This is a genomic window from Pseudomonas matsuisoli (assembly GCF_014647635.1).
In the GTDB taxonomy this organism is placed as follows: domain Bacteria; phylum Pseudomonadota; class Gammaproteobacteria; order Pseudomonadales; family Pseudomonadaceae; genus Pseudomonas_P; species Pseudomonas_P matsuisoli.
In genome coordinates this window covers 170483-227900 of sequence record NZ_BMPO01000006.1, presented here as the reverse complement: position 1 = coordinate 227900, position 57418 = coordinate 170483, and the positions used below count along the sequence as shown (strand labels likewise).

50 protein-coding genes and 1 pseudogene (2 of these 51 cut by a window edge) are annotated in these 57418 nt (G+C 59.7%); 32 read left to right on the top strand and 19 right to left on the bottom strand.

Going from position 1 to position 57418, the window contains the following annotated elements:
- Positions 1-425: the 5' portion of an outer membrane protein assembly factor BamE gene (locus tag IEY47_RS14350; RefSeq protein ID WP_188983941.1), read on the bottom strand. 85 nt of this gene lie to the left of the window's left edge; the window shows 425 of its 510 coding nt (coding positions 1-425); its start codon is at positions 423-425; the stop codon falls past the left edge of the window.
- 94 nt (positions 426-519) lie between these two features.
- Between IEY47_RS14350 and fur the strand changes: the two genes are divergently transcribed.
- Positions 520-924: a ferric iron uptake transcriptional regulator gene (gene fur / locus IEY47_RS14345; RefSeq protein ID WP_188983940.1), complete on the top strand. Its 405-nt coding sequence runs from the start codon at positions 520-522 to the stop codon at positions 922-924.
- A gap of 47 nt (positions 925-971) precedes the next feature.
- On the opposite strand, the gene IEY47_RS14340 is transcribed toward fur, so the two are convergent.
- Complete coding sequence (locus IEY47_RS14340; protein ID WP_188983939.1) at positions 972-1460, bottom strand: LEA/WHy family protein; 489 nt, start codon at positions 1458-1460, stop codon at positions 972-974.
- Between the two features lie 133 nt (positions 1461-1593).
- Here IEY47_RS14340 and IEY47_RS14335 point away from each other — a divergent pair, with 133 nt between their 5' ends.
- Positions 1594-2883, top strand: a complete 1290-nt coding sequence (locus IEY47_RS14335; protein ID WP_188983938.1) for an MFS family transporter — start codon at positions 1594-1596, stop codon at positions 2881-2883.
- Between the two features lie 6 nt (positions 2884-2889).
- Here the strand turns inward: IEY47_RS14335 and IEY47_RS14330 are convergent, their stop codons facing one another.
- The 5 genes from IEY47_RS14330 to IEY47_RS14310 all read right to left on the bottom strand — a co-directional run bounded on the left by IEY47_RS14330 (position 2890) and on the right by IEY47_RS14310 (position 6359).
- Positions 2890-3642: a phytanoyl-CoA dioxygenase family protein gene (locus IEY47_RS14330; protein ID WP_188983937.1), complete on the bottom strand. Its 753-nt coding sequence runs from the start codon at positions 3640-3642 to the stop codon at positions 2890-2892.
- A 406-nt stretch (positions 3643-4048) separates the two neighbouring features.
- Positions 4049-4408: a hypothetical protein gene (locus tag IEY47_RS14325; protein ID WP_188983936.1), complete on the bottom strand. Its 360-nt coding sequence runs from the start codon at positions 4406-4408 to the stop codon at positions 4049-4051.
- Between the two features lie 33 nt (positions 4409-4441).
- Positions 4442-4864, bottom strand: coding sequence for a roadblock/LC7 domain-containing protein (locus IEY47_RS14320; protein ID WP_188983935.1), 423 nt, complete (start codon positions 4862-4864; stop codon positions 4442-4444).
- Positions 4861-5397: a GTP-binding protein gene (locus IEY47_RS14315; protein ID WP_188983934.1), complete on the bottom strand. Its 537-nt coding sequence runs from the start codon at positions 5395-5397 to the stop codon at positions 4861-4863. Before IEY47_RS14315 ends, IEY47_RS14320 begins: the two co-directional genes overlap by 4 nt.
- Positions 5394-6359 carry a hypothetical protein gene (locus IEY47_RS14310; protein ID WP_188983933.1) on the bottom strand — a complete coding sequence of 322 codons (966 nt, stop codon included), beginning with the start codon at positions 6357-6359 and terminating at the stop codon, positions 5394-5396. Before IEY47_RS14310 ends, IEY47_RS14315 begins: the two co-directional genes overlap by 4 nt.
- A gap of 625 nt (positions 6360-6984) precedes the next feature.
- Between IEY47_RS14310 and IEY47_RS14305 the strand changes: the two genes are divergently transcribed.
- The 5 genes from IEY47_RS14305 (at position 6985) to IEY47_RS14285 (ending at position 12616) form a co-directional block, all read left to right on the top strand.
- Positions 6985-7965, top strand: a complete 981-nt coding sequence (locus IEY47_RS14305; protein ID WP_188983932.1) for a Bug family tripartite tricarboxylate transporter substrate binding protein — start codon at positions 6985-6987, stop codon at positions 7963-7965.
- 466 nt (positions 7966-8431) lie between these two features.
- Entirely contained in the window at positions 8432-9412 is a 981-nt protein-coding gene (locus IEY47_RS14300; RefSeq protein ID WP_188983931.1) for a Bug family tripartite tricarboxylate transporter substrate binding protein, read from the top strand.
- Positions 9413-9492: 80 nt separating this feature from the next.
- Positions 9493-9948: a tripartite tricarboxylate transporter TctB family protein gene (locus IEY47_RS14295; protein WP_188983930.1), complete on the top strand. Its 456-nt coding sequence runs from the start codon at positions 9493-9495 to the stop codon at positions 9946-9948.
- 3 nt (positions 9949-9951) lie between these two features.
- Positions 9952-11466 carry a tripartite tricarboxylate transporter permease gene (locus IEY47_RS14290; protein WP_188983929.1) on the top strand — a complete coding sequence of 505 codons (1515 nt, stop codon included), beginning with the start codon at positions 9952-9954 and terminating at the stop codon, positions 11464-11466.
- Positions 11467-11665: 199 nt separating this feature from the next.
- The gene (locus tag IEY47_RS14285) at positions 11666-12616 is read left to right on the top strand and encodes a class I SAM-dependent methyltransferase (RefSeq protein WP_188983928.1); all 951 of its coding nucleotides are present in this window, start codon (positions 11666-11668) and stop codon (positions 12614-12616) included.
- Between the two features lie 43 nt (positions 12617-12659).
- Here the strand turns inward: IEY47_RS14285 and arfA are convergent.
- Positions 12660-12806 (bottom strand): annotated as a pseudogene (gene arfA / locus IEY47_RS14280) (alternative ribosome rescue factor ArfA); the annotation flags it as partial.
- 303 nt (positions 12807-13109) lie between these two features.
- On the opposite strand from arfA, the gene IEY47_RS14275 reads away from it, so the two are divergent.
- The gene (locus IEY47_RS14275) at positions 13110-14009 is read left to right on the top strand and encodes a DMT family transporter (protein WP_188983926.1); all 900 of its coding nucleotides are present in this window, start codon (positions 13110-13112) and stop codon (positions 14007-14009) included.
- A gap of 105 nt (positions 14010-14114) precedes the next feature.
- Positions 14115-15374 (top strand): HD-GYP domain-containing protein, encoded by a 1260-nt coding sequence (locus IEY47_RS14270; RefSeq protein ID WP_188983925.1) that lies wholly within the window; start codon positions 14115-14117, stop codon positions 15372-15374.
- A 62-nt stretch (positions 15375-15436) separates the two neighbouring features.
- On the opposite strand, the gene IEY47_RS14265 is transcribed toward IEY47_RS14270, so the two are convergent.
- A complete protein-coding gene (locus IEY47_RS14265; RefSeq protein ID WP_188983924.1) occupies positions 15437-16195 on the bottom strand; it encodes a TerC family protein in 759 nt (252 codons plus the stop codon).
- A gap of 407 nt (positions 16196-16602) precedes the next feature.
- On the opposite strand from IEY47_RS14265, the gene IEY47_RS14260 reads away from it, so the two are divergent.
- Positions 16603-18039 (top strand): amidase, encoded by a 1437-nt coding sequence (locus IEY47_RS14260; RefSeq protein WP_229779444.1) that lies wholly within the window; start codon positions 16603-16605, stop codon positions 18037-18039.
- 865 nt (positions 18040-18904) lie between these two features.
- Entirely contained in the window at positions 18905-21877 is a 2973-nt protein-coding gene (locus tag IEY47_RS14255) for a PAS domain S-box protein (protein ID WP_188983923.1), read from the top strand.
- Between the two features lie 76 nt (positions 21878-21953).
- Here IEY47_RS14255 and IEY47_RS14250 read toward each other — a convergent pair whose 3' ends face one another.
- Complete coding sequence (locus tag IEY47_RS14250; protein WP_188983922.1) at positions 21954-22958, bottom strand: outer membrane protein assembly factor BamD; 1005 nt, start codon at positions 22956-22958, stop codon at positions 21954-21956.
- A gap of 146 nt (positions 22959-23104) precedes the next feature.
- On the opposite strand from IEY47_RS14250, the gene rluD reads away from it, so the two are divergent.
- The 3 genes from rluD (at position 23105) to clpB (ending at position 27671) form a co-directional block, all read left to right on the top strand.
- On the top strand, positions 23105-24076 hold the full coding sequence (gene rluD / locus IEY47_RS14245; protein WP_188983921.1) for a 23S rRNA pseudouridine(1911/1915/1917) synthase RluD: 972 nt from the start codon (positions 23105-23107) through the stop codon (positions 24074-24076).
- Positions 24076-24813 (top strand): peptidoglycan editing factor PgeF, encoded by a 738-nt coding sequence (gene pgeF, locus IEY47_RS14240; protein WP_188983920.1) that lies wholly within the window; start codon positions 24076-24078, stop codon positions 24811-24813. Before rluD ends, pgeF begins: the two co-directional genes overlap by 1 nt.
- A 293-nt stretch (positions 24814-25106) precedes the next feature.
- Positions 25107-27671: an ATP-dependent chaperone ClpB gene (gene clpB, locus IEY47_RS14235; RefSeq protein WP_188983919.1), complete on the top strand. Its 2565-nt coding sequence runs from the start codon at positions 25107-25109 to the stop codon at positions 27669-27671.
- Positions 27672-27792: 121 nt separating this feature from the next.
- Here clpB and IEY47_RS14230 read toward each other — a convergent pair whose 3' ends face one another.
- Together IEY47_RS14230 and IEY47_RS14225 are read right to left on the bottom strand one after the other, a co-directional pair.
- Positions 27793-29553 carry an IlvD/Edd family dehydratase gene (locus IEY47_RS14230; protein WP_229779441.1) on the bottom strand — a complete coding sequence of 587 codons (1761 nt, stop codon included), beginning with the start codon at positions 29551-29553 and terminating at the stop codon, positions 27793-27795.
- A gap of 66 nt (positions 29554-29619) precedes the next feature.
- The gene (locus IEY47_RS14225; RefSeq protein ID WP_188983917.1) at positions 29620-30666 is read right to left on the bottom strand and encodes a LacI family DNA-binding transcriptional regulator; all 1047 of its coding nucleotides are present in this window, start codon (positions 30664-30666) and stop codon (positions 29620-29622) included.
- Positions 30667-30891: 225 nt separating this feature from the next.
- Here IEY47_RS14225 and IEY47_RS14220 point away from each other — a divergent pair, with 225 nt between their 5' ends.
- The 9 genes from IEY47_RS14220 to IEY47_RS14180 all read left to right on the top strand — a co-directional run bounded on the left by IEY47_RS14220 (position 30892) and on the right by IEY47_RS14180 (position 40537).
- A complete protein-coding gene (locus IEY47_RS14220) occupies positions 30892-32040 on the top strand; it encodes a mandelate racemase/muconate lactonizing enzyme family protein (RefSeq protein WP_188983916.1) in 1149 nt (382 codons plus the stop codon).
- A gap of 125 nt (positions 32041-32165) precedes the next feature.
- Positions 32166-33140: a Bug family tripartite tricarboxylate transporter substrate binding protein gene (locus IEY47_RS14215; RefSeq protein ID WP_188983915.1), complete on the top strand. Its 975-nt coding sequence runs from the start codon at positions 32166-32168 to the stop codon at positions 33138-33140.
- Positions 33141-33170: 30 nt separating this feature from the next.
- Complete coding sequence (locus tag IEY47_RS14210) at positions 33171-33638, top strand: tripartite tricarboxylate transporter TctB family protein (protein ID WP_188983914.1); 468 nt, start codon at positions 33171-33173, stop codon at positions 33636-33638.
- A gap of 34 nt (positions 33639-33672) precedes the next feature.
- A complete protein-coding gene (locus IEY47_RS14205; protein WP_229779440.1) occupies positions 33673-35181 on the top strand; it encodes a tripartite tricarboxylate transporter permease in 1509 nt (502 codons plus the stop codon).
- Positions 35182-35243: 62 nt separating this feature from the next.
- Positions 35244-36164, top strand: a complete 921-nt coding sequence (locus IEY47_RS14200) for a dihydrodipicolinate synthase family protein (protein WP_188983913.1) — start codon at positions 35244-35246, stop codon at positions 36162-36164.
- 13 nt (positions 36165-36177) lie between these two features.
- Positions 36178-37197: a 2-hydroxyacid dehydrogenase gene (locus IEY47_RS14195; protein ID WP_188983912.1), complete on the top strand. Its 1020-nt coding sequence runs from the start codon at positions 36178-36180 to the stop codon at positions 37195-37197.
- Positions 37187-38368, top strand: coding sequence for an alpha-hydroxy acid oxidase (locus IEY47_RS14190; RefSeq protein ID WP_188983911.1), 1182 nt, complete (start codon positions 37187-37189; stop codon positions 38366-38368). Before IEY47_RS14195 ends, IEY47_RS14190 begins: the two co-directional genes overlap by 11 nt.
- Before the next feature lie 85 nt (positions 38369-38453).
- A complete protein-coding gene (locus tag IEY47_RS14185) occupies positions 38454-39170 on the top strand; it encodes an rRNA pseudouridine synthase (RefSeq protein ID WP_188983910.1) in 717 nt (238 codons plus the stop codon).
- A 101-nt stretch (positions 39171-39271) separates the two neighbouring features.
- Complete coding sequence (locus tag IEY47_RS14180; RefSeq protein ID WP_188983909.1) at positions 39272-40537, top strand: hypothetical protein; 1266 nt, start codon at positions 39272-39274, stop codon at positions 40535-40537.
- Between the two features lie 12 nt (positions 40538-40549).
- Here the strand turns inward: IEY47_RS14180 and IEY47_RS14175 are convergent, their stop codons facing one another.
- Both IEY47_RS14175 and dld read right to left on the bottom strand, forming a co-directional pair.
- The gene (locus IEY47_RS14175; protein ID WP_188983908.1) at positions 40550-41410 is read right to left on the bottom strand and encodes a pirin family protein; all 861 of its coding nucleotides are present in this window, start codon (positions 41408-41410) and stop codon (positions 40550-40552) included.
- A 670-nt stretch (positions 41411-42080) separates the two neighbouring features.
- Entirely contained in the window at positions 42081-43805 is a 1725-nt protein-coding gene (dld, locus tag IEY47_RS14170) for a D-lactate dehydrogenase (RefSeq protein ID WP_188983907.1), read from the bottom strand.
- Positions 43806-44292: 487 nt separating this feature from the next.
- On the opposite strand from dld, the gene IEY47_RS14165 reads away from it, so the two are divergent.
- The 3 genes from IEY47_RS14165 (at position 44293) to IEY47_RS14155 (ending at position 47117) form a co-directional block, all read left to right on the top strand.
- On the top strand, positions 44293-45621 hold the full coding sequence (locus tag IEY47_RS14165; protein WP_188983906.1) for a YjgN family protein: 1329 nt from the start codon (positions 44293-44295) through the stop codon (positions 45619-45621).
- The gene (locus tag IEY47_RS14160; RefSeq protein ID WP_188983905.1) at positions 45618-46661 is read left to right on the top strand and encodes a M48 family metallopeptidase; all 1044 of its coding nucleotides are present in this window, start codon (positions 45618-45620) and stop codon (positions 46659-46661) included. Before IEY47_RS14165 ends, IEY47_RS14160 begins: the two co-directional genes overlap by 4 nt.
- 126 nt (positions 46662-46787) lie before the next feature.
- Positions 46788-47117 (top strand): hypothetical protein, encoded by a 330-nt coding sequence (locus tag IEY47_RS14155; RefSeq protein WP_188983904.1) that lies wholly within the window; start codon positions 46788-46790, stop codon positions 47115-47117.
- A gap of 105 nt (positions 47118-47222) precedes the next feature.
- On the opposite strand, the gene IEY47_RS14150 is transcribed toward IEY47_RS14155, so the two are convergent.
- A complete protein-coding gene (locus IEY47_RS14150) occupies positions 47223-48692 on the bottom strand; it encodes an alanine/glycine:cation symporter family protein (protein WP_188983903.1) in 1470 nt (489 codons plus the stop codon).
- Between the two features lie 329 nt (positions 48693-49021).
- On the opposite strand from IEY47_RS14150, the gene IEY47_RS14145 reads away from it, so the two are divergent.
- The 3 genes from IEY47_RS14145 to IEY47_RS14135 all read left to right on the top strand — a co-directional run bounded on the left by IEY47_RS14145 (position 49022) and on the right by IEY47_RS14135 (position 51821).
- Positions 49022-49972, top strand: coding sequence for an ABC transporter substrate-binding protein (locus tag IEY47_RS14145; RefSeq protein ID WP_188983902.1), 951 nt, complete (start codon positions 49022-49024; stop codon positions 49970-49972).
- A gap of 191 nt (positions 49973-50163) precedes the next feature.
- Positions 50164-51015 (top strand): ABC transporter permease, encoded by an 852-nt coding sequence (locus tag IEY47_RS14140; protein ID WP_188983901.1) that lies wholly within the window; start codon positions 50164-50166, stop codon positions 51013-51015.
- A complete protein-coding gene (locus IEY47_RS14135) occupies positions 51012-51821 on the top strand; it encodes a quaternary amine ABC transporter ATP-binding protein (protein ID WP_188983900.1) in 810 nt (269 codons plus the stop codon). The genes IEY47_RS14140 and IEY47_RS14135 overlap by 4 nt, the downstream gene beginning before the upstream one ends.
- Before the next feature lie 214 nt (positions 51822-52035).
- On the opposite strand, the gene osmE is transcribed toward IEY47_RS14135, so the two are convergent.
- Complete coding sequence (osmE, locus tag IEY47_RS14130) at positions 52036-52383, bottom strand: osmotically-inducible lipoprotein OsmE (RefSeq protein ID WP_188983899.1); 348 nt, start codon at positions 52381-52383, stop codon at positions 52036-52038.
- Between the two features lie 220 nt (positions 52384-52603).
- Positions 52604-52813 carry a hypothetical protein gene (locus IEY47_RS14125; protein ID WP_188983898.1) on the bottom strand — a complete coding sequence of 70 codons (210 nt, stop codon included), beginning with the start codon at positions 52811-52813 and terminating at the stop codon, positions 52604-52606.
- 113 nt (positions 52814-52926) lie between these two features.
- Between IEY47_RS14125 and IEY47_RS14120 the strand changes: the two genes are divergently transcribed.
- Positions 52927-53427: a hypothetical protein gene (locus IEY47_RS14120; RefSeq protein ID WP_188983897.1), complete on the top strand. Its 501-nt coding sequence runs from the start codon at positions 52927-52929 to the stop codon at positions 53425-53427.
- Here the strand turns inward: IEY47_RS14120 and IEY47_RS14115 are convergent.
- Together IEY47_RS14115 and IEY47_RS14110 are read right to left on the bottom strand one after the other, a co-directional pair.
- Positions 53418-54680, bottom strand: coding sequence for an Hsp70 family protein (locus tag IEY47_RS14115; protein WP_188983896.1), 1263 nt, complete (start codon positions 54678-54680; stop codon positions 53418-53420). The genes IEY47_RS14120 and IEY47_RS14115 overlap by 10 nt on opposite strands.
- A gap of 103 nt (positions 54681-54783) precedes the next feature.
- The gene (locus IEY47_RS14110) at positions 54784-55746 is read right to left on the bottom strand and encodes a lysylphosphatidylglycerol synthase transmembrane domain-containing protein (RefSeq protein ID WP_188983895.1); all 963 of its coding nucleotides are present in this window, start codon (positions 55744-55746) and stop codon (positions 54784-54786) included.
- A 532-nt stretch (positions 55747-56278) separates the two neighbouring features.
- Here IEY47_RS14110 and IEY47_RS14105 point away from each other — a divergent pair.
- The gene (locus IEY47_RS14105) at positions 56279-57142 is read left to right on the top strand and encodes an oxaloacetate decarboxylase (RefSeq protein ID WP_188983894.1); all 864 of its coding nucleotides are present in this window, start codon (positions 56279-56281) and stop codon (positions 57140-57142) included.
- 54 nt (positions 57143-57196) lie between these two features.
- Positions 57197-57418, top strand: the 5' portion of a protein-coding gene (locus IEY47_RS14100; RefSeq protein ID WP_188983893.1) for a DksA/TraR family C4-type zinc finger protein. It continues 45 nt past the right edge of the window; the window shows 222 of its 267 coding nt (coding positions 1-222); the start codon lies at positions 57197-57199; the stop codon falls past the right edge of the window.

Genomic DNA, 57418 nt, shown 5'->3' with positions numbered 1-57418 from the left:
AGCGAGCCCGGTGCGGGTTTTTGCTCTGCAGGTTGCGTGGCAGGGGAAACGGTGGATCCGTCCTGGCCGAGAATCGCTTCATCGCGGCTGACGCCCGGCATGAAGTCACCTTCGAGTGCAACGAGTTGATCGCTTTCATTGAACTGCAAGCTGACACGCTCTTGCTGACGCTGACCGCCACCGGGTTGCAGGCTATAGAGATAGTCCCAACGCGTCGGATGGAAGGTGTCCGAGATCAGCGGGTTCCCCATAATAAACCTTACTTGACTGCGGGTCATTCCAGGGCGTAACTGGTCTATCATATCCTGCGTCACGACATTGCCTTGCTGAATGTCGATCTTGTAGACCCCGGGGAATGAACAACCGGCGAGTGCCACCAGCCCTGTAAAAGCGAGACTGGAGAGCATTAGCTTGGCGTTTTGCATCGGTGGGTGACTTCCACTATCTTGGCTTGGCACGAAGCCCCGATCATACCCGCATTACTGGGAGCTGCGAAGCAGCATCCGCGAGAAAGCAAACATGGTAGAAAATAACGAACTGCGCAAAGCTGGCCTCAAGGTAACCCTGCCGCGGGTCAAGATCCTGCAGATGCTGGACACGGCAGACCAGCGTCATATGAGCGCAGAGGACGTTTACAAAGCGTTGATGGATGCGGGCGAGGACGTCGGTCTGGCCACCGTATATCGCGTGTTGACTCAATTCGAAGCTGCCGGACTTGTCGTTCGCCATAACTTCGATGGTGGCCATGCGGTGTTCGAGCTGGCGGACGGCGGTCACCACGATCACATGGTGTGCGTCGATACGGGTGAGGTGATCGAGTTCATGGATGCTGAAATCGAGAAGCGCCAGAAGGAAATCGTGGAAGAGCACGGTTTCGAGCTGGTCGACCACAATCTCGTTCTCTACGTGCGTAAATCGAAATAACGCAAACAGCGTTTTCAAAGAAGCGGCCCTAGAGCCGCTTTTTTCGTTTAGCGACGATTTTCGAAATCCGGCCACGTCAACGTGCCTTCGTCGACGAACCGCCGGTTGCCGAGAAAACCGCCACCCAGTCGCCCGGACAGACGGTATGGCAAGGCCTCGCTCGTGACATTCCGAGACGCCGCCCACGCCTGCTGAAGCGCTGAGAACGCCGAAATGCTCATTGGAACGGTAACGAGCGTCTCGCCAAAGCCGGGAACCTTGCCTTTCGCGTCACTGACGCCACGGGCCAGTTGCTTACCGTTCAAATCCAGCGCGAGCGACACCCCGTCATAGTTGAGCGCATCCGCGTTGGGGTTCTGGAAGCGTAACTCCAAGGCGAAGCGAACTTCGAGATTGCCCCCAGCCAGCGGCGCTACGTCCACCAGATTGACGGTAAGTGGCTCTCTTCCAGTCAGTGAGTTGCAACCTGAAAGAAACAGGAGCAGTGCCGTGAATACGAGCCAACCTAGACGGGTATAAGCAATCGTGATGTTCATGGGAGATAGGACCTGCAGCGCCGGCGCAGGTTGCGTGGTTGACGCTTCGGCTGGATAGGGATAGGCAGCAATCAATTGAACGGAAACATTGTGTAACAGTCGACATGCCTATCCTTACCGATGGAATGGCCTGATGACTTCACCGCATTATTCGCTGGAAGAGCGCAAGAAACGTGTGTTCGCAATTGTCGGAGCCTCTTCGGGCAATCTCGTGGAGTGGTTCGACTTCTACGTCTACGCGTTTTGTGCGATCTATTTCGCTGGCGCGTTCTTCCCCAAGAGTGACCCCACCGTCCAGTTACTGAACACCGCGGGTGTGTTTGCCGCTGGGTTCCTGATGCGTCCGATTGGAAGCTGGATCTTCGGTCGCATTGCGGATCGCAAAGGCCGTAAGACGTCGATGGTCATTTCCGTGCTGATGATGTGTGCCGGATCGTTGTTCATTGCCTGTTTGCCGACTTACGAAAGCATTGGCATGTGGGCGCCTGCACTGCTCTTGGCGGCGCGGATGTTCCAGGGCATTTCGGTCGGCGGCGAGTACGGCACCACCGCGACCTATATGAGTGAGGTCGCATTGAAAGGGCAGCGTGGCTTTTTCGCCTCTTTCCAGTACGTCACGCTCATCGGCGGTCAGCTGCTTGCGGTATTGGTCGTGGTGATTCTTCAGCAGTTGCTGGCCGAAGACGAGCTGCGCGCGTGGGGCTGGCGCATTCCCTTCGTGGTTGGAGCTATCGCTGCGCTCATCTCGTTGGTCCTGCGCCGGTCGCTCAACGAAACGGCGAAAACCGAAGATATGAAGCGCGAGGACTCGGGTACGATTTCGGGCATTTTCAAGCACCACAAGGCTGCTTTTTTCACCGTGCTCGGCTACACCGCAGGCGGCTCGCTGATCTTCTACACCTTCACGACCTACATGCAGAAGTATCTGGTCAATACGTCGGGCTTGGATGCCAAGGTCGCAAGCGCCATCATGACTTGCGCACTACTGGTGTTCATGGTCATGCAGCCGTTCTTCGGCATGCTGTCCGATCGCATCGGACGCCGCGCATCGATGATGCTATTTGGTGGCCTTGGTGCCGTTGGCACCTGGCCATTGATGACGGCAATCGCCCATACGACCAATCCATTCCTGGCGTTTGGCCTGATCGTCGTAGCCATGGCAATCGTCAGCTTCTACACCTCGATTGCGGGTCTCGTAAAGGCCGAAATGTTTCCGCCGGAGGTTCGGGCGCTAGGGGTCGGTCTGTCCTATGCCATTGCGAATGCGGTGTTTGGTGGCTCGGCGGAGTACGCAGCGTTGGGTCTCAAGAGCCTGGACATGGAGTCAGCGTTTTATGGCTACGTAACGGTCATGATGGTGCTGGCGTTCTTCGTGAGCATGCGCTTGCCGCGTCAGGCGAGTTATCTGCATCACGACCTGTGAACAGCCTTAGTCGTACTCTGCCTCTACATGCTCTCCAAGCAGGCGGCGCTGGCGTTTCGTTGCCGCGGCCAACACCTCTGGATTGAAGGTGAAGGCCAGATAAGGTGAGAACTTCTGCGCCACCATGCGTCGTCCGTAATGGACCTGGAGCAAGTAGCGTGTGCGGTCGCTGGACGCGTTGCGACTGCCCGCATGCCACACATCGCTGCGCAAGAACAGCACGTCGCCGGCCCGGCAGAGTACCGGTTCGGGCACGTGGCCATTCCAACCCTCCTCACCGGGTCGAGGCGCGCGACCGCTGCGGTGGCTGCGTGGCACCACGTAGGTGGGGCACAGTGCTTCGTCGATATCGTCCAGATAGATCATCGCGGTGCACAGCAGCATTGGCAGCTCGAACGACGGGTCGCTCAGCCATGTTTCAGGCAATGGCATCGGCAGGTAGTCGAGGTGGAGGTCTGCGCCGATGAAGCCAGGGTGCGAGCGCCAGGCGGTTTGGCCGACGACATGGCAGTCGCTGCCCAACGCGGCCTCCGCGAGCTCGATGACGCCAGGTAGGTCGAGGTAACGAAGCCAGTGCGCGGCGCGGTTGAACACGCATTTGTAATGGTCCACGAGGCCCGTGTAGTCCCAATGAATGGGGCTCAGCTCATCGATGGCCTGTTTCACCGCGTCTATCTGGTCCGCGTGAAGTACTCCGGGCAACAGCGTGAAGCCCTGTTCATGCAGTGCAGCCAGCCGGGTTGCAGTCAGGTCGTACATGGGTTGCAAGCCTCTCGCATGCTAATCGATAGACGCGTAAAACCGTCCGGTTCGCCGCGATCGCTATCAGGCTGAGCGTAGAAGTGTTTACGCGTATGTGCTACCGCAGGAGGCAGCCAGGCGGCGGTTACCTTTCCTGCACTGCATGCGCCAGCGCGGACCGTTGGTGCCTTGAATATCAGGGAGATTTGAATACGCGCGGAGACGCGGCTTCACGGGGGTGTTCGCATGAAATGTAATGGCGGGGCATGGGGTCGGTGCTGGGAACATTCTTCCGGCGTGTCAACGCCAAAGGAAGTGTTCTAGTTGGCTTGCAAGATGAGCGCGAGCGACTGGGTCGCGTGCGAGGCAGGCCAATAGAGCATGGAGGAGGGCAGTGCCAGGGGAGCCGGCACTGCCAGTGTCGTCAAACCGAGATCTGGCTTTCGACGGATTGCAGCTTGCGACGAGCCAGGGCGAGGTTGGCCTTGGATTTGTCGAGTACGTAGTACACGAACAGCTCGTTGGTTTGCGTCAGCGGGCGAATGAGGTGGTATTGCGAGCCCAGTGTGATGAGGATGTCCTCGATGTTCTCGTTGAGACCGAGCATCTTCATGACTTTGAGTTTGGCGCGCACCACCTCGGTGTTACCTGCGGCAGCGAGCTCCATGTCAACGCCCTGGCCAACAGAGCCGAGCAGCATGCCACTGGAGTAGTCCACGACGGAGGCGGCCATTGCGCCATCGATATCCAGCAGGAGACTCAGTGTTTCGGTAAGGCTTGCCATTGCAATTTCCTTTGAGCGGTAAGGGTTGTTGGTTTACAGGCTGGCGTTCTGCTCAACCAGTTGCTGTAGAGACGCAGCCATTTCTCGGGCGGTGTTCTTGATCGCCCAGAGCGCCTGGCCGTAAGTTGCCTGTTCGCTCAACACCATGAGCAAAACCAGGTTGCGGTTAGAAGCGTGCACCTGACGGCACAGCACCAAACCAAGTTCGCATTCCAATACGGTGCCTTCGAGCGTGCCGAGCGACAGTTCCTGAGTGATCGATTTACTCAAGCCGTCCAGCGCTGCAGCCATAGCCGTCGTTCGGCGGCTTTGCTGTGGATCCGCGCCCAATGTCGCAATGGGGAAGCCATCGGTCGAGCACACGGCAGCCATGCGGAAGTGGTCGACCTTCTGCAGCGTTTCCAGATGTCCCAAGCACATGGTGCGAAGCGGGGAGGAAATGGTCGGGGCGTTCATAGCGCGTCCTGTAGCTGATTGACTTCGGCGTTGGCAATGAGGGTCTCGATCAGCAGCAACACGTTGCGCTTCTCTCGCACATCGGTAACGAACAGCGGCAGCGCAAGACTTCGGCCGGCCAGGATATCGCGGTAGGCGGGAAGCACTTCGGATTGTTTCTGCTGCGTGTGTCCCACTGCGATTACCAAGGCACCACGCTCGACCAGCGCCGGGAACGCATCCAGGTAAGTGGTCAATGTTTCCAGGCTATCGGCACGGGAGTGATCCAGGAGCAGCACCGCGCCCATCGCACCTTCACCCAAGATCGGCCACATGAAGGCAAATCGGTTCTGGCCGGGAATGCCATAGAGCGCAACGGTATCGCCTTCGTCCAGATGGATTTCACCGTAATCCATCGCGACCGTCGTCGTCGCTTTTGAATGCTGTGCTGCGTCGGTGTTTTCTGCTTCGGTATTTACCGGCGGAATGTCGCTGACAGAATGAATGGCGGTGGTTTTTCCGGCCCCCATCGGGCCTATGAAAAGTATTTTCATGTCTGATTAGATTTTCCGAATGCCATTCCTAGCCGCTTGCGTAAACGTAGCAGCAATCCTTCCTGGTTTTTTTCCGTAGGGCGCGCGGGAATAGCGGGCTTCGGCCGGCCATTGCGCGCTGATACGCCTAATGCGCAGCGCTCGCAAGCATTGAGGAACGCCACGACATCTTCGGTCGATGTGCGGGCGAACTCCACGCCTTCAGCGACCGTCGCGTATTGGCGGCTGTACAGTGCGGCGAGCCTCAGCAACGCAGGCGAGCTTTTCCATTCGCCGTAGTCCGGCCAGGCTGCGATCCGGTACTCCGTTGCCTCCGCACCTTCGAGCTGGTCGATCGGCGCCGGCTCGGCCAGGCAAAGCGCCCAAATGATGCGTTTCAGCGAGTAGGCATGCTGTAGCGTCTGCTTACCGGGCGCGCTGTTCAGCGGCGCGGCAGTCAATTCTTCCGGCAGGGCGGCCATCCGCTCTACCAGCGTTTCAAAGTCGTCGATGTCGCAATACAGGCTGTCTTCATGCGGAAGGATGACGAAGCTCAGTCCTTCGTGATCGTAATAAGTCGCCGAGACGATCTTGGAAAGCCGTATCGATAGTGCAGGCACCGTAGCGGGCGTATGTTGCGCCAGATCGCGCTCGCAGTCGGTTAGCAAGTCATACAGTCCAAAAATGCGCAGCGGCCATTCGACTGAATGACGCATGGTGAACCTGCCGTCCTTGAATACGGCTACGACGGAAGATGCTGGTTGATTCTCGTCGCGCAGCAGTGTCAGCTCGGCCGTACGGTCGTCGCCAACATAGTGCCACTCCATCTCCGTCCTGCCGCGCAGCATCTTCAGTTGCTGCTGCAGCAGACGCTGTTCATGCTCCCCGAATCCTCGGCAAGCGACCCGAAATGTTCCTATGCTCATCAGCGGTGCTTCTTTGGGGGGCGAAGGCTGATTGCCTTCGTCGCGAATGACTTCCATCTGTTACATCCCTGCCTGAACCAGGCGCGGTGCGGAGCTCAATGTCAAAGTGACACTATATTGCGCTCGCTTGGTTCTGCTCGTCTCCTACAGATAGCCGCGCGGTCAATTACTCTGGATGGGCGACATTTGAATCTGTAGCCCTCCAGAAGGCGCCTATCCTAGACGACCTGAATCAGAGCGTGACGGCAGTACGTCCGGAAAAGATCCCAGAGCGTGCGCTGGCTCTCACTTCTATTACAGGCAAGCGAACTGAACGATGCCCATTGAACGCTGCGCTACGACCGTTTCCTCTACAAGAGGTTCCGATTGCAAAGGTCGCTCGTGGGCCAGCACCTGCCCCTCTTCTGGCATTGTTTCTCGATAGCGTGCGTCTTCCGGCTATGCGCTAACCGAAAATACGACGGTAAGTCATGCCACTGACTACTCAGTCGGATGCAGGTGTATCTTTCAATCTTCAGGAGCGGTGCCGGTCTCTAATCCACTGATTTTCCATCTTGCAAGCGCCGCTGCGTTCTCGCACCGTGTGCCCGAGCGTTGCGTGCGTCGGTCATTGGTCGCTTCAAACGTAAGGCTCTAATCTGCTACCCATTCTTGTAACAACAAAAACAATGAGGAATGAGTTATGAAGCGTCATATTCACCACTTTTTGCTTTCGACCGCCTGCGCGCTGTTTGCGGTATATGCAACTGCAGACGAGCCGCGCCGACCCGAGTGTATTGCGCCCGCCGCGCCTGGCGGAGGTTTCGACCTAACATGCAAGCTTGCGCAAAGCGCGCTGGTGCAGGAAAAACTGCTGTCCTCGCCCATGCGCGTGACGTACATGCCTGGTGGCATCGGCGCGGTGGCCTACAACGCCGTCGTTGCTCAGCGGCCCGCGGAGGTCGGTACCATCACGGCATTTTCCAGTGGCTCTTTGTTGAACCTTGCGCAGGGTAAGTTCGGACGTTTCGATGAAAGCGCCGTCAAGTGGCTGGCAGCGGTGGGTGCAAGCTATGGCGCCATCGCCGTACGCGCGGATTCGCCCTACAAGAGCCTGGATGATCTGGTAGCGGCGATCAAACAGAACCCTGGCGGCGTCGTGATTGGCGCAGGCGGCACGGTTGGTAGCCAGGACTGGATGCAAACGGCGATGGTCGCCAAGGCCGGTGGCATCGATCCGAAGCAGATGCGTTACGTCGCCATGGAGGGCGGTGGAGAACTCGCGACCGCTTTACTGGGTGGCCACATCCAAGTGGCCAGCACTGATATCGCGGATTCCGTTCCCCACGTCGAAGCGGGCGACATGCGCATCCTTGCAGTACTCGCCGACAAGCGGCTGCCGGGCAAGACTGTCTCGCAGATTCCTACGGCGAAAGAGCAGGGATACGACGTGGAGTGGCCAGTGATCCGCGGCTTCTATGTTGGCCCGAAAGTGAGCGACGAGGCTTACGCGTGGTGGAAGGCGGCATTCGATAAGCTGCTGGCGTCCGAAGATTTCGCCAAATTGCGCGAGCAGCGAGAGCTTTATCCCTATGGCATGACCGGCGACGAGCTCAATGCGTATGTCAAGGAGCAGGTCGCCCGTTACCGCACAATGGCGCAAGAGTTTGGCCTTACCCAGTGAACGATACCGGGCGCCAGATATGGCCTCGTACGACACGTTGTAGGTCGTGCTGCCCCAACGTGGCTTTGGCAGCACGACTTTTGCCGCTACAACTGTGCCGGAAACTCGCGGAATATATTGACGGTCGTCCGTTTGAAAGCCTTTTGAAGGGTTGGTGAAAGTTTCGCGAAAGGTTTATGTCGTAACTATTCAGTGTCCGGCGTAGCCGGTGGACGGTCTTCTTGATGAGACCGCTAAAACAAGAACAACACCGGAGATTTCCTGCGATGCCTTTCGTTGCTGGACACCTATCGATCTACGCCGCGCTCCACGCGCTCGCTCCATCCCCTATCTCATTCAAGACCGTGGTCAATCTGGGACCCCGCATGTCCTGAGCCTGCCGCTGCGTCCTTCGTTCGTGCCGCCACTCCATAGCGGAGTAAGGCAGTACGTTGATTGGTAACGACAAAAACAAAAGGAACACTCGATGAAACTCACACTGCAAACCCTCTTTTTTTCCGCGACTTGCGCACTGTTTGCGGGTCAGGCCCTCGCCGACGAGCCGCGCCGTCCCGAATGCATCGCCCCGGCAGCGCCTGGAGGTGGCTTCGACTTGACCTGCAAGCTGGCGCAGAGCGCATTGGTACAGGAAAAACTGCTGTCCTCTCCCATGCGCGTCACCTACATGCCAGGTGGTATTGGCGCTGTTGCCTATAACGCAGTTGTTGCCCAGCGTCCGGCGGACGAGGGCACCATTACCGCGTTTTCCAGCGGTTCGCTGCTGAACCTGGCGCAAGGCAAGTTCGGCCGTTTCGACGAGAGCGCGGTGAAGTGGTTGGCGGCTGTTGGCACCAGCTACGGCGCAATCGCGGTCAGAGCAGATTCGCCGTACAAGACGCTGGATGATCTGCTGGCCGCGATCAAGAAAAACCCAGGTAGCGTGGTTATCGGCGCTGGCGGCACGGTAGGTAGCCAGGACTGGATGCAGACGGCGATGGTCGCCAAGGCGGGCGGTATCGATCCTAAACAGATGCGCTACGTTGCGATGGAAGGGGGTGGCGAGCTCGCTACCGCGTTGTTGGGCGGCCACATCCAGGTAGCCAGTACTGACATCGCCGACTCGGTGCCGCACGTGGAAGCAGGCGACATGCGCATTCTTGCGGTCCTGGCCGACAAGCGCCTGCCGGGTGAAACCGTCTCGGAGATTCCAACGGCGAAAGAGCAGGGCTATGACGTCGAGTGGCCGGTGATCCGCGGCTTCTACGTTGGGCCAAAAGTGACCGACGAGGCCTACGCTTGGTGGAAGGACGCGTTCGACAAGCTGCTGGCGTCGGATGACTTCAAGAAACTGCGGGAAGATCGCGAGCTTTATCCATTCGCCATGACTGGGGACGAACTCGACGCATACGTCAAGGAGCGCGTCGCGCATTACCGCGGGATGGCCAAGGAATTTGGCCTGACTCAATAAGGCCTCCACGTCGCCAGGGCCGGTCCTCGGCCCTGGCGATTCGTGTCTTTCCGCAATTGGCGGACAATTGAGGATCTGTCATGTCTCAACGTATTTTCGGCGTAGTGCTGTTGGTTGCAAGCATCGGGCTTGCACTCTCGGCATGGGGGTATCAGGCCCCCTTTTCCTACGAGCCCGTTGGCCCCCGGGCTTATCCCTTGCTACTGCTGAGCCTTTTGGCACTTGGCGGTATCTACCTGCTGGTGAAGCCTGCAAGCGCCCACGCCGTTTCCAACGAACCGCCGCTCGATCGTCATGTGGTTCGCAAGGTCACGACCTGCGTCGTGCTGCTCGTGATCTACGCGGCGGTGTTCGAATTACTGGGCTTCATTCCGGCCAGCACGGTTTTCGCCATCGGCATGGCACGGCTCTACGGCGGCTCCTGGCGCGCCAGCGTGATCGCCGGGCTATTGCTGGGCGTTGGTATGTACCTGCTGTTCGACAAGCTGCTCGATGTGCCGCTACCGCTCGGCATTCTTTCGTCTCTGGAGATTTAGTCCATGGATACATTCGGTTATCTGGGGCAAGGCTTCGGCGTTGCATTGAGCCCCTACAATTTGCTGACCGCGCTGTGCGGTACCTTCATCGGGACTATCGTCGGGCTGCTACCGGGACTGGGCCCGATCAATGGCGTCGCGCTGCTCATTCCGATCGCATTCGCCTTGGGCTTGCCGCCGGAAACGGCGCTGATCCTATTGGCCGCGGTCTATCTTGGTTGCGAGTACGGCGGGCGGATCTCCTCCATCCTGCTGAATATTCCGGGTGAAGCCTCCGCCGTCGTGACGGCTTTCGACGGTTACCCGCTCGCCCAACAGGGCAAAGCCGGTGTTGCCTTGTCGATTTCGGCATGGAGTTCGTTTGTCGGCGGTCTCATGGCGACCACTGGCGTCGTGCTATTCGCACCGTTACTGGCGAAGTGGGCCGTGGCGTTCGGGCCGGCCGAATATTTCGTGTTGATGATTTTCGCTATCGTCTGCCTGGCGGGCATGGCCGGCGACAAACCAGTGAAGACTGCTATTGCAGCCTGCATTGGCTTGTTCCTGTCCTGCATCGGTATCGACGCTAACAGCGGCGTGTATCGCTTCACCTTCGGCAGCCTTGGCCTGGCCGACGGTATCCAGTTCGTCGTGCTGGTGCTGGGACTGTTCTCAGTCAGCGAGATCCTCGTGCTGCTGGAGCGTACGCACCATGGCGAGCAGGCGGTGAAGGCGAGTGGACGCATGTTGTTCAACGTCAAAGAGATGATGTTCGTACTGGCAACGAACATTCGGAGCGGGATTGCCGGTTTCGTCATCGGTGTGCTGCCGGGCGCGGGCGCTACGCTCGCCAGTGCGGTCACGTACATGAGTGAAAAGCGCCTAGCCAGTAAGGACAATAAGTTCGGTAACGGCGACCTGCGCGGCCTTGCTGCACCTGAAACGGCGAACAGTGCCTCCGCGTGTGGTTCCATGGTGCCCATGCTCACATTAGGTATTCCTGGATCGGGTACGACCGCAGTCATGATCGGTGCCTTGACGCTGTACAACATTACCCCCGGTCCGCTGCTGTTCCAGAACCAGCCGGAAATCGTTTGGGGCCTGATTGCATCTTTGTTCGTGGCGAACACGATGCTGATCGTGATGAACATTCCGCTGATCAAGTTCTTCACCAAGATCCTTGCGGTGCCTTACTGGGCGCTGGTGCCCGCGATCGCGATCATTACCTCGATCGGCGTCTACGCCGTACATGCGACGACGTTCGACCTGTTCCTGATGACCGGCATCGGTGTCGCAGGCTACATCCTGCGCAAGATGGACTTCCCGCTGTCAGCGATCCTCCTGGGCTTCATCTTGGGTGGCTTGATGGAGCAGAACCTGCGCCGGGCGCTGTCGATCTCCAATGGTGACCTGGGCATCCTGTTCTCCAGTCCGATCACCTGGGTGGTCTGGGCAATGGTCGTCGGCATGATCGCGTTGCCGATCTGGCGGACGTACCGCCGCCGTGCTGAGCGTCGTGCGGAGGATGCAGCAGCCTAAGGATTGGAAGCCAGGGAGCACGCTTTTGTAGGAGCCAGCCGGGCTGATTGCAGCCCGGCTAGCTCCTACAAAAAGCTATGTCTCAATAAGTACCTAACCGACGCCAGGTGACTGCCGTCGGTTTTTTTGCGCTGATGACGGCGTGGGCTTTCACCGCAATTACGTCTAGGATGGCGCCCCGTTTTCTGGACGACAGCGCATGAACATCGACGCCCTCGATACGTTACGCACGCATCTGCTGACTGCTCTTTCGCGCGCGCCGGATGAAGCCCGACGGCTTTTTCATGGTCGCGGTCGTCGGTGGCCTGGCCTCGAGCACATCACTGTTGACTGGCTGCAAGGAGTGTTGCTGGTTTCGCTGTTCAAGCCTGTCGAGCCGGATTTCGCCACAGCCCTGCGCGCGCATCTGACGGCGCTTGCCGCTTCGCCGGGGTGGGCTGCATCGGGTGCCCATACGCTGACTCTTCAGCACCGCTATACGCCAGAAGCCGCATGCGAATGGCTCGCTGGGGATGCGCAAGGCCAGCACACCGTCAACGAGGATGGATTGCGGTACGGGCTGACCCTTGGGCGAAACCAGAACGCAGGTCTGTTCCTCGACATGCGCTACGGCCGTCAGTGGGTGAAGGCGCATGCGCAAGGACGACGGGTGCTCAACCTATTTGCCTACACCTGTGGCTTTTCTGTCGCCGCCATCGCGGGCGGTGCCGAGCATGTGGTCAACCTGGACATGGCTCGCTCCGCCTTGAACCAGGGTCGTGAGAATCATCGGCTTAACGATCATGACTTGAGTCGGGTGAGCTTTCTGGGGCACGAGCTGTTCAAGTCATGGGGAAAGGTTCGCCGTGGCGGACCTTACGATCTTGTGATCATCGATCCACCGTCGTTCCAGAAGGGCAGTTTCGCGTTGACGTCCGACTACCGAAAAATTTTGCGCAAGCTGCCGGAGCTGACCCGCGAAGGGGCTTCGGTACTGGCATGCGTGAACGATCCGGGTGTTGGTCCCGGGTTCATCATTGACAGCATGACGGAGGAGGCGACGATGTTCGAGTTCGTTCAGCGTCTGGAGAATCCACCGGAGTTCAGCGACATCGACCCGACGGGTGGGCTGAAAGCGATGGTGTTCAAGCGTATCGAAGCGGTGGCCTGACCCGTGAGCTGCCCAGCAAAAACCCGCAGGTTTTCGAGGTGCCCAGAAAGACCGAAGCCTCCGAGTCGTGGGACTGGGAGGCTTCGCGGCGGTAGCTGCCTTTTCCTTTCTTGGGTTTTTCTCGTCGGCAGCGAAACAGCGGTTGGCTGACAAGTGACTTGGCCCGATTTGGGCGTGGTTCTTTGGCCATGATGGCTCCTGGAAATAGGTATGGGAACTTCGTTTGGGGCATGAGCGTGATGTGCGTTGATGTGCGTATTGCAACGCGCACGCGCGCGCCGTGCATCATGGCGATGAGAGCCAAGGAAGTCCATCATGCGCGGCGCTCACCGGTCGCAACGCCACGCGCGTCGTCGGTCGGAACCGCATCTTGGCGATTGAGCGCGCAGGTCCGCTTCGCTATGCTTCGGTGTACTTTCCCGCAACCTCGCCGATGGCATGCAGACTTTCTGCTGCGATTGCCATCGATGCGGCTTCTGTTCCAGGAACAACGATGAGCACCTCCAGCGTCCCATTGTCCGGCAACAATCAGCCGCTCAAGGGCATTCTTCTCATCGTGGCTGCCACTTTCCTCTTCGCCAGTCACGACGCCGTTTCGAAGTACCTCTCTGGCTTCTATCCGGTCGTACTGGTCGTCTGGGTACGCTACCTTGTGCACACGCTGCTCATGGCCGGCATCTTCGTTCCGCAGTCTGGGCTTCGGGTACTGCGTACGCGTCGGCCAGGCCTACAGGCGATTCGCGCCTTGTGCTTGCTGGGCACCAGCCTGTTCTTCACCACGGCGCTGCGCTACATACCGCTTGCAGAGGCCACAGCCGTCAACTTTCTTGCCCCTTTGATCGTCGTTGCGCTGTCTGTACCGCTGCTGAAAGAGACCGTGACCCGTGGTCAGTGGGTGGCGGTGGGCGTGGGATTCACCGGCACCTTGGTTATCGTTCATCCCGGTGGTGACCTGTTCACGCCAGCGGTACTGCTGCCCTTCTGCTCGGCGATGTGCTTCGCCACCTATCAACTTCTGACGCGCAAGTTGAGTACCATCGATAGCCCAACAACGAGCAACTTCTTCGCCGGGCTGTTCAATACCCTGGTGATGTCAGCCTTGATCCCGTTCTTTTGGCAAACCCCAACCATCTGGCACGGTGTGATGATGCTGGCATTGGGTGCCTTCGGCATGACTGCGCATCTTTTCCTGACCCAGGCGTTTCGCTATGCGGCGCCGGCAATCCTGGCGCCCTTTAGCTATTGCCAGATCGTCTTCGCGGGCCTGCTTGGTCTCGTCTTCTTCGGTCATCAGCCGGACACCACGACGGTTTGCGGAATTGCCATCATCTGTCTGAGCGGCTTTGCCGCTGCGTGGCAACAGCGTGTCAAGCGAGTCCCGTTAACAAAGTAGGGTGCGGGTACCTTTTTGCCTGACGGAAAATCCGCGCGCTGTACTATCGGCAGCGCGCGCGGACCCGGCTAGACTTGCTGAAAACCCTACGGACCTGCGCCTGCAATGAGTGACGCCTCCTACATTTCGCCAGAACAGTTGTGCGTGGGTCTCTATGTCCAGCTCGATCTGAAATGGTGGGAGCACGGATTCACCTTCAGTAACTTCAAGATCAAGGACGCCTCGCAGGTCGAAGCGCTGCGCAAGCTCGGGTTGCAACAGGTGCGCTATGACCCGGCCAGAAGCGACGCCCAGCCGCTGCCTCTGGCTCCAGCGCCCGTTGAGCCTGCCCCCGAGCAGGAATTGCCGCCATCAGTGCCGACCGCCGAGGAACTCAAGCGCAAAGCCCGCGCAGTGCAGTTAGGGGCCGTACGCCGACGCCTCGCGGAGGTGGACAAAACGTTCGTGCAAGCCAGCCAGCGGGTGAAGGGGATCAACACTGCGCTACGTAATCAGCCCGATAAGGTGCTGGCGCAGGCGGGTGAAGTCATCACGGAAATGGTTCAGTCGGTACTGGGTGAGGACGGCGCGGCGCTACACGCCATCAACGGTAAGTCCGCTGAAGATAATTATGTGCACTCGCTAAACGTCACGGTACTGTCGATGATGCTGGGGCGGCAGATGGGGCTCGATTCCGAGGACTGCCACACCCTTGGCCTGGGCGCGTTGCTCCACGATATCGGAAAGCTCGATATCCCGAGCCCGATACTGCTCAAGCCTGGGCCACTCACCAAGCCCGAGCAGAAGTTTCTGGAGCTGCACACTGAGTACGGCCTGCGGATGGGGCACAAGCTCATGCTGGACGACGAAGTCCTGTCGATCATCCACGAGCACCATGAATATTGCGATGGCAGTGGTTATCCGAAGGGCAGTCATGAAGCGAACATTCGCCGACTGAGTCGACTGGTGTGCATTACCAATCGCTTCGACAACCTGTGCAATCCGAGTCATGGCCGCCCGGCCTTGAACCCGCATGAGGCGCTCGTGCGCATGTTCGGGCCAGAGCGTGCGCGTTATGACGACGTGGCGTTGCGTGCGTTCATCCGCTGCATGGGGGTCTATCCGCCCGGAAGCCTCGTGTGCATGGAAGACGGGAGGCATGGACTGGTGCTGAGCATGCATCCGACGCTGCCACTGAAGCCGACGGTCATTCTCTATGACGCCGAATTGCCGAAGTCAGAGGCGTTGATCGTCGATCTGGAGCAAGAGCCTTCTCTGGCCATCGCCAGCAGCGTGGCGCCGAAGGATGTGCCGATCGACGAGCTCGAGTACCTCGATCCCCGCCAACAAGTCAGCTACTACATCGATCCGCGTCGCCGCGGCTAGCACCGCCGGGTTCCGCCCGGCTTGGCTTGGTCTACTTCGAAACACACAGCTGACCTAGGTGATCAGCTGGCCCCTTGTTCCTTTTTCCGTTTTGCTCGGCGTGCCAGCATGTTGAGCCCTTCGATGAGCGACGAAAACGCCATCGCCGCATACAAGTAGCCTTTCGGTACGTGCGCCCCGAAGCCTTCGGCAATGAGCATCATGCCGATCATCATCAAAAAGCCCAGGGCGAGCATGACTACCGTGGGGTTGTCGTTGATGAAGCGTGCTAAAGGGTTCGCGGCAAGCAGCATGACCGTGACGGCGACGATCACCGCAATGACCATGATGGGCACGTGAGGGGTCATGCCGACCGCGGTGATGATGCTGTCCACCGAGAACACCAAGTCCAGCAGCAATATCTGGACGATGGCCGAGGCGAATGTCATCTCGACTGCGTTGCCCTGCTTGCCCTCGAACATGTCGCCATCGGGCTCAGGATCAACGGTGTGGCGGATTTCCTTGGTAGCCTTCCACAGCAAGAACAGGCCGCCGGCGATCAAAATCATGTCTTTCCAGGACAGGCCCTGGCCGAAGACTTCGATCACCGGTTCGGTCAACTGAACGATCCACGCCACGGTGCCGAGCAACCCAAGGCGAAGCACCAAGGCCAGTGCGATGCCGATACGCCGTGCACGGTCTCGTTGGTTTTCGGGGAGCTTGTTGGTGATGATGGAAATGAAGATCAGGTTGTCGATGCCAAGCACCACTTCCATTGCGATCAGCGTAGCGAGAGCGACCCAGACTGTGGGGTCGGCGGCTAGCTGCATGAGGTAGTCCATAGGAGCGCTTCCAAATAGTGTTCGGGCATAGTGCCGTGGGTGCCTTTCAGAATGCTTATGGCGGCGCTCGGTTCGACGCACTTTTGTGTCAGGAAATGTGTGCAAGACGATTTTCGAATTCTAGCCACTACCCTTTAGCAGCGATCTCGCGTATGGCAGGAAGACGACAAGCGTTTATCTATTGACCAATTCGACTGATCGTCAGGAATCATGCTCACAAATGCACAAAAACGATTAATCTTCAGGTAGGTGGAGCACTTTAGAGGCTGCCACTACTCACAGAGAGGATCGAAATCGCGCAGATGACGCGTTTCGGGTATCTAGGACGCTCCACTTGTCCGTAGTTGCCGCTTTGGTTGCCTCGCAGCAGGCAATGGCACGACGAGCACTTAGCGATGGCTCGATATATGGTTGATTCACTTGATATGCGTGCTGGACAGATCAGCACTTTGGCGGGGCGCCTTGCCGATGGACGAGCCAGTAGCGAAGCGCTAATCACGAAAGCTGTTCGGGCGATCGATGCACACCGGGCAGAAGGGGGCGTCGCGTACGTCAGTGTCGATGTCAAAGGCGCACTGAGCCTTGCCCAAGAAAGCGACCGCATGCGCAATGCCGGGTTCGTACCCAGTAGCTTGGCAGGCTTGCCGATCTCGGTCACGGATGCGTTCGATATGGCGGGATGCGTAACCGGCGCGGCGTCCAAGGTGCGCTCCTCTAGCTCTCCGGCGGTTATTGATGCATTGGTCGTCGCCCGACTGCGAAACGCGGGTGCGATTCTGCTTGGCCGCACGAACATGAGCGAGTTCGCGCTCTCCTGCCTGGGCACGAATTCCCATTACGGAACACCGACGCTACCAATGGACCGGTGTCGTGTCGTTGGTGGATCAGGTTCCGGGCTCGCGGTGAGCGTCGCGACGAAGATGGCCGTTGCCGGCGTGGGCGCTGATACGCAGGGCTCTATCCGGATACCCGCGGCCTTTTGTGGGTTGGTCGGGTTCAAGCCCAGTGCCAATCGCGTTTCGACTCGAGGGTTGTACCCGCTTTCTCCGACGCTCGATTCCATTGGTTCGATCGCCCGCTACGTGGATGACTGCGTCATTCTGGATGCCATCATGTCAGGTGAGCGCGGAGAAGTCGGCGGTCGTCCATTGAAAGGCCTACGCTTGGCAGTCACATCCGATTACGTCCTTGACGCGCTGGATGAGAATGTCGAATACGCTTTCAAGCGCGCTTTGCAGCTTTTGACCGATGCGGGTGCAACACTCGTTTGGTTTGATTTTCCGGAACTGGCGTCGTTAGGGCGGATAAGCGATACGGGAGATTTCGTGGCGGTCGAGGCGTGGTATCACCACCGGCAGAATGCACAAGCGGCAGCGCTCGAGTGCTACGATCCGGTCGTGCTCAAGCGTCTGCGCCAGGGCGAATCGCTAAGTGCCTACGACTATCTAGACCTGCTGGCCGAGCGTCAGCGGTTGATCCAAGTGGCAAGAGCGCGGCTCATGGATGTGGATGCTTGGTTGATGCCAACGGTGCCAATGTCCGCGCCCCGGCTCGACGAGCTGGGTTCGGGTGAGCCCTGTGCGAATTACTTCGAGCGCGAGGCGCGTGCCCGGCGCAATACCAGCCTGGTCAACTTTCTCGATGGGTGTGCGTTGACCTTGCCCTGCCAGGAGCACAAGGAGCTACCGGTGGGGCTGTCTATCGTCGGGCTGAACGGTATGGACGCCGACGTATTGAAGATCGGTCGCAGCGTTGAGGCGCTGCTACGGGCAAGCAGGGCGGCGGTGGCGAAGGAGCCTGTCGCTCCACGGGAAGAGCGGCGTGACCGGCGCGTCGCCAAGTGATAGGTACTTTGGCGAGCCCGTATCCGTAGCGACTGAGTCGTCAATGACTGCGCAAAAAAAAGGAGGAGCCGAGGCTCCTCCTTCTTGTTCATGGCGCTGCCATTGTTCTTGTTGCGCTGCCCGCTTGGCTTGTTTTTGTTTTTCAGCCGGCGTCCTTATGCGGGACCAAGAGCGAACGGATTTGTTTGGAAGCTGAGCTGTCGTGATGTTTATCCGATCGGTCCACACTGCTTTGAACGCAGTTCTTGTTCTTCTTCACCTGATCGCGGTATCAACCGAAGACAATCTTCTCCAAAGAAATCAGTTAGCTGCGTCTCCAAAATATTGTCGTTGTTCTAAGGGAGGCGATTCGTCTAATTCTTGTTATGTCTTTTGGTTTTAATTTTTGTTATGCCAAGAATGAAGCAGGCGCCGTGCCATCTTATAAAAAAATCATTGAAATCAATGACATACTGATTTTTATGGCGAGCTACCGTCGTGGAGTTGGTTGGATTCGTTACCGTATTACCCACTTTTGTTACCGTGACAGGCTCGATTGCAGTCATCGTTGATGTAGGCCAGGTAACAGCCGCGATGATGACAGTGGTCTAGCGATGGGGTCGAACGGGCGCTTTTGTGCGTCTTCAAGCCTTAGCCATTCGCGCATCGCATTGTGCGTTACTCGTTCGTGTAGTGGGACGTGTGTAGGAGGGTTCGATCTTGTAAGGTGCCCGCTGAGTAAAGAAACGCGAATGACTCTGTCGAGGGCCTCTGTCCGACAGGTTCGAAGTCTGCAAGATGGGTCCGTAGATGCGGGGCCATGGATGCTGTAGTTGCGCCCAGTGCATTTGAATTCTGGACGCCTTTTTTATTGAGCGGATACGGAATGACCTCCCAGCCCTTGCAGCAGCTTCAACAACGTCTGGCAGCGCTCGAAGCCGAAAACCGAGCCCTGTGCGTCCAATTGGATGGGCGTCGCGATATGTCTTTCGGAGGGCTCGACCTTCATCGCATGGCGATCTTCAACAGCGCCATCGACCACGCGATCATCGCGATGGATCTGGATGGCCGGGTGACTGGCTGGAACATCGGTGCCGAACGTCTATTCGGGTGGACCTCCGCGGAAATGGTTGGGCACTCGATCGAATGCCTTCTTGGTCCGGAAGACCGCGCGGCGGGGTGGGCAGACCTAGAGTTGCGCAATGTCTTGGAAAAAGGGCGTTTCGAAAGCGAGCGCTGGCAGGTCCGCGCTGATGGGCAACGCTTTTGGGGCGCAGGAGAAACGACGCCACTTCGTACCGCGGATGGTGAACAGATTGGTTACTTCAAGGTGCTGCACGACCGAACGGAGCAACATCAGGTCAGGCTACGCCTTGAAGAAGAAGAGGCACGGTACCGCGCACTCGTAGATTCCATCGATGCGGGCTTTTGCATCATCGAGATGGCCTTCGATGAAAACGGGCGAGGCAGGGATTACCGATTCATCGAAGTGAACCCAGCCTTCGAGCGCCATACCGGCATCGCCAATGCGGCCGGGCGCTGGATGCGTGAAATCGCGGCCGAGCATGAGCAGCATTGGTTCGACATTTATGGGGAAGTTGCGCTCACCGGCAAGCCCGTACGTTTCGAGAACAACGCGGAAGCGCTTGGGCGTTGGTATGACGTCTATGCGGTGCGGATCGGCGACCCAGCGGCAGCTCGTGTCGGCATTTTGTTCAACGACCTGTCCGAGCGGCGGCAGGCGGAGTTGGCGCTAGCACGCAGTGAAGCGCATTGGCGCGGCGTATTCGAAACGCTGCAGGAAGGCTTCATTCTTGGCGAACTGATTCGCGACGCGTCCGGTCAGGCGTGCGATTGGCGTTACCTCGACGTGAATCCGGCCTGGGGCACCATGCTCGGCATACCGCTCGAAGGCGTCGCGGGGCGTAGTGTGCGTGATGTGGTGCCGGGCATTGAGCCCGAGTGGATTAGCCATATTGCGAACGTCGTGGAGACCAGCGTCTCCGAGGAATTCGTCCGGCAGGTCGGTGTTCTGGGGCGCTGGTACGAGGGACGTGTCCATCATCTGGACGGGGATCGTTTTGCAGTTACCTTCCAGGACGTAACGCAGCGACGACTCGAAGACGTGCGGCGCCGAGGGTTGCTCGATCTGCTCGACCGCTTTCACGACCTCGGTGAAATCGAGAGCATGGCGTACGCGGCGGCGGAAATGCTTGGGCGAACGCTCGCGGTCAGCCGCGCAGGCTATTGCACGCTGGATGAGCGTTACCGCGCGGTGACCGTCGAACGTGATTGGGCCTTGCCGGGCATGCCGCTGCTCGCAGGCACCCATTCGCTGCGCTCCATCAGTGGTTTCGCCGATACGCTGCTGCGTGGAGAATCTGTCGTGGTGGACGACATTCGCGCGGACCCGCGTACGCAGGGTCATGCGGTAGACATGGAGGCGCTCTCCATTGGTTCGATGTTGCAGGTTCCCATCACGGAACTGGGACGAACCGTCGCCGTGTTCTTCGTATGTCGATCGATAGTCACGCATTGGCAGCAAGAGGATATTGCCTTCGTACTCGAAGTCGCCTCTCGGGCTCGCGCGGCGATCGAGCGCCGGCGTGCCGAGCAAAAGTTGCGAGCGCTGAACGCTTCTCTGGAACGGGAAGTGGGTGAGCGTACCGAAGCCTTGTTGAAGTCCGAGGAAAAGCTACGGCAGTCGCAGAAGATGGAAGCAGTCGGTCAGTTGACGGGCGGGCTCGCACACGATTTCAACAATCTATTGACAGGGATCGCGGGTAGCCTGGAGCTGTTGCAGAACCGAATTGCAAAAGGGCGGCTGGAAGGTCTGGAGCGCTACATGCAAGCCGCCCAAGGCGCTTCCACGCGTGCGGCTTCACTGACGCACCGTTTGCTTGCGTTCTCTCGGCAGCAAACGCTCGATCCCAAGCCGGTCAACATCAATTCGCTGGTGGAAGGCATGGAGGAACTGGTTCGCCGTACCGTCGGCCCTTCGATCGAGATCGACGTGGAATGCACGATGGATCTGTGGTTGACGCTCGTCGATCGGAACCAACTGGAAAATGCCTTGCTGAACCTGTGCATCAATGCGCGCGACGCCATGGAGGGCGGCGGATGTTTGCTCATTGAGACGAGCAATGTGTGGATGAACAGCCGGACTGCGGCCGAGGTGGATCTGCCCGTGGGGCATTACGTTGCGCTAAGCGTGATCGACAACGGTTGTGGCATGCCGTCAGACGTGGTCGCGAAGGCGTTCGATCCCTTTTTCACGACCAAGCCGCTCGGCATGGGAACCGGACTTGGCTTATCGATGATCTATGGATTCGCCCGGCAATCCGGCGGGCAGGTGAAAATCGCTTCAGTCTTCGGGCAGGGGACGGCGGTCACGCTTTACATGCCTCGCTATGTGGGTGAGACACAGGCCGATAATTTCGAAGTACCGCCAGATATGCCGCGCACAGGCGCGGGGGAGACCGTACTCGTCGTCGACGATGAGCCGACAGTCCGCATGCTGATAACGGATGTCTTGGAAGACATGGGGTATCGCGCGCTGGAAGCGGGCGATGCGGAATCCGGTTTGCAGGCGTTGCAGTCGTCCAGCGTACGCATCGACTTGCTCATTTCCGACATTGGATTGCCGGGCGGGATGAACGGACGGCAGATGGCTGACCAGGCGAGGATCGCGCGCCCGCAGCTCAAGGTGCTGTTCATCACGGGATATGCCGAAAGCGATGTCTTCGGTGTTGGGCAGCTACCGTCGGGGATGCACCTACTCACCAAGCCATTCGGTATCGACGTGCTGGGGCGTAAGGTAAAAGAGCTACTGACCAAGGCTCCTGTACCTCCCGGCTAAACATCCCAGAACGAAAACGCCGCCCTGTCGAGAGCGGCGTTTTCGTTTTGACCTTTGCTGAGAGGCTTGTTCGGATTTAATCGAACAAACCGAAGGTCAGGTAGCTGAACCAAGAACGTCCGCCTTCATCCGGCTGCTCGGCTTTTTGCTCTTCCAGCACGTTGTCGAGCTCCGGCGGCAAGTCCTGCTGCGCGTCCTGGTACTGACGAATAATGTCGCGAGCGGCCTGGGATTGCTTCGGCGGCTCCTGTGCATCGCTTTCGATCAAACCAAGGGTGGCGCGGGCCAGCCAGGAACGCTGGCTGACGTCTTCTTCGCGCGGCACGAATTCGCCGTCCTCGAGACTTGGGTTATCCGGGTAGTTGAGCTTTAGGGTTTCCAGGCTTGTCGCGGCCAAGTCGTTCAGGCCCAGCCGTTGGTAAGCTTCAACCATCACCGCAAGCCCATCGCCCACGGCGGGGGATTCCTGGAAATTCTCGACCACGTAGCGGCCACGGTTGGCAGCGGCGACATAAGCACCGCGCTTCAGGTAGTAGTGGGCGACGTGAATGTCGTAAGCGGCCAGCAGATTGCGCAGGTAGATCATGCGCTGCTTGGCATCGGGTGCGTAGCGGCTGTTCGGATAGCGACTGGTGAGCTGGGCGAACTCGTTGTAGGAATCGCGGGCAGCGCCGGGATCGCGTTTGGTCATGTCCAGCGGTAGGAAGCGCGCCAGGAGGCCACGGTCCTGATCGAACGAGGCAAGGCCACGCAGGTAGTAGGCGTAATCCACGTTCGGGTGCTGTGGATGGAGGCGAATGAAGCGATCCGCTGCGGCACGAGCGGCCGCTGGCTCGGAGTTCTTGTAGTTCGCGTAGATCAGTTCGAGTTGCGCCTGATCGGCGAAACGGCCGAAGGGGTAGCGTGATTCGAGGGCTTTGAGGTTATCGGTGGCCAGGCTGTAGCTGCCGTTGTCCAGGGCGGTCTGCGCGCGCTGGTAAAGCTGGGTTTCGCTCAAATTCTCGTCGATTTCGGTCTTCTTCGAGGAGCATGCGGCGGTCAAGACGAGCGTAGTGATCAGCAGCAGGTGTTTCACTTGCATGGTGCGTGCGTCCCTGGACGGCTGGCTGTGTTGTGGCAAACCGTCTGTTATAGTGGGCGCCCCGGCTGACCCGGGACAAAAAGTCGCCGTATTTAACCACAGCGTGCGACCGAAACCAAAAGGCTCCGCCCCCTCTCGTGCCCCTCATGTCCCAGCTTCCCAAACACACTATTGAACTTGCCGCCGATGTTCCCTTTGAACTGGGTGGGCAACGCCTAGACCAGGTCGCCGCGCAACTGTTTGCCGAGCATTCGCGTTCACGCCTCGCCGCCTGGATCAAGGAAGGTCGCCTTACCGTCGATGGCACCGTGCTGCGTCCGCGTGACACCGTCCACGCCGGCGCTCGTCTGCAGCTTCAGGCTGAACTAGAAGCGCAGGGCGAATGGGTCGCGCAGGACATCGCATTGAATATCGTCTTCGAGGATGAACACATCTTGGTGCTGGACAAGCCGTCAGGGCTGGTCGTGCATCCGGCTGCTGGGCATGCCGACGGGACCCTGCTCAATGCACTGCTGCATCACTCTCCAGAGCTGATCAACGTGCCGCGTGCAGGCATCGTCCATCGTTTGGACAAGGACACCACCGGCCTAATGGTCGTGGCCAAAACGTTGGAAGCCCAGACCCGGCTGGTCGATCAGCTGCAAAAGCGCACTGTCAGTCGCATCTATGAATGCATCGTCATTGGCGTCGTGACTTCCGGGTCGACGATCGACGCGCCGATCGGCCGCAGTTCTGCCAACCGGCAACGCATGGCAGTGATCGAGGGCGGCAAGCCAGCGGTGAGCCATTACCGCGTGCTTGAACGTTTCCGCTCCCATACGCACGTGCGCGTCAAGCTGGAAACCGGACGCACTCACCAGATTCGCGTTCACATGACGCACGTGGGCTTCCCGCTAGTCGGCGATCCTTTATATGCCGGGCGTTTCCGTATCCCGCCTGCCGCCAGCCAGACGCTGGTGCAGACGTTGAAGGAATTTCCACGACAGGCGCTGCATGCGCGTTTCCTCGAACTCGATCATCCCGTAACGGGAAAACGCATGAAGTGGGAGTCGCCACTACCGGAAGACCTCGTCTGGATGCTCAGCCTGTTGCGGCAGGATCATGAGTCCTTCGTTTGATGAAGGGGGACGCGCTCGACTGGCTCACGCCGGACTGGCCCGCCCCTGAAAACGTCCGTGCATGCGTGACGACGCGCAGCGGCGGCTTCAGCCTGCCGCCCTTCGATAGCCTCAACCTCGGCGCTCATGTTGGGGATGATCCGCAGGCTGTCGCTCGGAACCGCCTACACCTGAGTGAAAGTCTTCGCTGCCAGCCTACGTGGTTGGATCAGGTGCACGGCACGACCGTGGTCGAAAGCAATCCCCTACAGGTGCTGGAAGGCGACGCTTCATGGAGCTCGACACCCGGTGTCGCCGCGCTGGTAATGACGGCGGACTGCCTTCCTGTGTTGTTCTGCGATCGCGCGGGAACACGGGTCGCCGCCGCGCATGCGGGCTGGCGCGGGCTGGCCAACGGTGTGTTGGAGGCGACTGTCGCTGCCATGGATATCGCGCCAGAAAATATCCTGGCATGGATGGGGCCTGCCATCGGGACGGAAGTATTCGAGGTTGGCCCTGAAGTGCGGGATGCGTTCGTGAGTACTCATCCCGAGGCCGAACATGCCTTCAGGCCAAGCACAAATGACGGCAAGCTCATCGCGGACATGTATGCACTCGGCCGCATCCGCCTTGCCTCGGCAGGCGTGCAGTCGGTCAGTGGCGGCGGCTTTTGTACGGTGACCGATATGCGCTTCTTTTCCTATCGGCGGGCGAATCCAACCGGGCGTTTCGCATCGTTGGTTTGGCTGACGCGTTGATGTCTTGAGTTGAAGCGGATCGTTACTCGGCCGCTCCACAGTAAGTGGCTGAACCCTACTCCCTGATCGCCAGCAAGCTGGCTCCTACACGGTTCTCGGTGTGCTCGCGATCGGCTGTAGGAGCCAGCTTGCTGGCGATCGCTTTTTTTGCAGCAACCCAACACCCTGCGCCACGTCAACCCCGCTTCGCTTGAATCCCCAGCAATCAGCCCTATCTAAGAAGCATCTCGCGGGCATTCACCTTTTCAGACGCAAGCCATCGTGTCAGCCCGCTTTCTTTGTGAGGATGAACCATGCGAATCGACCGTTTGACCAGCAAGCTTCAGCTTGCGCTGTCCGATGCCCAGTCCGTTGCGGTAGGGCTGGATCACCCAGCCATCGAGCCGTTGCACCTCATGCAAGCCTTGCTCGATCAACAGGGCGGCTCCATCAAGCCGCTGTTGCGCCAGGTCGGCTTCGATACCAACGCGCTCAAGCTGGCGTTGAGCCAGGAACTGGACAAGTTGCCGAAGATTCAGAACCCCACGGGTGACGTGAACCTGTCGCAGGACCTGGCACGCCTGTTAAATCAGGCCGATCGCCTGGCGCAGCAGAAGGGCGACCAATTTATCTCCAGCGAGCTCGTGCTGCTGGCGGCGATGGACGAAAACACCCGTTTGGGCAAGCTGCTGATTGGGCAGGGCGTCTCCAAGAAGGCGCTGGAGAATGCCATCAACAACCTGCGCGGCGGCGAGGCGGTAAACGATCCTAATGCCGAGGAATCCCGTCAGGCGCTGGATAAATTCACCGTCGACCTCACCAAGCGCGCCGAAGAGGGTAAGCTCGACCCCGTGATCGGTCGCGACGATGAAATCCGTCGCACCATCCAGGTTCTGCAACGGAGGACCAAGAACAACCCGGTCCTGATCGGCGAGCCCGGCGTCGGCAAGACTGCCATTGCCGAAGGCCTCGCTCAGCGCATCATCAACGGCGAAGTGCCGGATGGTTTGAAGGACAAGCGCCTGCTGGCCCTCGACATGGGCTCGCTCATCGCCGGTGCCAAATTCCGTGGCGAATTCGAAGAGCGCCTGAAGGGCGTCCTCAACGAACTTTCGAAGCAGGAAGGTCGCGTCATCCTGTTCATCGACGAGCTTCACACCATGGTCGGTGCCGGCAAGGCCGAAGGTGCAATGGACGCGGGCAACATGCTCAAGCCTGCCCTCGCGCGCGGCGAGCTGCACTGCGTAGGCGCCACGACACTGGACGAATACCGCCAATACATCGAGAAGGACGCCGCGCTGGAGCGCCGCTTCCAGAAAGTGCTGGTGGACGAGCCGAGTGAAGAAGACACCATCGCCATCCTGCGTGGCCTCAAGGAGCGCTACGAGGTTCACCACGGCGTGACCATTACGGACGGCGCGATCATCGCGGCTGCCAAGCTCAGCCATCGCTACATCACCGATCGCCAGTTGCCGGACAAGGCCATCGACCTCATCGATGAAGCGGCCAGCCGCATTCGCATGGAGATCGACTCCAAGCCCGAGGCGCTGGACCGTCTCGATCGTCGCCTGATTCAGCTCAAGATCGAGCGCGAAGCGCTGAAGAAAGAAGAAGATGAAGGCACGCGAAAGCGCTTCGCCAAGCTCGAAGAAGACATCGAGCGGATGGAGAAGGAGTACGCCGACCTCGAGGAAATCTGGAAGTCCGAGAAAGCCGAAGTCCAGGGCTCCGCGCAGATCCAGCAAAAGATCGAACAGGCCCGCACCGAGCTCGAAGCCGCGCGCCGCAAGGGTGATCTGAACCGCATGGCCGAGCTGCAGTACGGCACGATTCCTGACCTCGAACGCAGCCTGCAGATGGTCGACCAGCACGGCAAGACCGAGAACCAGCTGCTGCGCAACAAGGTGACCGACGAGGAAATTGCCGAGGTCGTTTCGAAATGGACGGGCATTCCGGTCAGCAAAATGCTCGAGGGCGAACGCGACAAACTTCTACGCATGGAGGACGTGCTGCATAACCGCGTCATCGGCCAGCATGAGGCCGTCGTGGCGGTCTCCAACGCGGTACGCCGTTCGCGCGCCGGGCTTGCTGATCCGAATCGTCCCAGTGGCTCCTTCCTGTTCCTCGGCCCGACCGGTGTGGGCAAGACCGAACTGTGCAAGGCACTGGCGGAATTTCTCTTCGATACCGAAGACGCCATGGTGCGTGTCGATATGTCCGAGTTCATGGAGAAACATTCCGTGGCCCGCTTGATCGGCGCACCGCCGGGATACGTCGGTTATGAAGAAGGCGGCTATCTGACCGAAGCCATTCGCCGTAAGCCTTATTCGGTGGTGCTGTTGGATGAGGTGGAAAAAGCACATCCGGATGTTTTCAACATCCTGCTTCAAGTGCTGGAGGATGGCCGTCTGACCGACAGCCACGGCCGTACGGTGGACTTCCGCAACGCCGTGGTCGTGATGACTTCGAACCTAGGGTCGGCACAGATCCAGGAGCTGGCCGGCGACCGCGAAGCCCAGCATGCCGCTGTGATGGATGCTGTCAGCAGCCACTTCCGCCCGGAGTTCGTCAACCGGATCGACGAAGTCGTCGTGTTCGAGCCGCTGGCCCGCGAGCAGATCGCCGGCATCGCCGAGATTCAATTACAGCGTCTTCGCAAGCGCCTGGCCGAGCGCGATCTTGGGCTGGAGTTGTCTGCGGACGCGATCGACAAGCTCGTCGCCGTTGGCTACGACCCTGTTTACGGCGCACGCCCACTCAAGCGCGCGATTCAGCGCTGGATCGAGAACCCGCTGGCGCAGCAGATACTGGCTGGCGAGTTCGAGCCAGGCGCGACGGTGCATGCGAAGGTGGAAAACGACGAGATCGTGTTCGGGTAACGGCGACCCAATTTAACGTTGCACAAAAAACCGGAGCAAAGGCTCCGGTTTTTTATTCCGACGTGCCCCATCGCCGCTCAGAAAATACGCGATGCATTGATTGAGGCGAACGCGCCGCGGGTTACTTCCGGATGGGAATGTGCCCCTGCATATTCAGGCTTTTCAGGAAGTCGAAGTCGCATCCGTCTTCGGCCTGGGTCACGTGTTCCAGAAATAGCCGACGATAGCCCCGATCATCGCCTTCACGCGGTGGTTGAGGTTGGGCGGCAAGACGGCGCCGCGCCAATTCGTCGTCGCTCACCAACAGGTCCAGCGAACGCTCGCTCACGCTCAAGCGCAGGCGGTCGCCACTTTGTACCAAGCCCAAGGGACCGCCTTCGGCAGCCTCGGGCGTTACATGAAGAACGATGGTGCCGGCGGCCGTGCCACTCATTCTTCCGTCCGAGATGCGCACCATGTCCTTCACACCCGCTCGTGCGAGCTTGCGCGGAATCGGAATGTAGCCAGCCTCCGGCATGCCGGGTGCGCCTTTGGGGCCAATGTTCTTCAGCACGAGCACGTCATCCGCGTTCACGTCCAGATCGGGGGAGTCGATGCGCTGCGCCAGATCCTCCAAGCCATCGAATACAACCACGCGGCCCTCATGCTCCATAAGTTCGGGATTGGCGGCAGACTGTTTGATGATGGCGCCATTCGGCGCAATGTTGCCGCGTAGGAACGCAATACCACCTTGTGGGTAAATAGGATCGTTCAGCGGACGGACGACTTCCTGCGGAAACGCTGCGATCGAATCCAGCTCTTCGCCAAGGGTGCGGCCAGTCACGGTTAGTGTATCCAGGTGCAGGAAGGGGCGTAGCTCGCGCAACACCGGTGCGAGACCGCCGGCCTTGTGCAGGTCCTCCATGTAATGGCTGCCGGACGGCTTTAGATTGACCAGCACAGGGATGTGGCGCCCAAGTTCGTCGATGCGCTCCATTTCAAGTCGAATCCCACAGCGCCCCGCGATGGCGGCAAGGTGGATGATCCCGTTGGTCGAGCCGCCGATGGCGAGCAGCACCATGAGCGCGTTTTCAAAGGCCTTCTCGGTAAGAATGCGGTCCGGGGTCATGCCGGCTTCAATCATTTTGACGGCCAGGGATCCGGTGCGCTCGGCAATGCGAATGCGGTCGGCGGTGACCGCCGGTGCAGTAGCGCCCCCGGGCAGCATGATGCCCAGGGCTTCGGCGATGCAGGCCATGGTGCTGGCCGTGCCCATGACGGAGCAGGTTCCCACGCTGGCGACGAGCTGGTCGTTGACCTCTGCAATTTCCTGATCGTCGATTTCCTCACCCCGGTACATGCCCCAGTAGCGGCGGCAATCGGTGCAGGCACCTACCCGGACGCCGCGATGCGATCCCGTGAGCATCGATCCCGTGACCAATTGGATGGCGGGCACGCCCGCGCTGGCGGCGCCCATTAATTGGGCTGGAACCGTTTTATCGCAGCCACCGATGAGCACGACCGAGTCGATAGGCAGTGCACGGATCATTTCCTCCGTGTCCATCGACATGAGGTTGCGCAGGAACATGCTGTTGGGATGAGCGAAGCTCTCGTGGATCGAAATGGTGGGGAAATCCACCGGCAGCCCGCCGGCCAGCATCACACCGCGTTTGACCGCTTCGATGAGTTGAGGGGCATTACCGTGACAGGGGTTGAAGCCGCTGCCGGTATTGGTGATGCCGACGATGGGCCGGGAAAGCGCATCGTCGGAATAGCCGGCGCCCTTTATGAAGGCTTTACGCAGGAACAGCGAGAACTCGGCATCACCGTAGTTCGTCAGGCCTTTGCGCATGCCTTGGGCCGCTTGGCGGGATGCCTTGTTTGCTTCATCAGAGTGAGACACGGACGTTACCTCTTGATTGTTGTTGTTCATGCCAGCGAGGCATTCGAGGAACGGTGAGGCGTGGCCTCAGCCGGAAGGGTCAGGCGCAGGGCCCGAACTGTCGCGCACGATCAGTTCGGTCGTAACACCGACAGGTGTCTGGTAAGTGTGGCCAGCCAGCGCATTCAGCAGATAGGTGCCAGCGTTGACGCCGATTTCATCGAGGGCCACGCGGATGGTCGTCAGGGGTGGAGACAGATGGCGGGCGTAGTCGAAATCATTGAAACCCACCACCGAGACGTCTTCTGGCACTCGAATACCGAGTCGTTTGGCGGCGAGTAAGGCGCCGAACGCCAGCAGATCATTGGCGCAGATGACCGCAGTGGGGCGGGTTTGTGCGGTCATCAAGCGTTCCATCGCAGCGATGCCGTCTTCCAGCGTCAGGTGCGTTTCCAGGCACCAGTGCGCCGGAATGTCGAGTCCAGCTTCGGCCAGGCGCTGTCGTGTGCCGCGTAGACGATCGCCGACGCGGTCATTGAAGTAAGGCTCGTTGAGCATGATGGCGAAGCGCTGGTGGCCTAACGTCAGCAAGTGATCGGCCATCTGCCAGGCGACGCCTGCGTTATCGAAGCCAACGCTGGGATGGGCATCGTCCTGGGTCCAGGCCTGTACGCAGGGAACGCCTTTGTTCTCGATCATGTGCCACATCTTCGCGTCATGGGTCCGGCCGACGACCATCAAAGCATCCACGCCGTGCTCGAGCATGGTTTGTACTTCCTTGAGTTCGGTCTGCTCGTCAAACCCGAAGCTTGCAACCAAAAGCGTGTAACCCGCCTCGTGCACGGTCCGTTGGAACGCGGCGAGTGGGCGCGAGAAGGTCTCGGTGGCGAGGGTGGGAACAACGGCGCCGATTGTCATGCTGCGCCGGGAGGACAAGGTGCGTGCGGCAGCGTTGAGGACATATCCCAAATCGCTACAGGCACGTTGAACGGCCTGCCGCTTGTCGTCTCGAACCGTGGCGCTGCCATTGAGTACACGCGACACCGTCGCGGTGGATACACCGGCGAGTCGGGCCACATCCCGCAGGCCAGTGCGGGAAAGCAGGGGGGATTGCGTAACGTCTGTTTCGTTCATGAAGGTCGTCGGTCGCAGTGATTCGAGAAAATCGGTTGACATAAATATCAACGCTATCTAGGTTTTGTAAACGGTTACATAACGCCTCTTAGCAAATGTAACCGGTTACAGGCGGTTGTAAAGATGTTTCCTTCGATTTGCTTGTCTGGATTGCTTCATGCACAGAAGGCTCCCGCCGCCAATAGGCGTCACGCCTGAAAACAGCCTCATAACAAGGAAAAAAGCATGGCCATCATCCGCTCCATCTCTGTATGCGCCGCTCGCGTGCCACTGGATCGCGTCACGTCCTTTTCCAACCGAACCGTTCATGCCCGCGACTATGGGCTGGTCAAGGTCACTTCCGAAGACGGTATTACCGGCATCGGCTTCTGCTACGTCGGCAGCGCCGGTGGCGAGTTGCTGCCAGTCGCGGTAGAAAAACTGCTGGCTCCGGTGTTGCTGGGGCGCGATTCGCTGGACGTCGAGGCGCTGTGGCATGAGATGTACCAGGAAGCGCTGCTCCAGGGACGCGCCGGTGTCGTCATGCGGGCCATCAGCATTCTTGATACTGCACTTTGGGACCTGAATGCCCGCAGCGCAGGGTTGCCCCTGCATAAATATTTGGGTGCGGCGTCCGCAGATCGCGTGCTTGGCTATGCCAGTGGCGGCTATTACTTGGACGGCAAAACCCCAGCGTTGCTGGGTGAAGAAATGGCGCACTACGTCTCGCTCGGCTTCAAGGCCGTGAAGATGAAGACCGGACGCCTTTCCCCTAAGGAAGAAGAGGCCCGTGTAGCCGCCGCGCGTGAGGCTATCGGCCCCGATATCGAACTCATGCTTGACGTGAACAATGGCTGGAGCGACGTCACCGAAGCGTTGCAATACGTCCGTCGTTTCGAACGGTACAACCCCGCCTTCGTGGAGGAGCCGTTCCTCGTCGATGACATCGACAGTCACGCACGGCTGGCGCGGTCCACCCCCGTTCCGATCGCCACGGGTGAAGTTGAGGTCGGGCGCTGGCGCCACAAGGAGCTGCTCGACAAGGGCGGTGCGGCCATTCTGCAAACCGATGCGGTGGTGTGTGGCGGCATTACCGAGTGGCGTCGTATCGCCGCAATGGCCGCGGGTTATGGTGTCCCTATGTACCCGCACTGGTTCCATGACGTTCATGCCCCGCTGGTCGCCGCCACGCCGAACGCACGCTATGTCGAGTTTTTCTGGGATGACCAGGTGCTCAACTTCCGCCGTCTGATCGATCGTCAGCTCGAACAGGAAGACGGCTACATCAAGCTCCACCGTCACCCTGGCCTTGGGTTCGACTTCGATGAGAAAGCGGTAGAGCGCTACTCGATCAATGGGCAGTCGCCGTGGCGTCTCTTGGAGGGCACTCGCTAGAGACGTCCCGTCTACCGCCGTGGTGCCAAAACCTGGCACCACGGCGTGCTGCAACTGCCGTGCGTGTGCCTCGGCAGGCTGCACCGAACAAGAATAACCAAACAAGAAAAACCGGAGTCAGCGAAATGAAGACCAACAAAAAGATGTTCGCTACCATCCTGACCGCTGCAATAGCGTCTGCTTTTTCCTATGCCGCTCAAGCAGAATACGTCGCCGGCGACGATGTCACCGTGCTCCAGGGCTTCAAGGCAGGAGGCGGTAGTGATGTCCTGGCGCAGCTCGCACAGCCCTACCTGACCAAAAAGCTCGGCGTCAATTTCGTCAACGAATACATTCCCGGCGCCACGGGCGCCATCGCCTGGACGCGTCTAGCGCGGCAGTCGAAAAAAGACGGCACGATTATCAGCATTACCAACACACCCATGCTGATGACCAACTACATCATGAACGACGCGATCACCTACAACATCAAGGACCTGACGCCGATCGCCAATGTCGTCACCGATCCCGGTATCGCCGTGGTCGCCAAGGACAGCCCCTACAACACCATCGAAGACCTCTTCGCAGCCGCCAAGCAAAAGCCTGGGCGGGTGACGGTCGGCAACTCGGGCGTGGGCGGGGACGACTACTTCACGACATTGCTGGTCGAGCGGGCATCCGGGCTCTCCTTTCAGAAAGTGCCATTCCAGGGCGACGGGCCCTCCGCAACCGCAGCCATGGGCAACAAGATCGATGTCAGCTTCAACAACGTGGGCACCGTCTACAGCCAGATCAAGAGCGGCAATCTGAAAGCGCTTGCGGTGTTCTCCGAACAACGAGTCGAAGATCTCCCGGATGTGCCCACGCTCAAAGAGAAGGGCATCGACGTGGTGGCCGGCTCCTCGCGCGGCTACAGCGCCCCTGCGGGGATTCCCGAGGAAGCGCGCAAACAACTCATTGCCGCTTTCGAGTCTTTGAAAACCGACCAGGCATTTCTCGCCGATGCCAAGAAGCGTGCGCTGAACATCGACATCGTGACGGGTGACGATTACGCGAAGATGTTCCAGGACATGGAAACGGAATTCCAGGGTATTTGGGACGATGTCTCCGCCAAGCAATAAGCCATCCGCCGATTGCGCCTGGGGGCATTCATGAACAAGAACAGACTCATTCTCGGCTTCTTCGGTATCGCCGTCGCCATCGTGTTCTTCGTCGATGCGTTGCAGTACCCGGAGGCTGCCGCACAGATGCCGTTGATCTACTCCGTTCTGGTCGCACTGCTGTCGCTTGCGATGGTGGGTACGGAGTTGTTTGGTCGACGACGCACTACGGCAGAGGTCGGTAATGGCAGCGAGCTGCCGCAGGAAGCGCCGATCAAGCCGCGCTACCTCGCCACGGCCGTGGTGTTCCTGCTCGCCGTGGCGTACATGGCCGCGCTCAATACGTTGGGTTATCTGCTGTCCAGCGTGCTCTTCATGGCGGCAGCCTTGTTGGTGATCCGCACCGTCTCGCTGCGGTTTGCGGTGATCGGGGCGGCGGTCTTGATCGCCGTGGTGTGCCTGGTCTTCATCACGTTCCTGGGCTTGCCCGTACCGATGCTGCCGCCTGCGATCTCCTGATCGCACCCACTCACTTTTCGACGAGGGACTCCCTGTGGATACGTCGATCGTCATGACGGGTCTGACCAACGTCTTCACCTTCTACAACATCGCCGCCATCCTGGGCGGCACGCTGCTGGGTATCTTCGTAGGTGCCATGCCCGGTCTTTCGGCCACCATGGCGCTGGCGTTGCTACTCCCACTGACGTTCAGCATGGATACGGCCACGGGCCTGAGCATGCTGGCCTCGCTGTATGTCGGCGCGTCGTACGGCGGCTCGATCGCGGCAATCCTGCTGCGCACGCCGGGCACGCCTTCGGCGGCCGCAACGGTGCTCGACGGCTTTCCCATGTCCCAGCAGGGGCAGGCGGGCAAGGCGCTCGGTATCTCGCTGTTCGCCTCGTTCATCGGCGGCTCTATCAGCGGTTTCGCGCTGTTGTTGGCGGCGCCGCTGCTGGGCAGCATCGTGGTTGAGTTCGGCCCGATCGAACTGTTCGCCATCGCCGTACTCGGTATCACCATCATCGGTTCGCTCGCCCAAGGCTCGGTGGTCAATGGCCTGTTCTCCGGGATGATCGGCCTGCTGGTCAGTACGGTCGGCATGGACCTCACGACGGGGACGCCACGCATGGCGTTCGACAACATCAACCTGTTTTCGGGGATCAGTTTCACCGTCGCACTGATCGGTCTGTTCTCGATTCCGCAGGCATTGTCACTCGTGGAGAATTCGAACGCGCCCGCCAAGGTCGCCAGTCGGATCACTGATCGGTTGATTCCAAAATGGGGAGAGCTTAAAGCGCTGATGCCGAACATCCTTCGTTCGAGCGGGATTGGCGTAATCGTGGGCTTGATCCCAGGGACCGGCGGCGACACCGCCAGCTGGTTCGCCTACAACGAAGCCAAGCGCTTTGCTAAAGATAAAAGTCGTTTCGGCAATGGCGATCCCGCCGGTGTCGCAGCGCCAGAGTCTGCCAACAACGCCGTGGTTGGTGGGGCGCTCATTCCCACGATCGCGCTGGGCATTCCCGGCAGTTCGGCCACCGCGATCCTGCTCGGCGCGCTGATGGTGCAGGGCATCCTTCCCGGGCCCAACCTGTTGATCGACTATGGCGACGTGACCTATACCCTGATCTGGGCGGTGGTGTTCGCCAACCTGGGATTGCTGGTCGTCGGGCTCATGTTCACCAAGGCCAGCGTAATGGTCACGCGCATCCCGGACGGCTTCATTGCCTGCGCGATCATCGCCTTGTGCATCATCGGCGCCTACGCCATCAACAACAGCCTGTTCGAAGTCGGGCTCATGCTGGGTTTCGGCCTGTTCGGCTACTGGTTGAGCAAGGCCGGCGTGTCCCCCGCGCCGATGGTCATTGGCTTGATTCTCGGGCCGGTCATGGAGAACAGCTTCCAGCAGTCGATGCTGATTGGTGGTGGCGAATACAGCATCTTTCTTTCCAGCCCGATCGCAGTTGTGCTACTGGGTATCGCGGTGCTGTCGATCCTTCAGGCCACACCGTTCTTTCGCTGGGTGCTCGCGCCGTTCCGGCGGCGTTCCCAGATGGCATGACATGGCAAGACAATCGGCAGTGCGTAGCTGCCCCTAACAATGACAATTAAAAGGAAATAAGGATGAGTCTTCCCTCTGGTCGCGTTTGGTCCCCCGTCATCACACCGTTTACCAGTGCGCTTACGCCCGATCCTGAGCGGTTCGTCACCCAATGCCGATGGTTGATCGACAACGACGTGGGGCTTGCCGTATTCGGCACCAACTCCGAAGCCAACTCGTTGTCGGTAGACGAGAAAATCGCTCTTCTGGATGCGCTCGTGGAAGGTGGTATCCCTGCGGATCGCATGATGCCGGGCACCGGAGCCTGCGCGTTGCCAGACGCAGTCGCGCTTACCCGTCATGCAGTGGCGAAGGGTGTAGAGGGTGTGCTCATGCTGCCACCGTTCTACTACAAGGGTGTCTCGGAAGAGGGGCTGTACCGTTATTACAGCGAAGTGATTGAGCAGGTCGACGACCGTCGTCTACGGATTTACGTCTACCATATTCCGCAGGTGTCACAAGTGCCGCTGACGCTTGCCTTGATCGAGCGCCTGATCAAGGCCTATCCGCAGCACATCGTAGGCGTCAAGGATAGCTCAGGCGACTGGAGCAATACCTACGCGATGATCGAGCAGTTTGCCGGTGACGGCTTCCAGGTCTACGCCGGCAGCGAGCATTTCTTGCTGCAGACCTTGCGTGCGGGTGGTGCTGGGTGCATCAGTGCGACGGCCAACGTCAATCCACGGCCAATCGCCGCGCTCGCAAAAGCCTGGCAGGGCGCCGATGCCGACGAGCAGCAGGCGGCGCTGACGCATACACGTTCGATTTTCGAGCGCTTCCCGATGATTCCGGCACTCAAGGCCGCAGCCGCGCGTTACAGCGGGGCCGAAGACTGGGCGCAAGTCCGTCCGCCGTTGGTGGCGTTGAGTGGGGAACAGCGTAAGGCGCTCCATGCCGAACTGGACGCTGTCAGTTTCGACATGCCGGGTCTCAAGCACGGCTGACCGGGAGAGGGTGATGGAGCGAAAACGCGTCGTCGCGCTACGACGACTGAAAGCGCCGCAACTGGCCCGGCTGCGTGAGGCATTCGATGTCGACTATTTCGATGTGCCCGAGCATCACCCCGTCGAGGTTGCCAATAGTTTGTCCCGCGCGCACGGATTGATCGGGGGCAAACTGCATGTCACCACGGCGCTGCTCGACGCGGCGCCGTTTCTCGAAGCCGTCTCCACCATCTCGGTGGGCTACGACAATCTGCCGGTGGCCGAACTCTCTCGTCGCAAGATTTTGCTGACCAATACTCCGGATGTACTCACTGAGACCACGGCGGATACGGGCTTTTTGCTCCTGATGGCCAGTGCGCGGCGCGCGATCGAACTTGCCAACATGGTGCGTGAAGGCCGCTGGAACGAGCACATCGGCGAACCCTGGTTCGGCCGCAATGTGCACGGAAAGACCCTCGGCCTCGTCGGCTTTGGCCGTATTGGTCAGGCCGTGGCGCGGCGTGCATTCGGGTTCGGTATGTCGGTGTTGTACAGCAATGCCTCCCCAAAGCCTGCGCTCGAAAGCCAATGGGGCGTCAGGCGATGCAGTCTGGACGCCTTGTTGGCAGAGTCGGATTTCGTATGTCTGACCGTGCCGCTCACGCCCGAGACGACGCATCTGATCGGTTACGACCAGTGCCGATCGATGAAGCGATCCGCCTTTCTCGTGAACATTGCCCGTGGCCATATCGTCGATGAAGCTGGGTTGATCCGTGCCTTGGACGAGGGGCTGATCGCCGGTGCCGGGCTGGATGTTTTCGAGCAGGAGCCCGTGTCGCCGGAGTCACCGCTGTTGCGAATGGACAATGTCGTAACGCTGCCTCATGTCGGTTCCGCTACGCATGAGACCCGCGAAGCCATGGCCGATTGTGCCGTAGAGAACCTGTGCCAGGCCCTGCATGGTAAGCGCCCGCGGGATTTGGTAAATCCCGACGCTTGGGTGCTGCGCCACGGTGCGGCCCCGGCAGAGGAGGGCGTGCACGATGCGCGATAGCGACTCCCGACGCCTGGCATCGATCCTCAACCTGCACGACCTCGACCGCGCGGCGAAACGACACCTCCCCAGACCGATCTACGGGTATATCGCCAACTCGGCCGAGGATGGGCATACCGCACGGGCCAATCGCAGCGCGTTCGATGACTATGCCTTTCTGCCTCGGGCGCTGGTGGACGTGTCCAGTATCTGCTTGGAAACGGAGCTGTTCGGCCAACGCTACGCCTTGCCTATTGGCATTGCGCCGATGGGCATCAGCGCGCTGTCGGCGTACCGGGGTGATCTGGTTCAGGCGCAGGCAGCTGCCGAGGCGGGCATTCCGATGATCCTCAGCGGTAGCTCACTCATCCGCATGGAGGAGGTGCTCGGCCATGGCCGAACGGATTGGTTCCAGGCCTATCTTCCCGGGGATCACGAGGGCATCGAGGCGCTGATTGCACGGGTGCGCCAAGCCGGCTTCGACAAGCTCGTGATCACCGTCGACTATCCCGTTCCACCGAACAGCGACAACAACGTGCGTTCCGGCTTTTACTCACCCCTACGGCCGAACGCACGGCTGATGTTCGATGGGCTGATCAGGCCGCGCTGGCTGTTCGGTACTTTCTTGCGCACGTTGCTCAACCACGGCATGCCGCATTTCGAGAACAATTACGCCACACGCGGCATCGCGGTGATTTCCCGGGACGTCAAACGCGATTTCTCCGGTCGAAGCCATTTGACCTGGCAGCACCTGGAGCGGGTACGCGCGCTCTGGCCGGGGAAGCTGATCGTGAAGGGGATTCTCCACCCCGACGATGCGCGCCGGGCTCAGGCCTGTGGCGCCGATGGCGTAATCGTTTCGAACCACGGCGGCCGACAGCTAAACGGGGCGGTCTCTTCGCTTCACGCACTGCCGGCGGTACTGAAAGCGGTCGGCGACTTGCCCGTGATGGTGGACAGTGGATTCCGTCGTGGGACCGATGTGATCAAAGCACTAGCCCTAGGCGCGCGGCTGGTATTCATCGGCCGACCCCTCAATTATGCCGCCGCCTATGCTGGCCAGGCCGGCGTCGCGCATGCGATCGGCTTGCTCGCGGGTGAGCTTCGGCGTGATATGGCACTACTGGGCGCAACCTGCCTGGATCAATTGGATGAGCATTGCCTGGTACGTAATACCGGCCGCGGCGGATAGTGGCGCGCTCTCTGATCGTGTCGGGAGCATCGCGTGATTGAGCCGAGCCTCGCTACAATGGCGCACCCCTTTATTGGTGCTTCCCATGTCAGAGCCGATTCGCCTCTCCAAACGCCTCATCGAACTCACCGGCTGCTCGCGCCGCGAGGCAGAGCTTTATATCGAGGGCGGTTGGGTGACGGTAGACGGTGCCGTCGTGGACGAGCCGCAGTTCAAGGTCGATACGCATGCGGTCGCGTTGTTGCCCGGCGCCAGCGCGACACCGTTGGCGCCTGCCACGCTGCTGCTGAATATGCCGGCTGGCAGCGATGATCATCCGGAAACGCTACGGGCGTTACTGAGCACGGCCACGCACTGGGCCGAGGACCCCGCCGAGACGCGCGTACTGAAGGGGCATTTCGTGCGGCTTTCCCCAGGTTTGTCTTTGCAGAAGGGGGCAGGTGGGTTGGCCATCTTCACCCAGGACTGGCGCACATTGCGCAAGATCACCGCGGACGGTTACCGGCTCGAGCAGGAGTACGTTGCGGAAGTGAGCGGCCAAATGCATGAGGACGGGTTAGAGCGGCTCAAGCGTGGACACAGTTGGAAAGGGCAACCGATTCCGCCGTGCAAGGTCAGCTGGCAGAACGAGACCCGCCTGCGCTTTGCGCTGAAGAACCCCGCACTCGACGCGGTTCAAACAATGTGTGCAAGTGTTGGGTTAAAGGTCGAATCGATGAAGCGTCTGCGGGTGGGCGGTGTTTCCATTGGCAAAGTGCCGGAGGGGCAGTGGCGTTATGCCGGTGCCACAGATCGTTTCTAATGTCGTGCTGACGCTTATGCTTCAATCCCATTCGCGCGGAGCTGGCAGGGCCGGCTTTTGCGCCTTTTGCACGGTTGGCAGCTGAACTGCCAAGGCTATTCATGCGTACCAACGATCAGACCTCCACGCTGTTCTCCGATTTCGATCTGGCCCCATGGCTTGCCGACCGCCTAAGAGCATTCGATGCCGAGATCGAGCGTTTCGAGCCCGAGCGAGTGCTGCATAGCGCGCTGGACGTACTCACCGGTTATCTGGTGGAGCGTTATCGTGTCGAGCCGCTCGTTGCGGAGCTCGACGCCTGGAGCGCCGACGCTGAAGAGGACTATCCGGATCTCGAAGCCGATGAAGACGGCCATCTGGCGCATCGTCTGAGTGTCCGGGTCGCCTACAGTGGCGACGAGACCTTGTTCGGTGCCGCGGTCGGAAGTACGCCTTTCGCCCAGGCCGCCGTGCGTATCGAATCCCGTTTTCTGGTGCTGGGATTTCGTATCAAGCAGGGGCAAGAGCAGCACGCACGTGCATTGGTCGAGCAAGCGTTGCGAGCGCTCGGGCGCAGCCTGGATGAGATCGGTCGGCAGGTCACCGCCTATAACGATGGGCTCGTGGAACGCGCCGCTGCACGTGTGGGTGCCCGGCAACAGGCCCTCCAGGCGCATCGGGCATTGTTGACCGCACTCGGCGTTTCGATGAGTCCGCGCGAACCTTCGGACGAGCCAGACCATGAACGGGTACGCGCGGAGCTACCACCGCTTTCGCGAGAGACGCCTGCGTCCGACGCCGCACTTCCTCTCTCGGTCGATGCCCGCAAGCGGATCGTCGAGATGCTAAGGTCTGCCAGTGCAGGGCTTTGCCACAGCCCTGATATGTTCGCTGTGATGACCGAGCCGAGCTTGCGCGACTATCACGTGCTGCGGTTGAACGCGTGCTTGCAAGCACCGGGTACCGGCGACGCGTTCGTGGCTCGCGGCAGCCAGGATTTTTCACTGCAGATCGAGGGGCACGCGTCGCTCTGGGGGCGTTGTGTTTTCTGGCGTGGTGACCCGTTTTTCCAGGACGAACTGAACGCGCTGTTGTCGGCAGAGCCCGGTGCAGCGAGCGAAAGGCTAATGCTGGTATTCGCCCCGTATCGGCGTCGCGCGGCGACGTTGACGGCAATCTCCGCCAGTCTGTCGGCAAGCGCGTCGTTTTCGGGCGATGTGGATGACGCGTTGGGCGGCGATCTCTGCGTACGGCTCAAACAGGGTGGAAATGAAGTCGGCTTGACGCTGTTGGTCGTCGAGACGCCGGCGGGCAGTGGGGCGAAGGCAATACGACAGCCCCGGCGTGCCGCTACGACAGGCCGGGATCAGATGGGCTTTGGCTTCTGAAGGCCGTCCAGGTCAGTCGGGTTGGACCTGAAACTTACCGGCGCGGTAGTCGGCAATCGCCTGGTGAATCTCGGTCGTCGTGTTCATGACAAAGGGGCCGTGAGCCACGACCGGTTCGTCGATCGGGTCCGCGTGACCGAACAGCAGCACGCTGTCTTCATTCGCGACCAGCTCGACGGCATCACCCTTTTCGCCGAACTCAGCGAGCTGAAATGCCAAGAGCGACCCGTCGCCGACCTGGACATCGCCGCGGACGACGTACAGAAAGACCACACGGCCGGTCAGCCCGTCGAGTCGAACGCGTCCACCCGCGTTAAGGGTTATCGAACTCATGAACGCGCCAGTCAGCGACTCGACCGGGCCTGTGGTCTCCGCAAGCCTACCGGCGATAAGGCTGATTTCGCCCATGCCGTCCGTGGTAGGCAATACCGGGATGGCGTCACGTTGCACGCCGACATAGCGCGGTGTAGTCATCTTCAGCTTCGCGGGCAGGTTCAGCCAGAGTTGCAGGATCTCTAGTGCGCCACCTTGCTGTTTGAATGATTCGGGCGATAGCTCGGAGTGAATCAGCCCGCTGCCGGCGGTCATCCACTGAATGCCGCCTGCATGGATGACGCTTTCATGGCCACCTGTGTCGGCATGGGCCAAATCGCCTTCGAGAATGAAGGTGACCGTTTCGAAACCGCGATGCGGATGGGGTCCGAACGGCAAACCGGCGTTATGTGGCGGATAGGTCTGCGGGCCGTGATGATTGAGAAACAGAAAAGGATTGAGGTGCTCCAGCGTCGGGCCCGGGACAGGACGGCGCGTGGTGAGATCGGCAATGTCGTCACGCTGGGCCGGGTGGCTGCGGACGAGCGAGCGAAGGGACATGGCTACCTCCGTGAATCAAAGAAGGCGCTCGTTTTACCATCGTTCTTCAGGGGGCACTAATCGAGGGTTTAGATGCTAGGGTCTGTTGCCGTTTCGGCGCGGCCGCGACGGTGCCTGTTTTTGCGCGAGGCTAGGCGCGAACCGCAGGGTTTGGCGGGCCAAATCCAAGGTGAGCAACAACGCCGCGCGCAAAAACTGGCCCGTCCCTGCGGGTTGCGCGGGAAATGGCCTCCGCCGTCGTTGCAGGATTTGGTAAGGGAGCGACACGGCCAGTCTGGTCATTACCTGCATCCTGCGCCTAGCCGGAGGCCATTTCTCGCGGCAACGCGGCTCGCGACGAAACGGCAACAGACCCTCGTGATCGAAGTGGCTTGAGACGACGATGGCTTTAGGTGTGCGGTCTTGTCGTGCTTCAAGCTCGATCCCAGTAGGGGCGGGTTTACCCGCGATAGCGATGTCCGTTGCAAAGAATAGCGACGTCCCCGCCGCTGTATTCGCGGGTAAACCCGCCCCTACAAGAGCTTGTTGAGCTGGAAATCTATCGAAGATGAAATGAGAGGTGATGCAGGAGCCAGCCGGGCTGCGATCAGCTTGCTGGCGATCAGCGATTTCGATGTCGTACGCCAAAGCGATCGCCAGCAAGCTGGCTCCTACAGGTATTGCCGTTTTCTCAATGCTCCTGCCCGCAACACTCACCCCAGCCGCGTTTCTTCGAGGTATGCCCAATACCGGGGTTGAAGGTGTTGGTCGGGTCTAGTTCGCGGTAGAACCCAGCCAACGCTGGCTTGGCGATGTAGAGGTGCCCCACGTTGTGCTCGGCCGGGTACTCCGCACGTCGACCGTCCAGCAGCGTCCACATGCGATGCTCCATGTCCATTGGGTCTACGCCTTTCTTGACGATGTAGTCCTGGTGGAAGACATGACAGAAGAAGTGGCCGTAGTAGAGCTTGTGGATGATGTCGCGCTCCATTTCGTCTGGCAGCGTTTCGACCCAGTCACGGTCGTTCCGGCGTAGGGCGATGTCCAGCGCAACGATGTCTTCCACGCTGCTGCGATGGGCTTCTCGATAACGAATGGCGGCGCCAGCGATGGCGAAGCGGTGCAGGAACGCCTTGCGTCCTTCGTCTGCATCGCACTCGAAGAATGCGCCCGATGTCCGGTTAGAAAAATACGTCTCGAGAAACGCACGGGTTGCGTCGAGCGTGTCGTTCGATACCCGCAGCAGCAAGTGATGCTCGTAGTGCTCGCGGTAATCACGGATGCGTTTGGGCAGGTGGCTGGGGAGTACGTTCATCAGCGCCTGAATGACGCGGTCAGTCACCCCACGCATGCCGCACCGCTCGAAGAAGGCGTCCACGTGGCTTTTTATGTCGAACGCCTTGGGGACTTGCGCGGTGCCGAGCTTGTCGATGAGCAGGAAGGTGTCCTTGCCGTATTTCTCGCCGATATCGAACGCCGTGCGGTGAATGTATTCCCCCGCGATGGGTAGGCGCGGCAGCTTGGCGAGCAAGTGGCGGCGGACTTCGGTGAGATCGTTCGGATCGTTGCTGCCGATGTAGAAGACGGTGCTCGGCTCCTTGGGAAAGGTATCCAGGCGCACCGCGAAGAGGCACAGCTTGCCGGCAGAGCCGGAGGCTTCGAACAGGCGTGACGGGTCCGCATTGAAGCGCGCCGGCGTGTCGGCATCGACATCCCTGACGTGGTCGCTGTAGCGATCATCGGACGCCTTGCCCGCGTTTTCGTTAAGGACGTGCTCGGGTCGGTAATCACCGTTTTGCAGGCGGGACAGTATCTCTTCGGGCGTATCCCCCAACTCGATCCCAAGGTGATTGACGAGTTCGAGCGTGCCGTCCTCACGGACTTGCGCATACAGCGCAAGCTCGGTGTAAGCGGGCCCGCGTCTTACCAGTGCGCCCCCGGAGTTATTGCAGACGCCCCCCAGTACCGAGGCACCAATACAGGAAGAACCGATGACCGAATGAGGCTCACGGCCAAGTGGCGCAAGGGTTTGCTCGAGGCGATCCAGGGTGGCGCCCGGCAGGCAAACCACCTGATTGCCTTCGTTCACCAGCTGGACGCCGACCAGGCGCCGCGTGCTGAGAAGAACGACCTCGCGATCATAATCGTTGCCGTTCGGTGTAGAGCCGCCGGTCAGACCCGTGTTTGCCGCCTGCATGATGACGATGCGATCCGCTGCGACAGCAGCACTCAATACTTGCCATTGCTCCAGCAATGTACCGGGCATGACGACCGCCAGCACGTTGCCTTCCCCGGTGCGATGGCCTTTGCGGTAGCGGCGAGTGGCTTGTTCGTCGGTGAGTACGTGTGCGCTGCCCACTACATCGGTCAACTGTTTAAGCAGGGTCTCGCGCGTTGTATTGCCCGTGTTCTTCATGTTCAGCACTCGTTGAGCAGGTCGAAAAGGAGGGATTTATTCTTGGAGCTACTTTTCGTCAAATAGGGCGAACGCTGATGCCGGCGCCTATCTGCTGCAGGCGATTATTAACGTGATCCGCCTCGGTTGCGAGGGGGATGCATAGGTTGCGGGTGATCAGCTGGATGAGTGTGCAGCCGATTTCCGGGATAGCACACTGTTGTAGGAGCGAGCTTGCTCGCGAATGCGGTGGCGCGCTCAGCACCGTCTTCGCGGGCGAAACCGCTTTCGCGAGCAAGCTCGCTCCTACAGGAGGCCGCGGGCGTAGCTGTTGCTGCGTGTCTGCCTTGCTTGAGAAAAACACCTGCAGAATCGGGTATCCAAAACATGGCCATACGGCCACATAAAATATTTGTTACCTCGTATTCGCCGCGTCCATAACCCACTAAGATGCGCGCGGGCTGCCGACCGGCAGCGAAAGGATGCCTTTCTACGTAGGGAAACGTATATGTCCGATCCAACTTACAGTCTCGTCTTCAGTGGCGAGATCGCCGACGGCTTCGACCGTGACCAGGTCAAGCAGGATTTCGCTCGCTTGTTCAAGCTGGGCGCCGAGCGTCTGGAGCAGCTGTTCAACGCGCCGCGTACCGTCATCAAGCGTGGGCTGACGCTAGAAGATGCCGAGCGCTATCTCGACAAGTTGAATGTGCTGGGCGCGCGAGTGCAGCTGGAGCCTAGTGAAACGGCTCGTCCGTTTGCACTGGAGCTCGTCGCCAAGGACGTTGAGGAAGTACCCGCCGCGCAACTTGCCCCGGCAGCCCCGATCCAGATACCCCCGCGCACGATGCCACGCGATGAGCCGAAGCGTCGCTCGGTAGGCTTTGAGTTCACCGGCAGCGGTGGTGAGTTTTTCCGCATCTGGATCGTCAACCTGCTGCTGACCATCGTCACGCTTGGCATCTATTCAGCCTGGGCGAAAGTGCGGACGCTGCGCTATTTCTATGGCAATACACGGTTGGACGAAAACAGTTTCGAGTATCTCGCCAAGCCGATGCAGATATTGAAAGGGCGCATCATCGCGGTCGTACTGTTGATCCTGTACAGCGTCATCGGCACGCTTTGGCCGCTGTTTGGCATGTTCAGCGGTTTGCTGGTGGCGATCGCGACGCCTTGGTTGATCGTACGCGGGCTCAGCTTTCATCTACATAACAGTGCCTGGCGCGGTGTGCGGTTTGGTTTCGATGGAAAGGTCGGGTCCGCCGCCTGGGCATTCATTGGCTGGCCCCTATTGGCGTTGTTGACCTTGGGGTTGTTGTTCCCTTTGTCACTCCAGCGCCAACAGCGGTTTTTGATCGAACACAGCCGCTATGGCGCGACGCAATTCGGCTTCACTGCCGGCCCAGGCGTGTTCTACGCGGTGGCCGGTATCGGTTTGCTGGTCACGTTCGGCGGCTTCGGCCTGGCGTATTTCGTAGGCAAAATGATCGGCCATTTTGTCGTGCCGATGATGCTCGCCTATTTGGCAACCTTCGTTTACTTCCGGGTCGCATTGATCAATGTGGCCTATTCGTCCTCTACGCTTGGGCCGCATCGTCTCAACGCACGGTATGCCTATGGCTCCTACGCAGCGTTGGTCGTGACCAACGGCCTCGCGCTGTTGTGCACCCTAGGCTTGTTCTACCCGTGGGCGCGAGTGCGCACGGCGTGTTATGCGGCGGAGCACGTCGCCATGAACGTCTCTGGTGACCTGGACGGATTCGTCGCCGATCAGCGCAACAGCGCCACCGCGACGGGGGGTGAGGTCGCCGAGTTCTTCAGCGTGGACCTCGGGCTGTGAACTCGCCTGTACCCGGTTTCTACTGCGCCGCAGGCAGCTCGCATCGTCAGCATGCCCGCCTGCATGTCAGTGAGCTCGGGCTCGAGATCCGCGCGGGCGACGAGTCGTCGCTCGCCGGTCCCGCCGCGGTTGCCGATGTGGAGATCTCCTCGCGCATCGGCAACACTCCCCGCTTCCTGCGGTTCACTAACGGCGGCAGTTTCGAAACGGGTGACAACGAGGCTATCGATGCTGTTCTGAATACCAACCACCCTCGACATGGGCTGCTCCATCGCCTGGAATCCCACTGGCGTTATGTCGTGCTTGGCTTGTTGGTAACGGTGCTGTTCGCCTGGGGTGGTGTTCGCTACGGCGTACCCGCGGTCGCCGAGGCATTAGCGTTCACGCTGCCGGAGAGTGTCAGTCGCAAGGTCGGCGATGGCGCTCTGGCGGTAATGGATCAGGGGTTGCTGGGCCCGAGTACGTTGCCGGCTGGGCGGCAGGCCGAGCTGCAGCTCGTTCTGATGGACTTCGCCAAGCGCGTGGACCCGGGGCTGGACGTGCAGGTGGTGTTTCGCGATACCGCGAAAACCATAGGCCCCAATGCATTGGCCTTGCCCTCCGGGACCATCGTCTTCACTGATCAACTGGTCCAACTCGCGCCGAACGATGAGGAACTGCTCGCCGTCATGGCGCACGAAATGGGCCACTTGGATCGCCGGCACGCGCTGCGTCGGCTCATCCAGAGCTCGGCGCTCGGCATCCTCGCGATGGCCTTGGTGGGCGATGTTTCGTCCGTGTCGTCGCTGGTGACTGCGGTGCCGGTCATCCTCACCGAGCTGGGCTATTCCCGTGCCTTTGAATACGAAGCTGACCGCTACGCTGCGGAGGCGCTGGTGAAAACCGGCATTCCGGTGTCACGTTTGACGGCCATGCTCGAACGGCTGGAGCAGACCCACTGCGATGCGGCTGACGATGCCTGTTCGCAAGATGACTGGCGCAGCTACGTCTCCACCCACCCTGGCAGTGTGGAGCGGGCCAGGGCCATTCAGGACCGTTAAAGGCGGCTGTACGAACGGGGGCAATACGCCGACGGAAGCGAAGCGTGCCGATGGCAATTGGGCGTCAGCTTCTTTAAAGTTGCGCGCCCGTGAAATGGATCCCGGGCGTTTTTTATGGAGTTTCAAGTGAAAAGCATCAGCAAGGCGATCGCCACAGCAGCACTCGGACTGGTTCTGGCAGGTTGCACCGGTACCCCGATGAAAACCCAGCAGTACGACAGCAGCCAGTACACCGTTATCGGTCACAGTGAAGGGAAGGCCACTGGCCTGTTGCTTTTCGGATTCATCCCGATCAAGCAGAACGACCGCTTTGTACGTGCACAGAACGCGGCCATCAAGGCCAAGGGCGGCGACGCGCTGATCAATACCCAGGTTCAGGAAAACTGGTTCTGGGCGTACGTTCTGACCGGCTATAAAACTACGGTCTCTGGCGACGTCATCAAGGTGAACCGATAAGCGCGCCGCGTCGCGCTATCGAGATAACCTCGGTTGAAGAGAAAAGCCCGGCTCGCCGGGCTTTTTTGTGCCCGTGTCGGGCAGATGGTTGATGAGTCCGGCAACCTAGCGCGTTGCAGGGGAAAGGTTGTCGTCCGCGTACGTCTCCGCCCGTGCAGTCACGTCGCTACCGTCCCAGCATTCCACATTTTTTAGATCCGGCATGTCGTCACGGTGAAAGACCGGTTCTTCGCCTCTGCGCCGTTGCTCGAGATAGTGCGTCAGTAAGCGTGATACGGTACGGGCTAGGGGAAGGACAGCGATCAAGTTGGTGAGCGCCAGCAGTGGCATGAAGACATCCGCCATGGACCACACCACTGAAACCTTGACCACCGCCCCAAGCAATACGAACGCGACGACCAACAGTCGAAAGGCCAACAGCAGCCAAGCCTTGTCGCCGAACATGTACTGGATGTTCGATTCGCCGTAATAGTAGTTACCGACGACCGAGGTAAAGGCGAAGAGCAGGATGGCGAGCGCCAGGTAGTGCACGGCCCAGCCACCGAGTTGTTCGGCCAGCGCCCATTGGGTGAGGCTTGCACCGAGCGTGCCGTCGCCGTAGGCATGGGTCGGGTCGGCGAGCAGGATGATGATTGCCGTCATGCTGCAGATCACCAGGGTGTCGAAGTACACCCCCAGCGCTTGCACGAGGCCCTGTTTGACGGGATGGGAGACCGACGCGGTAGCACTCGCGTTAGGGACCGATCCCATTCCAGCCTCGTTAGAAAACAAACCGCGGCGCACACCCATGGAGATTGCCGCGCCCAGGCCGCCACCGGCGATTTCCTTCATGCCGAACGCGTGGGCGAAGATGTCGGCGAAGACGCCGGGCACGCGATCGATGTTCATGATGATCACGACTGCGCCGATGCCCAGGTACATCAAGGCCATCGCTGGAACCACGGTCACCGACACCTTGGAAATGGTCTGTACACCGCCAAAGATGATGACGCCGGTGAGCGTGGCGAGCACGATCCCAACGCCCCAGCTGAGCGCCGCGCTGCCCTCGGTGCCGCCGAACGAGGTTTGCAGTGCGTCGACAATGGAGTTGGCCTGGACCGAGTTGAACACCAAGCCGTAGGTGATGCTGATCATCACGGCAAAGATGATCGCAAGCCAGCGCCAGCCCAGCGCCCGTTGAATGTAGTATGCCGGCCCGCCGTGATAGCGGTAATGCGCATCGGATTTATACAGCTGGCCAAGCGTGGACTCCGCGAATGCCGTGGCCCCGCCCACGAGCGCGACGACCCACATCCAGAACACCGCGCCCGGCCCGCCCAGCGCGATAGCGGTCGCGACCCCCGCGATGTTTCCAGTGCCGACCCGTGCTGCGGCCGAAATCGTGAACGCCTTGAACGACGAAATGGATTCCTTGCTGCCATGGTTGCGTTCGGTGATGACGCGGATCATTTCCGGAATCATCCGGATCTGTACGCCGCGGCAAACGAAGGTGAGGTACACGCCGCTCAGCAGCAGTAGCGGTATGGCGAGATACGTCCATAGCCAGCCAGAAAACAGGTCGAGAAGTTCGGACACAGGCTTCTTCCAAATTGTCGTGAATGAGGTCCCTAAACGAATGGGACCGCGCAGTTCTGCTTACGCGCAGCACGGGCGACAAGCGGAGCGAAGCGGCAACGCCGGCTGTCCACGCCCGTCATTAATTCGCGCGCGATCCGGGCTGCGCCCGTAGCACACTGTTCGAAGGCGGCAATTATCTTATCAATCGCCTACCCGTTGGACGATTGCGTAACGAAGCGGTCCCATGACGAGAGCCGCGATTTCGATCGCTGGACCTTTCACGTGTGTTCGCCGGCGAATGGCGCGTCGGCCATAGGATTTCCACCCGTTCCAAGGAGCGTCGGACGATGCGATTCAATAAGAAAATACTAGGCGTGATGTGCGCGTTTGGCCTGTCGGCGGGGCAGCTGCCTGCGCAAGCAGCTGGGTGGTGCGAATCCGGCAAACCGGTCAACTTCGCCGGCTTGAACTGGGAAAGCGGCATGCTGCTCACCGAGGTGCTGGAAACGGTGCTCAAGGAAGGTTATGGCTGCAAGACCGATGCGTTGCCTGGCAATTCGATCACGCTTGAACAGGCGCTCTCGAACAATGACATTCAGATTTTCGCCGAGGAGTGGATCGGACGCAGCGATGCCTGGAACAAGGCCGCCGAGGCAGGGAAGGTCGTTGGCGTCGGGGCACCGATCACTGGCGCCGTCGAAGGCTGGTACGTGCCGCGCTACCTCATCGAAGGTGCGGACGCCAAGGCGCCAAAGCTGAAGACCGTCGCTGATTTACGTCAGTACGCCGAACTGTTTCGCGACCCGGAAGAACCCTCCAAAGGGCGCTTCTACAACTGCCCAGCGGGTTGGACCTGCGAGCTCGAAAACAGCGAAATGTTGAAGCGGTACGACCTCGAAGGCAGCTTCACCAACTTCCGCCCCGGTACCGGCCCCGCGCTGGACGCCGCCATTCAATCGAGCTACCGCCGTAAAGAGCCCATCGTTTTTTACTACTGGTCGCCCACGCCGCTGATCGGGCAGATGGACCTGGTCAAGCTCGAGGAGCCAGGCGTGGACAAGCGCATTCAGATTCAGGTCGGGCTATCGAAGGCGTTCCACGAGGGTGCCCCGGAACTGGTGGAGGTGCTGGAGAAGGTCAATTTCCCGATCGACCTGCTGAACGAAAACCTCGCCCGCATGGCGAAAGAGCGCGCGGACTCGAGCGAGCTGGCGCAAGCCTTTCTCAAGGCGCACCCGGAGGTATGGCACGCCTGGGTCAGTGCCGAGGCCGCGAAGAAGATCGAAGCGTCGCTGTAGGTCAATTGGTCTTCCATTAAGAGCCATCACCGTTTCACCGATACATGGTTTGGAACGGGCTCATCGCTTTGGTAGGGCGGGTGCAACCCGCGTGGGTGCGGTACCAAATACCGCGGGTTGCACCCGCCCTACCAAAGCCGCGCGTATGAGCACGGTGTGCTCCCATCAATACGTTATCCAGAGAATCATCGATGTTTCCCGAGCGCCTAACCTTTTCCATCGCCGACGCCGTCAACGCCTGGGTCGACGCGCTGGTCACTCATTACGGCGATCTGTTTCGGCAGTTCTCGGACGCCGTGCTGTCGATCATCGTTGCCTTGGAAGGTGCATTACGCGGTGCACCCTGGTGGCTGGTGCTGATCGTCATCGTGGCGATCGCCTGGCACGCCACTCGGCGTGTCGTGCCGACCATCGTGATTGGCGCTTTGCTGTTTCTCGTGGGCGTCATGGGGCTTTGGGACAAGATGATGCAGACGCTGGCGCTCATGCTGGTGGCAACGTCCATCTCGGTGCTGATCGGCGTGCCGCTGGGCATCCTGTCTGCCCGCAGCGACCGCTTGCGCGCGGTGCTGACGCCCTTGCTGGACATCATGCAAACGATGCCGAGTTTCGTTTATCTGATCCCAGTGTTGATGCTGTTCGGGCTGGGCAAGGTCCCGGCAATTCTGGCCACCGTCATCTATGCAGTACCGCCGCTCATTCGTTTGACCGATCTGGGCATTCGCCAGGTTGACCGTGAAGTGATGGAGGCCGTGACCGCGTTTGGCGCCAGTCGCTGGCAGAAGTTGCTCGGTGTGCAGCTGCCGTTAGCGTTGCCGAGCATCATGGCGGGCGTCAACCAGACGACCATGATGGCGTTGTCGATGGTCGTCATCGCCTCGATGATCGGAGCACGGGGATTGGGCGAGGAGGTGCTCATCGGTATTCAGACGCTGGACGTTGGCCGTGGCCTCCAGGCGGGGCTTGCGATCGTGATACTCGCTGTCGTATTCGACCGCATCATCCAGGCGTATGGTCGTCCACGCCAGGAGGTGCGCTCATGAGCCGGGTCGAGGTCGAACGCGTCTACAAGATCTTCGGACGACGTGCCGATGAAGCGATGAAGTTGCTGCAGGAGGGCCGGAGTAAGGCTGATGTTCTGGCCTCCACGGGGTGCGTCGTTGGGGTGAACGATCTGTCCCTGCGCATCGAGGCAGGGGAGATCTTCGTCATCATGGGGCTGTCCGGCTCTGGCAAATCCACGCTGGTGCGTCATTTCAACCGGTTGATCGATCCCACCAGCGGGACGATTCGCGTGGATGGCCGCGACATCCTGCAATTCGATCGCAGAACGTTGCGGGACTTCCGGCGAAAGACCATTAGCATGGTGTTCCAAAGCTTCGGGTTGCTGCCCCACAAATCGGTGCTCGATAACGTGGCTTACGGCCTCAAGGTCCGTGGGGAGAACAGGGCCGACTGCCGCGAACGTGCCGTGCATTGGATCGAGGCTGTCGGGCTTACAGGGTTCGAACATGCCTATCCGCATCAGTTATCAGGCGGCATGCGTCAGCGGGTCGGTCTGGCGCGGGCGCTGGCAACGGATACCGACATCATTCTGATGGATGAGGCATTCAGCGCGCTGGACCCGCTGATTCGCGCCGAGATGCAGGATCAGCTATTGGCGCTACAGCAGCAGTTGCATAAGACAATCGTGTTCATCACGCACGATCTGGACGAAGCGATACGTCTGGGAAATCGCATCGCCATTTTGAAAGATGGTGAACTGGTTCAGGTGGGAACGCCCGACGACATCCTGCAAAATCCTGCGGATGACTATGTAGAGCGATTCGTACAGCGCAGGGCCAAGTAAAGTAACGAACGCGTAAGGCACGCGTACCGTCTAACGGGTTAGCAAAGCCTTGTAGGAGCCAGCTTGCTGGCGATCCGGAGCGACGCCGATCCAGCCTGCGAGGCCGATGTCCCGGCCGATTCAGGCACACTCTCCCACACGCTGGTCGCAGCCCGACTGATCACAGCTCAACCGGCGCCTACAACAAGCGCCAGTTGAGCTACGCTCGAATGTCTCAGAGCTTGCGCTTTTCCTGCTCGTTGCGCTGATGCTGCTCGCACGTCATGAAGCCTTTCCCTACCACACGGTCATTCACGTCGAACGCCACGTAATACGGCTGCTCTTTACCTTCACGATTAAGAACGTAGTTGTTACAGCTGCCACGGTTGCCAGTAAGCAGTACTTCAGTCGACGGGGGGCCCGCTACTTCGCCTACGCGTTGTTTCGTCATGCCGTCTTCGACCTGCTTGACGAGGGGTTGGTCTCGGTAGGTCACGTAGTCGACCGGATTCTCCACTTTGTAGGACGAGCAGCCGGTCAGCGCGGCCAAGGCAAGTGCTGAAGCAGTTATTGATTTGTACATTGAGCAGCTTCCTTTTCGAGGTATGCCTTTGTATGGATCGCGCAGGCTCCCGCAGAGTTCGACGGTCGGGCACCGCTAAAAACTACCTGCGTTGTCATCGCTGCGTTAAAAACCGCCTCAAAATGCTCATTTACCACTCGTAAACTGCGCTTTCTCGGCGGTTTTTTCCTTGCGCTGACGGCCTCGCCGACGTTTTTAGAGATGCCCGGCCGGGGGAGCGTCAGTCCGCTTCGTCCAGATCGCAAATGCTGACATCGCTGATCGCAAGGGCCGCGGCTGCGCCGGGAACGTCGAACGCTTCTTCGTTCACGGCAATGTTGTTTTTACGAGCAAGGTCCACGACGACATCTACGACCGGGACATCGAGGCTGGTGATCACGTCCGTATGAGGTTCGCCCATCATGGTGTAATGAATTTCATAGTGGCTCATCGCATTCACTCCAGCGGTTACTACGATTTTCGATAGGTGCTCGCGGCGTCCTGTTCGTCGAACCCGCCAAACGGTAGGCGCTGCAGCGCCTCCGGTTGCGATATTGGAGACGAGTGCATAGCCTCGAGCTGGACGATTCGGATCTGGAGAGTGCGCAGGTGAGAGACGGTTATTTGATTGGCAACGGCGATAGTGCGCAGGCGTTCGAAGGCGTTACGGAAGCGGGTGTTGTGGCATCGATTCGTCGATCTTTGAATCGGCTGCAGCGCCTGCCTGCCATGGCGATCGGGGTGTCGATACTCGTCCTGTCGCTGGCCGCGTGCGATGCAGAGCAGGCCACTTACGTCGACCGGGTGTGGCAGGTGAAGGCGTCTAGCGCTGTGCAGCCCGGCACGCTATACACGTTTCTCTCGGAGGGCACGCTGGTCATCGCCTCTAAGGGCAATAAGCCCGCACTGGGACGCTGGCAGCAGGATGCGAACGGACTGACCATGATCGAAGATGGTCAGCCGTATCGGATCGAAATCCTCGAGCTCGAACCTGCGCTATGGCGAATTCGCAGTCATAACCCAGGCGCGCCGGTGGACATCACATTGGTGCCGGCTCAGCCGTAGCGCTTCCAGGCCTCGATGGCCAAGCCGCTGCCGATACTGCCAAAGGTATTACCTTCCACGGCGCGTGCGTTGGGAAGCTGTTCGGCGACGGCTTTGCGCAAGGCCGGGATGCCGCTGGAACCACCCGTGAAAAAGACGGTATCGATACCGTCAGCGCTGACGCCGGCGTCCCGTAGAAGCTTCTGGATACTCAGGTTCACGCGGTTCAGCAGTGGGTCGATAGCCTCTTCGAACAATGTACGCGTGAGGTCCGCCACCAGATCACGCTCGATCCGCCCGAAGTCGATACGGCGCGACGTCGATTCGGTGAGTGCGATCTTGCTGTCTTCGATCTGGATCGCAAGCCAGTGACCAGCACGCTGCTCGATCAACGACAGCAGGCGATCGATGCCCGTTGGGTCGACGATGTCATAGCGCATGTTCTTCAGCGCCCGAATCGATGCCTGTGCATATACCGCATTGATGGTGTGCCAGGTGGCGAGATTCAGGTGGGTGCTGGTGGGCATTAACGCGTCGCTCTTCATTCGGCTGCCATAGCCGAATAACGGCATCACCCCGTTCAGCGAGAGCTGTTTATCGAAGTCCGTACCACCGATATGCACCCCGCCGGTCGCCAGTATGTCGGACTCTCGATCCGGATCGGCCCGCCGTTGTGGCGATAGGCGTACCAGCGAAAAGTCGGAGGTACCGCCGCCGATGTCGACGATCAGCACGAGCTCTTCACGCGTGATGTTCGACTCGTAATCGAAGGCGGCTGCGATCGGTTCGAATTGGAAGGACACGTCCTTGAAGCCAAGGGTGTGTGCCACGGCGCTGAGCGTGTCCTGCGCTTCCTGGTCGGCCAGCGGGTCGTCGTCCACGAAAAAGACCGGGCGCCCCAACACGACTTGATCGAATGCACGCCCGGCTTGCGCTTCGCTGCGCTGCTTCAGCTCACCAAGGAACAGTCCGAGGATCTGCTTGAAGGGCAGGGCGCTGCCGAGCACTGTCGTCTCGCTTTTCAGCAACTTGGAGCCCAGCAGGCTTTTGAGCGAACGCATGAGGCGCCCCTCGTAACCCTCAAGGTACTCGTGCAAGGCGAGACGGCCATAGGCTGGCCGGCGTTCTTCGGTGTTGAAGAACACCACGGACGGCAGCGTAGGCTTGTCGTCTTCTAGGGTGATAAGTGTTTCTCCGCCGGGCCGCAACCAGCCGACAGTGGAGTTGGAAGTGCCGAAATCGATACCGCAGGCGCGGGCCGGAGTCTGGATCATCTGCTACGGTCCGGTAGGAAAAGGGCGCGCATTGTAGGGGCTGTTGCGGCGAGTTGCGAGCTGCGCGCCAAGCACGGCATCCGTGGACCAGACCCCGCCGGGTTTAGGAATCGCCTGGGATGTTTTGCTGGATCTGACGCCGGCCTCGCCACTGGTGCCATTCGAATCCCAGTACGACGAACAGGGACAGCGCGAACGGTAAGAGCAGATAGAAACCGCGGAAAACGATGAGCGCTGCGAGCACGTCCGCGGTTCGCAGCTCAGGTAGCGCGGCGATGAAGGTCACTTCCAGTACGCCCAGACCACCTGGCGCGTGGGAAAGCAGTGCGAGCGAAAAAGATGCGAGGAATACACCCAGGATCACGAGATAGCCCGGGTTGTCCTGAGCCGGCAGAGCGAAATAAATGATGGCCGCCGCGCAGGCCAGCTCGAGCGGGCCCGCCAGCAGCTGGCGGCGCACGATCTTCAACCGTGGGTATTCCAAGCGGAACTTGCCCCAATTCCACGGTTTGAACTGCAGCCACGAGCCCAGAACGTAGAGCGCGACGAGCGCGAGCAGAAACACCCCAACCCCGATCGAAACCCAGGGGCCGATGTCCGTTCCTACACGCTGAATGAGCGAGGGCTTGGCCACCAGTACGCAACCGGCGGCGAGAATCGTGCCGAGGGCGAACGTGAATGAGCAGAAGACGATGAGTACGCCGATCTCGTGGGGAGAGATACCCTTCGTCCGGTAGGCCCGGTAGCGCACTAGAGCACCGGAGAAAACCGATGCGCCGATGTTATGGGCCAACGCGTAGGTCGTGAAGGAGCAAAGGGTGATGAACCACCACGAAATTTTCCGACCGAGGTGAGCGATTGCAATGCGGTCGTACCAGGCCAGCGCGCAATACGCGCCAAGGGTGGCCAAACCCGAACAGACCCAGCCCGTCAGAGGGATCGCGTAAAGGCTTTCCTTGAGCTCCTCAAGGGAGATATTTCGTACTTCCTTGTAGAGCAGATAGCAGGACAGAACGACCGCAAAAAGGCCGATCAACGTCCAGACTGCGTCACTGCGTTTGATCATCAAAGAAAAACCTCGAACCTGACCACAATTGCGTTCGGCGTAATTTGTAGAGGTCTGTAGTGCTGTGCTCGTGATTCAGCAGCAGACCCCAAAGCCTCGTCGTGTTTGAAGCCTACGCTGCTGGAAATCGACAGGATTTTTGCCGCCGGAAGTATCTCGGAGCCTATCGATGTCAGCAACTTGAAAGCCTCGCTTCGGCGTTACCGGTTGTTTCGTCCTGACTTCTTTTCGGGAAGAATGGTTCGATTGATTGACCCGCTATCGCGGCTCGTTCCTGCATTTAAGATGCTGGTCAGGATTGTAACGGGTTATGCGGCGATGCGTTTTTTGCATCGGTTATAAGTGGTCGTAGGTGGCGCTTTATCGCCATATTCGCAGGCTAAAATGGCCAATAACCGCCACTGACGCAAGCTCTGGTCGAGCGGCGAGCCCTGCCTCATGGCTGCCTGGCGACGGGGGCAGCGGTACGGCTTTTGCTGTAATAGTGGGCTAAAGACGAAAACAGAACTGACAGTCGTAGTGGATTACTGCCATGCATAGAGCTTCCCACCAAGAACTTCGCGACGCGTTCCGCGCGCTTTTCAATTCCGATGCGTGTTATCACACGGCATCCGTTTTTGACCCGATGTCGGCGCGTATCGCCGCAGATCTGGGTTTCGAAGTCGGTATCCTCGGCGGCTCGGTCGCCTCTCTGCAAGTGCTCGCCGCTCCGGATTTCGCGCTGATTACTTTGAGCGAATTCGTCGAGCAAGCCGTACGGATCGGGCGCGTGGCGCGCCTGCCCGTCATCGCTGATGCGGATCATGGCTACGGTAACGCGCTCAACGTGATGCGCACGGTCGTTGAACTCGAACGTGCTGGCATCGCGGCGCTGACCATTGAAGATACGTTGCTGCCGGCGCAGTTTGGTCACAAGTCGACCGATCTCATTTCGGTCGAAGAAGCCGTCGGCAAGATTCGCGCGGCAATTGAGGCGCGGACCGATCCAGATCTTGCGATCATCGCTCGCACCAACGCCGGTGTGCTCGGCGTCGACGAAGTGATTCAGCGCACGCGCGCTTACCAAGCCGCAGGTGCTGACGGTATTTGCATGGTCGGCATCGATGATTTCGAGCATCTCGAAGCCATCGCCCGGCATCTGAGCGTCCCGCTGATGCTGGTGACGTATGGCAATCCGAAATTGCGTGATAACGCACGTCTGGCCAAGCTGGGCGTACGCATTGTGGTCAACGGACATGCTGCGTACTTCGCCGCGATCAAGGCGACCTATGATTGCCTGCGCGAGCAACGCGAAGTCGATGCGTCGGACCTTAGCGCGTCCGAGCTGTCAAAGAAGTACACCCACCCGGACGAGTATCGGATTTGGGCCCGCGAATACATGGACGTGAAAGAGTAAGCAACGCGGCCGCGCCCGGGGGCTTGTCCAGAACTCAGGCGCGGAGGGCGCGACATGGCAACTGGTTGGGCGCATGACGGTGCGGTACAGGACCAGATCGACAGCACGGTGGATGACGCCGTCCAGCGTGCGCGTAGCCAGATCAGGCGAGGCGAGAGCCTGAAATTCTGCGAGGAGTGTGACAGCGAGATACCGGAGGCGCGCCGAAAGGCGGTCCCAGGTGTGCGCTTGTGCATCAGATGTCAGGTCGAGTACGACAAGACGCATTCCGCCGCT

Coding starts and splice junctions, on each gene's coding strand:
- fur (WP_188983940.1), top strand. CDS start 520: ATGGTAGAAAATAACGAACTGCGCAAAGCTGGCCTCAAGGTAACCCTG.
- IEY47_RS14340 (WP_188983939.1), bottom strand. CDS start 1,460: ATGAACATCACGATTGCTTATACCCGTCTAGGTTGGCTCGTATTCACG.
- IEY47_RS14335 (WP_188983938.1), top strand. CDS start 1,594: ATGACTTCACCGCATTATTCGCTGGAAGAGCGCAAGAAACGTGTGTTC.
- IEY47_RS14330 (WP_188983937.1), bottom strand. CDS start 3,642: ATGTACGACCTGACTGCAACCCGGCTGGCTGCACTGCATGAACAGGGC.
- IEY47_RS14325 (WP_188983936.1), bottom strand. CDS start 4,408: ATGGCAAGCCTTACCGAAACACTGAGTCTCCTGCTGGATATCGATGGC.
- IEY47_RS14320 (WP_188983935.1), bottom strand. CDS start 4,864: ATGAACGCCCCGACCATTTCCTCCCCGCTTCGCACCATGTGCTTGGGA.
- IEY47_RS14315 (WP_188983934.1), bottom strand. CDS start 5,397: ATGAAAATACTTTTCATAGGCCCGATGGGGGCCGGAAAAACCACCGCC.
- IEY47_RS14310 (WP_188983933.1), bottom strand. CDS start 6,359: ATGGAAGTCATTCGCGACGAAGGCAATCAGCCTTCGCCCCCCAAAGAA.
- IEY47_RS14305 (WP_188983932.1), top strand. CDS start 6,985: ATGAAGCGTCATATTCACCACTTTTTGCTTTCGACCGCCTGCGCGCTG.
- IEY47_RS14300 (WP_188983931.1), top strand. CDS start 8,432: ATGAAACTCACACTGCAAACCCTCTTTTTTTCCGCGACTTGCGCACTG.
- IEY47_RS14295 (WP_188983930.1), top strand. CDS start 9,493: ATGTCTCAACGTATTTTCGGCGTAGTGCTGTTGGTTGCAAGCATCGGG.
- IEY47_RS14290 (WP_188983929.1), top strand. CDS start 9,952: ATGGATACATTCGGTTATCTGGGGCAAGGCTTCGGCGTTGCATTGAGC.
- IEY47_RS14285 (WP_188983928.1), top strand. CDS start 11,666: ATGAACATCGACGCCCTCGATACGTTACGCACGCATCTGCTGACTGCT.
- IEY47_RS14275 (WP_188983926.1), top strand. CDS start 13,110: ATGAGCACCTCCAGCGTCCCATTGTCCGGCAACAATCAGCCGCTCAAG.
- IEY47_RS14270 (WP_188983925.1), top strand. CDS start 14,115: ATGAGTGACGCCTCCTACATTTCGCCAGAACAGTTGTGCGTGGGTCTC.
- IEY47_RS14265 (WP_188983924.1), bottom strand. CDS start 16,195: ATGGACTACCTCATGCAGCTAGCCGCCGACCCCACAGTCTGGGTCGCT.
- IEY47_RS14260 (WP_229779444.1), top strand. CDS start 16,603: ATGGTTGATTCACTTGATATGCGTGCTGGACAGATCAGCACTTTGGCG.
- IEY47_RS14255 (WP_188983923.1), top strand. CDS start 18,905: ATGACCTCCCAGCCCTTGCAGCAGCTTCAACAACGTCTGGCAGCGCTC.
- IEY47_RS14250 (WP_188983922.1), bottom strand. CDS start 22,958: ATGCAAGTGAAACACCTGCTGCTGATCACTACGCTCGTCTTGACCGCC.
- rluD (WP_188983921.1), top strand. CDS start 23,105: ATGTCCCAGCTTCCCAAACACACTATTGAACTTGCCGCCGATGTTCCC.
- pgeF (WP_188983920.1), top strand. CDS start 24,076: ATGAAGGGGGACGCGCTCGACTGGCTCACGCCGGACTGGCCCGCCCCT.
- clpB (WP_188983919.1), top strand. CDS start 25,107: ATGCGAATCGACCGTTTGACCAGCAAGCTTCAGCTTGCGCTGTCCGAT.
- IEY47_RS14225 (WP_188983917.1), bottom strand. CDS start 30,666: ATGAACGAAACAGACGTTACGCAATCCCCCCTGCTTTCCCGCACTGGC.
- IEY47_RS14220 (WP_188983916.1), top strand. CDS start 30,892: ATGGCCATCATCCGCTCCATCTCTGTATGCGCCGCTCGCGTGCCACTG.
- IEY47_RS14215 (WP_188983915.1), top strand. CDS start 32,166: ATGAAGACCAACAAAAAGATGTTCGCTACCATCCTGACCGCTGCAATA.
- IEY47_RS14210 (WP_188983914.1), top strand. CDS start 33,171: ATGAACAAGAACAGACTCATTCTCGGCTTCTTCGGTATCGCCGTCGCC.
- IEY47_RS14200 (WP_188983913.1), top strand. CDS start 35,244: ATGAGTCTTCCCTCTGGTCGCGTTTGGTCCCCCGTCATCACACCGTTT.
- IEY47_RS14195 (WP_188983912.1), top strand. CDS start 36,178: ATGGAGCGAAAACGCGTCGTCGCGCTACGACGACTGAAAGCGCCGCAA.
- IEY47_RS14190 (WP_188983911.1), top strand. CDS start 37,187: ATGCGCGATAGCGACTCCCGACGCCTGGCATCGATCCTCAACCTGCAC.
- IEY47_RS14185 (WP_188983910.1), top strand. CDS start 38,454: ATGTCAGAGCCGATTCGCCTCTCCAAACGCCTCATCGAACTCACCGGC.
- IEY47_RS14180 (WP_188983909.1), top strand. CDS start 39,272: ATGCGTACCAACGATCAGACCTCCACGCTGTTCTCCGATTTCGATCTG.
- IEY47_RS14175 (WP_188983908.1), bottom strand. CDS start 41,410: ATGTCCCTTCGCTCGCTCGTCCGCAGCCACCCGGCCCAGCGTGACGAC.
- dld (WP_188983907.1), bottom strand. CDS start 43,805: ATGAAGAACACGGGCAATACAACGCGCGAGACCCTGCTTAAACAGTTG.
- IEY47_RS14165 (WP_188983906.1), top strand. CDS start 44,293: ATGTCCGATCCAACTTACAGTCTCGTCTTCAGTGGCGAGATCGCCGAC.
- IEY47_RS14145 (WP_188983902.1), top strand. CDS start 49,022: ATGCGATTCAATAAGAAAATACTAGGCGTGATGTGCGCGTTTGGCCTG.
- IEY47_RS14140 (WP_188983901.1), top strand. CDS start 50,164: ATGTTTCCCGAGCGCCTAACCTTTTCCATCGCCGACGCCGTCAACGCC.
- IEY47_RS14135 (WP_188983900.1), top strand. CDS start 51,012: ATGAGCCGGGTCGAGGTCGAACGCGTCTACAAGATCTTCGGACGACGT.
- osmE (WP_188983899.1), bottom strand. CDS start 52,383: ATGTACAAATCAATAACTGCTTCAGCACTTGCCTTGGCCGCGCTGACC.
- IEY47_RS14125 (WP_188983898.1), bottom strand. CDS start 52,813: ATGAGCCACTATGAAATTCATTACACCATGATGGGCGAACCTCATACG.
- IEY47_RS14115 (WP_188983896.1), bottom strand. CDS start 54,680: ATGATCCAGACTCCGGCCCGCGCCTGCGGTATCGATTTCGGCACTTCC.
- IEY47_RS14110 (WP_188983895.1), bottom strand. CDS start 55,746: ATGATCAAACGCAGTGACGCAGTCTGGACGTTGATCGGCCTTTTTGCG.
- IEY47_RS14105 (WP_188983894.1), top strand. CDS start 56,279: ATGCATAGAGCTTCCCACCAAGAACTTCGCGACGCGTTCCGCGCGCTT.